Origin of the sequence: Actinoplanes sichuanensis, assembly GCF_033097365.1 — a bacterium.
GTDB classification, from domain to species: domain Bacteria; phylum Actinomycetota; class Actinomycetes; order Mycobacteriales; family Micromonosporaceae; genus Actinoplanes; species Actinoplanes sichuanensis.
Genome location: NZ_AP028461.1, coordinates 10,353,560 through 10,410,081, shown reverse-complemented (window position 1 = coordinate 10,410,081; position 56,522 = coordinate 10,353,560). Strand labels below are relative to the sequence as shown.

The 56,522-nt window shown below is 70.3% G+C and carries 56 protein-coding genes (1 of these 56 cut by a window edge); 31 read left to right on the top strand and 25 right to left on the bottom strand.

All coding sequences use genetic code 11. The features are described 5' to 3' along the window. Positions 1-97: 97 nt before the first annotated feature. A complete protein-coding gene (locus Q0Z83_RS47950) occupies positions 98-1,126 on the bottom strand; it encodes a YlbL family protein (RefSeq protein ID WP_317790259.1) in 1,029 nt (342 codons plus the stop codon). 90 nt (positions 1,127-1,216) lie between these two features. On the opposite strand from Q0Z83_RS47950, the gene Q0Z83_RS47945 reads away from it, so the two are divergent. Beyond that, complete coding sequence (locus Q0Z83_RS47945; protein WP_317790258.1) at positions 1,217-2,452, top strand: zinc-dependent metalloprotease; 1,236 nt, start codon at positions 1,217-1,219, stop codon at positions 2,450-2,452. 8 nt (positions 2,453-2,460) lie between these two features. Here the strand turns inward: Q0Z83_RS47945 and Q0Z83_RS47940 are convergent, their stop codons facing one another. Beyond that, positions 2,461-3,033 (bottom strand): hypothetical protein, encoded by a 573-nt coding sequence (locus Q0Z83_RS47940; protein ID WP_449701871.1) that lies wholly within the window; start codon positions 3,031-3,033, stop codon positions 2,461-2,463. 137 nt (positions 3,034-3,170) lie between these two features. Beyond that, positions 3,171-3,701, bottom strand: a complete 531-nt coding sequence (locus Q0Z83_RS47935) for a M48 metallopeptidase family protein (RefSeq protein ID WP_317790256.1) — start codon at positions 3,699-3,701, stop codon at positions 3,171-3,173. A gap of 447 nt (positions 3,702-4,148) precedes the next feature. On the opposite strand from Q0Z83_RS47935, the gene Q0Z83_RS47930 reads away from it, so the two are divergent. The 6 genes from Q0Z83_RS47930 (at position 4,149) to Q0Z83_RS47905 (ending at position 9,385) form a co-directional block, all read left to right on the top strand. After that, a complete protein-coding gene (locus tag Q0Z83_RS47930) occupies positions 4,149-4,310 on the top strand; it encodes a DUF5679 domain-containing protein (protein WP_170153756.1) in 162 nt (53 codons plus the stop codon). Positions 4,311-4,517: 207 nt separating this feature from the next. Beyond that, positions 4,518-5,642, top strand: coding sequence for a hypothetical protein (locus Q0Z83_RS47925; RefSeq protein ID WP_317790255.1), 1,125 nt, complete (start codon positions 4,518-4,520; stop codon positions 5,640-5,642). Between the two features lie 27 nt (positions 5,643-5,669). Then, positions 5,670-7,016, top strand: a complete 1,347-nt coding sequence (locus tag Q0Z83_RS47920) for an ABC1 kinase family protein (protein ID WP_317790254.1) — start codon at positions 5,670-5,672, stop codon at positions 7,014-7,016. A gap of 109 nt (positions 7,017-7,125) precedes the next feature. Next, on the top strand, positions 7,126-7,539 hold the full coding sequence (locus tag Q0Z83_RS47915; RefSeq protein ID WP_317790253.1) for a hypothetical protein: 414 nt from the start codon (positions 7,126-7,128) through the stop codon (positions 7,537-7,539). Beyond that, positions 7,536-8,489, top strand: a complete 954-nt coding sequence (locus tag Q0Z83_RS47910; RefSeq protein ID WP_317790252.1) for a hypothetical protein — start codon at positions 7,536-7,538, stop codon at positions 8,487-8,489. Before Q0Z83_RS47915 ends, Q0Z83_RS47910 begins: the two co-directional genes overlap by 4 nt. Before the next feature lie 257 nt (positions 8,490-8,746). After that, positions 8,747-9,385 (top strand): hypothetical protein, encoded by a 639-nt coding sequence (locus Q0Z83_RS47905; protein WP_317790251.1) that lies wholly within the window; start codon positions 8,747-8,749, stop codon positions 9,383-9,385. A gap of 283 nt (positions 9,386-9,668) precedes the next feature. Here the strand turns inward: Q0Z83_RS47905 and Q0Z83_RS47900 are convergent, their stop codons facing one another. The 3 genes from Q0Z83_RS47900 to Q0Z83_RS47890 form a co-directional block, all read right to left on the bottom strand. Next, positions 9,669-10,031 carry a WhiB family transcriptional regulator gene (locus tag Q0Z83_RS47900; protein WP_317790250.1) on the bottom strand — a complete coding sequence of 121 codons (363 nt, stop codon included), beginning with the start codon at positions 10,029-10,031 and terminating at the stop codon, positions 9,669-9,671. 144 nt (positions 10,032-10,175) lie between these two features. Beyond that, positions 10,176-10,505, bottom strand: coding sequence for a hypothetical protein (locus Q0Z83_RS47895; protein WP_317790249.1), 330 nt, complete (start codon positions 10,503-10,505; stop codon positions 10,176-10,178). A gap of 118 nt (positions 10,506-10,623) precedes the next feature. Further along, a complete protein-coding gene (locus tag Q0Z83_RS47890; protein ID WP_317790248.1) occupies positions 10,624-12,762 on the bottom strand; it encodes an ATP-dependent DNA helicase UvrD2 in 2,139 nt (712 codons plus the stop codon). A gap of 83 nt (positions 12,763-12,845) precedes the next feature. Between Q0Z83_RS47890 and Q0Z83_RS47885 the strand changes: the two genes are divergently transcribed. Beyond that, complete coding sequence (locus Q0Z83_RS47885) at positions 12,846-13,088, top strand: mycoredoxin (protein WP_106316107.1); 243 nt, start codon at positions 12,846-12,848, stop codon at positions 13,086-13,088. Between the two features lie 35 nt (positions 13,089-13,123). Here Q0Z83_RS47885 and Q0Z83_RS47880 read toward each other — a convergent pair whose 3' ends face one another. The 4 genes from Q0Z83_RS47880 to Q0Z83_RS47865 are packed head-to-tail and all read right to left on the bottom strand — an operon-like array spanning position 13,124 to position 17,626. Then, positions 13,124-14,005, bottom strand: coding sequence for a phytanoyl-CoA dioxygenase family protein (locus Q0Z83_RS47880; RefSeq protein ID WP_317790247.1), 882 nt, complete (start codon positions 14,003-14,005; stop codon positions 13,124-13,126). 56 nt (positions 14,006-14,061) lie between these two features. After that, complete coding sequence (gene nudC, locus Q0Z83_RS47875) at positions 14,062-15,009, bottom strand: NAD(+) diphosphatase (RefSeq protein WP_378079243.1); 948 nt, start codon at positions 15,007-15,009, stop codon at positions 14,062-14,064. After that, positions 15,006-16,322 carry a M16 family metallopeptidase gene (locus tag Q0Z83_RS47870; protein ID WP_317790246.1) on the bottom strand — a complete coding sequence of 439 codons (1,317 nt, stop codon included), beginning with the start codon at positions 16,320-16,322 and terminating at the stop codon, positions 15,006-15,008. The genes nudC and Q0Z83_RS47870 overlap by 4 nt, the downstream gene beginning before the upstream one ends. Continuing rightward, a complete protein-coding gene (locus tag Q0Z83_RS47865) occupies positions 16,319-17,626 on the bottom strand; it encodes a M16 family metallopeptidase (RefSeq protein ID WP_317790245.1) in 1,308 nt (435 codons plus the stop codon). Before Q0Z83_RS47865 ends, Q0Z83_RS47870 begins: the two co-directional genes overlap by 4 nt. 281 nt (positions 17,627-17,907) lie before the next feature. Here Q0Z83_RS47865 and Q0Z83_RS47860 point away from each other — a divergent pair, with 281 nt between their 5' ends. The 4 genes from Q0Z83_RS47860 to Q0Z83_RS47845 all read left to right on the top strand — a co-directional run bounded on the left by Q0Z83_RS47860 (position 17,908) and on the right by Q0Z83_RS47845 (position 21,140). Next, on the top strand, positions 17,908-18,321 hold the full coding sequence (locus Q0Z83_RS47860; RefSeq protein WP_317790244.1) for an RrF2 family transcriptional regulator: 414 nt from the start codon (positions 17,908-17,910) through the stop codon (positions 18,319-18,321). Positions 18,322-18,329: 8 nt separating this feature from the next. Further along, complete coding sequence (locus Q0Z83_RS47855; protein ID WP_317790243.1) at positions 18,330-19,409, top strand: ABC transporter substrate-binding protein; 1,080 nt, start codon at positions 18,330-18,332, stop codon at positions 19,407-19,409. Between the two features lie 86 nt (positions 19,410-19,495). Next, positions 19,496-20,242 carry an ABC transporter ATP-binding protein gene (locus tag Q0Z83_RS47850; protein WP_317790242.1) on the top strand — a complete coding sequence of 249 codons (747 nt, stop codon included), beginning with the start codon at positions 19,496-19,498 and terminating at the stop codon, positions 20,240-20,242. Further along, positions 20,232-21,140 carry an ABC transporter permease gene (locus Q0Z83_RS47845; protein ID WP_317790241.1) on the top strand — a complete coding sequence of 303 codons (909 nt, stop codon included), beginning with the start codon at positions 20,232-20,234 and terminating at the stop codon, positions 21,138-21,140. Before Q0Z83_RS47850 ends, Q0Z83_RS47845 begins: the two co-directional genes overlap by 11 nt. Here the strand turns inward: Q0Z83_RS47845 and Q0Z83_RS47840 are convergent. Continuing rightward, positions 21,137-22,027, bottom strand: a complete 891-nt coding sequence (locus tag Q0Z83_RS47840) for a hypothetical protein (protein WP_317790240.1) — start codon at positions 22,025-22,027, stop codon at positions 21,137-21,139. The two genes, Q0Z83_RS47845 and Q0Z83_RS47840, sit on opposite strands and share 4 nt — an antisense overlap. Before the next feature lie 127 nt (positions 22,028-22,154). Between Q0Z83_RS47840 and Q0Z83_RS47835 the strand changes: the two genes are divergently transcribed. Then, positions 22,155-22,871, top strand: coding sequence for a lysophospholipid acyltransferase family protein (locus Q0Z83_RS47835; protein ID WP_317790239.1), 717 nt, complete (start codon positions 22,155-22,157; stop codon positions 22,869-22,871). 195 nt (positions 22,872-23,066) lie between these two features. On the opposite strand, the gene cspE is transcribed toward Q0Z83_RS47835, so the two are convergent. Then, positions 23,067-23,270 (bottom strand): transcription antiterminator/RNA stability regulator CspE, encoded by a 204-nt coding sequence (gene cspE / locus Q0Z83_RS47830; RefSeq protein WP_093619181.1) that lies wholly within the window; start codon positions 23,268-23,270, stop codon positions 23,067-23,069. A gap of 223 nt (positions 23,271-23,493) precedes the next feature. Between cspE and Q0Z83_RS47825 the strand changes: the two genes are divergently transcribed. Beyond that, positions 23,494-23,898: a pilus assembly protein CpaE gene (locus Q0Z83_RS47825; protein ID WP_317790238.1), complete on the top strand. Its 405-nt coding sequence runs from the start codon at positions 23,494-23,496 to the stop codon at positions 23,896-23,898. 72 nt (positions 23,899-23,970) lie between these two features. Here the strand turns inward: Q0Z83_RS47825 and Q0Z83_RS47820 are convergent, their stop codons facing one another. The 4 genes from Q0Z83_RS47820 to Q0Z83_RS47805 form a co-directional block, all read right to left on the bottom strand. Further along, on the bottom strand, positions 23,971-27,714 hold the full coding sequence (locus tag Q0Z83_RS47820; RefSeq protein ID WP_317790237.1) for an ATP-dependent helicase: 3,744 nt from the start codon (positions 27,712-27,714) through the stop codon (positions 23,971-23,973). Further along, entirely contained in the window at positions 27,714-31,739 is a 4,026-nt protein-coding gene (locus Q0Z83_RS47815; RefSeq protein ID WP_317790236.1) for an ATP-dependent helicase, read from the bottom strand. The genes Q0Z83_RS47820 and Q0Z83_RS47815 overlap by 1 nt, the downstream gene beginning before the upstream one ends. Before the next feature lie 171 nt (positions 31,740-31,910). Continuing rightward, the gene (locus Q0Z83_RS47810) at positions 31,911-32,516 is read right to left on the bottom strand and encodes an LOG family protein (protein WP_317790235.1); all 606 of its coding nucleotides are present in this window, start codon (positions 32,514-32,516) and stop codon (positions 31,911-31,913) included. A 1-nt stretch (position 32,517) separates the two neighbouring features. Beyond that, a complete protein-coding gene (locus Q0Z83_RS47805) occupies positions 32,518-33,279 on the bottom strand; it encodes an LOG family protein (protein ID WP_317790234.1) in 762 nt (253 codons plus the stop codon). A 173-nt stretch (positions 33,280-33,452) separates the two neighbouring features. Between Q0Z83_RS47805 and Q0Z83_RS47800 the strand changes: the two genes are divergently transcribed. Then, positions 33,453-33,623, top strand: coding sequence for a hypothetical protein (locus Q0Z83_RS47800; protein WP_317790233.1), 171 nt, complete (start codon positions 33,453-33,455; stop codon positions 33,621-33,623). On the opposite strand, the gene dapE is transcribed toward Q0Z83_RS47800, so the two are convergent. Then, positions 33,620-34,690 (bottom strand): succinyl-diaminopimelate desuccinylase, encoded by a 1,071-nt coding sequence (gene dapE / locus Q0Z83_RS47795; protein WP_317790232.1) that lies wholly within the window; start codon positions 34,688-34,690, stop codon positions 33,620-33,622. The genes Q0Z83_RS47800 and dapE overlap by 4 nt on opposite strands. Before the next feature lie 67 nt (positions 34,691-34,757). Here dapE and dapD point away from each other — a divergent pair, with 67 nt between their 5' ends. Next, on the top strand, positions 34,758-35,705 hold the full coding sequence (dapD, locus tag Q0Z83_RS47790; protein WP_317790231.1) for a 2,3,4,5-tetrahydropyridine-2,6-dicarboxylate N-succinyltransferase: 948 nt from the start codon (positions 34,758-34,760) through the stop codon (positions 35,703-35,705). 3 nt (positions 35,706-35,708) lie between these two features. Here the strand turns inward: dapD and Q0Z83_RS47785 are convergent, their stop codons facing one another. Next, positions 35,709-36,509: a LysR family transcriptional regulator ArgP gene (locus Q0Z83_RS47785; protein ID WP_317790230.1), complete on the bottom strand. Its 801-nt coding sequence runs from the start codon at positions 36,507-36,509 to the stop codon at positions 35,709-35,711. Positions 36,510-36,579: 70 nt separating this feature from the next. Here Q0Z83_RS47785 and Q0Z83_RS47780 point away from each other — a divergent pair, with 70 nt between their 5' ends. The 8 genes from Q0Z83_RS47780 to Q0Z83_RS47745 all read left to right on the top strand — a co-directional run bounded on the left by Q0Z83_RS47780 (position 36,580) and on the right by Q0Z83_RS47745 (position 42,808). Continuing rightward, positions 36,580-37,182: a LysE/ArgO family amino acid transporter gene (locus Q0Z83_RS47780; protein WP_317790229.1), complete on the top strand. Its 603-nt coding sequence runs from the start codon at positions 36,580-36,582 to the stop codon at positions 37,180-37,182. Further along, a complete protein-coding gene (locus Q0Z83_RS47775) occupies positions 37,179-38,267 on the top strand; it encodes a DNA polymerase III subunit beta family protein (RefSeq protein WP_317790228.1) in 1,089 nt (362 codons plus the stop codon). Before Q0Z83_RS47780 ends, Q0Z83_RS47775 begins: the two co-directional genes overlap by 4 nt. A 97-nt stretch (positions 38,268-38,364) precedes the next feature. After that, a complete protein-coding gene (locus tag Q0Z83_RS47770) occupies positions 38,365-39,114 on the top strand; it encodes a methyltransferase domain-containing protein (RefSeq protein ID WP_317790227.1) in 750 nt (249 codons plus the stop codon). 501 nt (positions 39,115-39,615) lie between these two features. Further along, positions 39,616-40,227: a hypothetical protein gene (locus tag Q0Z83_RS47765; protein ID WP_317790226.1), complete on the top strand. Its 612-nt coding sequence runs from the start codon at positions 39,616-39,618 to the stop codon at positions 40,225-40,227. Between the two features lie 77 nt (positions 40,228-40,304). After that, positions 40,305-40,799, top strand: a complete 495-nt coding sequence (locus Q0Z83_RS47760; protein ID WP_317790225.1) for a hypothetical protein — start codon at positions 40,305-40,307, stop codon at positions 40,797-40,799. Next, entirely contained in the window at positions 40,792-41,256 is a 465-nt protein-coding gene (locus Q0Z83_RS47755; RefSeq protein WP_317790224.1) for a hypothetical protein, read from the top strand. The genes Q0Z83_RS47760 and Q0Z83_RS47755 overlap by 8 nt, the downstream gene beginning before the upstream one ends. Continuing rightward, positions 41,253-41,876, top strand: a complete 624-nt coding sequence (locus Q0Z83_RS47750) for a hypothetical protein (protein WP_317790223.1) — start codon at positions 41,253-41,255, stop codon at positions 41,874-41,876. The genes Q0Z83_RS47755 and Q0Z83_RS47750 overlap by 4 nt, the downstream gene beginning before the upstream one ends. A gap of 320 nt (positions 41,877-42,196) precedes the next feature. Then, positions 42,197-42,808 carry a hypothetical protein gene (locus Q0Z83_RS47745; protein WP_317790222.1) on the top strand — a complete coding sequence of 204 codons (612 nt, stop codon included), beginning with the start codon at positions 42,197-42,199 and terminating at the stop codon, positions 42,806-42,808. A gap of 6 nt (positions 42,809-42,814) precedes the next feature. Here the strand turns inward: Q0Z83_RS47745 and Q0Z83_RS47740 are convergent, their stop codons facing one another. The 4 genes from Q0Z83_RS47740 to fdxA all read right to left on the bottom strand — a co-directional run bounded on the left by Q0Z83_RS47740 (position 42,815) and on the right by fdxA (position 46,217). Further along, positions 42,815-44,062: a DUF4407 domain-containing protein gene (locus Q0Z83_RS47740; RefSeq protein WP_317790221.1), complete on the bottom strand. Its 1,248-nt coding sequence runs from the start codon at positions 44,060-44,062 to the stop codon at positions 42,815-42,817. Positions 44,063-44,125: 63 nt separating this feature from the next. Then, positions 44,126-44,773, bottom strand: a complete 648-nt coding sequence (locus tag Q0Z83_RS47735; protein ID WP_317790220.1) for an SIMPL domain-containing protein — start codon at positions 44,771-44,773, stop codon at positions 44,126-44,128. Between the two features lie 20 nt (positions 44,774-44,793). After that, a complete protein-coding gene (gene dapC / locus Q0Z83_RS47730; RefSeq protein WP_317797320.1) occupies positions 44,794-45,894 on the bottom strand; it encodes a succinyldiaminopimelate transaminase in 1,101 nt (366 codons plus the stop codon). Continuing rightward, positions 45,891-46,217 carry a ferredoxin gene (gene fdxA, locus Q0Z83_RS47725; protein WP_071804777.1) on the bottom strand — a complete coding sequence of 109 codons (327 nt, stop codon included), beginning with the start codon at positions 46,215-46,217 and terminating at the stop codon, positions 45,891-45,893. The genes dapC and fdxA overlap by 4 nt, the downstream gene beginning before the upstream one ends. 83 nt (positions 46,218-46,300) lie before the next feature. On the opposite strand from fdxA, the gene Q0Z83_RS47720 reads away from it, so the two are divergent. Continuing rightward, a complete protein-coding gene (locus Q0Z83_RS47720; RefSeq protein WP_317790219.1) occupies positions 46,301-47,263 on the top strand; it encodes a GNAT family N-acetyltransferase in 963 nt (320 codons plus the stop codon). Here Q0Z83_RS47720 and Q0Z83_RS47715 read toward each other — a convergent pair. From Q0Z83_RS47715 to mshB, 3 genes are all read right to left on the bottom strand, one after another. Beyond that, complete coding sequence (locus Q0Z83_RS47715) at positions 47,260-47,724, bottom strand: hypothetical protein (protein ID WP_317790218.1); 465 nt, start codon at positions 47,722-47,724, stop codon at positions 47,260-47,262. The genes Q0Z83_RS47720 and Q0Z83_RS47715 overlap by 4 nt on opposite strands. Before the next feature lie 81 nt (positions 47,725-47,805). Then, positions 47,806-48,372 carry a hypothetical protein gene (locus Q0Z83_RS47710; RefSeq protein WP_317790217.1) on the bottom strand — a complete coding sequence of 189 codons (567 nt, stop codon included), beginning with the start codon at positions 48,370-48,372 and terminating at the stop codon, positions 47,806-47,808. Beyond that, positions 48,369-49,235 (bottom strand): N-acetyl-1-D-myo-inositol-2-amino-2-deoxy-alpha-D-glucopyranoside deacetylase, encoded by an 867-nt coding sequence (mshB, locus tag Q0Z83_RS47705; RefSeq protein WP_317790216.1) that lies wholly within the window; start codon positions 49,233-49,235, stop codon positions 48,369-48,371. Before mshB ends, Q0Z83_RS47710 begins: the two co-directional genes overlap by 4 nt. Before the next feature lie 93 nt (positions 49,236-49,328). Between mshB and Q0Z83_RS47700 the strand changes: the two genes are divergently transcribed. The 6 genes from Q0Z83_RS47700 to Q0Z83_RS47675 all read left to right on the top strand — a co-directional run. Continuing rightward, entirely contained in the window at positions 49,329-51,089 is a 1,761-nt protein-coding gene (locus Q0Z83_RS47700) for an alpha/beta hydrolase family protein (RefSeq protein ID WP_317790215.1), read from the top strand. 17 nt (positions 51,090-51,106) lie between these two features. Beyond that, the gene (locus Q0Z83_RS47695; protein ID WP_317790214.1) at positions 51,107-51,715 is read left to right on the top strand and encodes a Uma2 family endonuclease; all 609 of its coding nucleotides are present in this window, start codon (positions 51,107-51,109) and stop codon (positions 51,713-51,715) included. A 31-nt stretch (positions 51,716-51,746) separates the two neighbouring features. Beyond that, positions 51,747-53,183, top strand: coding sequence for a TldD/PmbA family protein (locus tag Q0Z83_RS47690; RefSeq protein ID WP_317790213.1), 1,437 nt, complete (start codon positions 51,747-51,749; stop codon positions 53,181-53,183). 79 nt (positions 53,184-53,262) lie between these two features. Beyond that, positions 53,263-54,717, top strand: a complete 1,455-nt coding sequence (locus Q0Z83_RS47685) for a TldD/PmbA family protein (RefSeq protein WP_317790212.1) — start codon at positions 53,263-53,265, stop codon at positions 54,715-54,717. Between the two features lie 191 nt (positions 54,718-54,908). Further along, complete coding sequence (locus tag Q0Z83_RS47680) at positions 54,909-55,700, top strand: hypothetical protein (protein ID WP_317790211.1); 792 nt, start codon at positions 54,909-54,911, stop codon at positions 55,698-55,700. 11 nt (positions 55,701-55,711) lie between these two features. Further along, positions 55,712-56,522, top strand: the beginning of a protein-coding gene (locus Q0Z83_RS47675) for a fumarate reductase/succinate dehydrogenase flavoprotein subunit (RefSeq protein ID WP_317790210.1). Its footprint extends 1,085 nt past the window's final position; only the first 811 of its 1,896 coding nucleotides appear in the window; its start codon is at positions 55,712-55,714; its stop codon lies beyond the right edge, outside the window.

The following is a 56,522-nucleotide window of genomic DNA, read 5'->3' as shown; positions in this document are numbered from 1 at the left end:
TGGCTCCACACTTCGTCTGGCCGGTGTTTCACCTTACGATGTCGCATCCAGCTTCTATACGCGGCAGAACTGTCCCGTCACTACCGGCGTGTGCGTTTCACGAAGCCGAGCACGGCTTCGGGTCGTTTCCGGCGGTGAACGTCTTGAGCGCGGTGAGCGCGTCGTCCACCGTGGCCACCTCGGCCATGGTGAGCCCGGGTCGGGCGTTGCGCAGCGCCTCCGCACAGTTGTCCTTGGGGACCAGGAAGAGCACGGCCCCGGCTTTCTCGGCGCCGACCAGCTTCTGCGGGATGCCGCCGATCGGGCCCACATTGCCGTCGTCGTCGATGGTGCCCGTACCAGCGATGATCTTGCCGCCGGTGAGGTCCTCGGGCTTCATCTTGTCGATGATGCCCAGGGTGAACATCAGGCCCGCACTCGGGCCGCCGATCTTGTCGAGATCGATCTTGATCCCGAGTGGGTCGGACTGCTTGGTGGCGATCTCGATGCCGATCCGCGGTTTGCCGTCGGACGCGTCGGCCTTGGAGGTGATCTGCGCGGTCGCCGCCTTGCCGTCGCGCTCGTAGGCGACGGTGAGCGTGGTGCCGGCCGGCTTGGCCCGGACCAGCTCGGCGACCTGGTCGTCCCGGGTGATCTCGGTGCCGTCGATCGACTTGAGGACGTCCTCGGCCTTCAGCACGCCGTCGGCCGCTCCGCCGGTGGTGACCTTGCCCACGTAGACCTGCATCGGGTAGCCCAGCTCGCGGAGTGCGACCTTCTCGGCGCTGCTCTGCGAGTCCTTCCACTCCTGGGCGTTCTGCTCCTGGACCTGCTGCTCACTCCGGTCCGGCGGGTAGATCAGCTCACGGGGCACCACCGCGTCCGAGTCGCTCAGCCAGCCCCGGATCGCCCACACCAGCTCCACCTGCGACTGCACGTTGACCGTGGTGAGGCGCAGCTGGCCGGCGGACTTGGAGGTCTCGCCCTTGGCGACCTGGATGACCTCGACCCCGTTCTGCACACCGAGGGTGTCGACGGTGGGGCCGGGCTTGAGCACCACGTAGGGCATCGGTGCGACCATGACACCGGCAGCCAGCAGAGCGGTGATCAGGGCGCCGAGGATGACGGTGACACCGCGACGTCTCATGCGCGTGAGCGTACCCACCCTGTCTGAGTTCTCTCTGAGCTGATACCTCCCTCAGTCCGCTACGGGCTTTTCGCGCGTACCGTTGGGGTCGTGCCTGATATCCCGTTCGGCTTCTCCCTGCCGGGCGCGCAGCCGCCCGACCCCTCCGACCCGCAGCAGATGCAGCAGTTCATGGCGCAGCTGCAGCAGATGTTCGCCGCGCCCGGCAGTGGCCCGGTCAACTGGGACCTGGCCCGTCAGGTCGCCGCCAGCCAGCTCTCGGCCGCCGGTGACCCCGCGGTGAACATGCTGGAGCGCCATCAGGTCGAGGAGGCTCTGCGCCTCGCCGACCTCTGGCTCGATCCGGTGTGCGCGCTCCCGACCGGCATCCACAAGTCCGTCGCGTGGAACCGTAATGAGTGGATCTACAACACCCTGGACGTCTGGAAGAAGCTGTGTGAGCCGATCGCCGGCCGCATGGTGGGCGCGATGGGCGACCTGGTCCCCGAGGAGGCCCGCCTCCAACTCGGCCCGATGCAGTCGATGGTCGCCACGCTCGGCGGCGCGCTCTTCGGCGGTCAACTCGGGCAGGCCTTCGGCCAGCTCGCGGCCGAGGTCCTCTCGGCCGGCGACATCGGGCTTCCGCTCGGCCCGGCCGGCACCGCGGCGCTGGTTCCCTCCAACATCAAGGTGTACGGATCAGGCCTCGAGCTTCCCGAGGACCAGGTCCGGCTGTACGTGGCGCTGCGCGAGGCGGCCCACCAGCGGCTCTTCGGGCATGTCCCGTGGCTGCGAGCGCACGTGCTGAGCGCCGTCGAGACCTACGCCAACGGCATCACGGTGAATCGGGAGGCGATCGAGGAGGCGATGAGCCGCGTCGACCCGACCGACCCGGAGTCGATGCAGGCGATGGCCCTCGAGGGCATCTTCACTCCCGAGGACACCCCGCAGCAGAAGGCCGGGCTGGCCCGGTTGGAGACCGCGCTCGCGCTGGTCGAGGGCTGGGTCGGTCAGGTGGTGGACGCCGCCGCCGGTGACCGGCTGCCGTCCGTGGTGCCGCTCGGCGAGGCGTTCCGCCGCCGTCGGGCCGCCGGCGGTCCGGCCGAGCAGACGTTCGCCGCCCTGGTCGGCCTGGAGCTGCGGCCACGGCGTCTGCGTGAGGCGGGCGCGCTGTGGACCGCGGTCACCGAGCACCGGGGCATCGCCGGGCGGGACGCGCTGTGGGACCACCCGGACCTACTGCCGACCGACGAGGATTTCGCCGACCCGGAGGCCTTCGCCCGGATCCGTTCGGACTGGGACATCAGCGAGCTGGACAACCTGGGCGAGGGCCCGAAAGAGGACTGACCAGCGCTTCAGCCGCCGAGGAGGGCCCGGGTGTTCTCCCAGCCCTCCAGGGCGGGCTCCAGGCCGGCCAGATCGGTCGGGCCGCGCAGCCGACGCCACGGCGGGGTCGAGGTGACCTCGCCGGGCGACGGTGCCGTCCTGCGCAGCAGTTGGGCGGAGGCGGTGTCGAGATCGTGATCGACCAGCCAGTCCGGCGCGGGCAGGCTCGTGGCGACGCCGAAGAGGCCCCCGCCGGGGCCGGCCGGAGCCACCGCCACGGACTTGGCGTCGAGGGGCCGTAGCAGCTTTCCCAGGGTCATTCCCGGTACGTCCGGAGCGTCTCCGGCGATCACGGCGGCCTGCTCGAAACCGTCCGCGGCGGCCGCGGCCAGCACCGGCAACACCGTCGGGGTGGCGATCTCGTAGATGCGCATGCCCGGCCAGGCGATCTCACCGGCCAGTGCCAGGTCGTCCCGGGTGGCGGCGATCGCGGCCTCGGCCTGGGCCAGCCGGGCCAGCAGGTCGACCACGTCCTCGGCCATGGCCGCACGCCAGGCCGCCAGGTCCACGCCGGGTGGGCTCCACGGCACCGGGACCAGCATCGTCACCACTACACGCCGCGTCACAGCGTCACCCTACTCAGAGTGCTCGCGAGATGGTGCTCACGGCGTACCCCCGCGATCGCCGGAGGCGCCGGATCATCGGTGAGCGAACCGCGGGCCGCCCGCCGCGGATGATCCTATTCGGCCATCACCAGGGTTCCGGCGGCCGAGACGCCCTCCAGATAGCCGCGGGCCCGCTCGGCCTTGGGGAAGCGGTTGACCAGGTCCCAGAAGCGGTTGTTGTGGCTCGGCACGACGAGATGGGCCAGCTCGTGCAGGAGCACGTAGTCGATGACCCAATCGGGCATCTCCTGGATGCGGTGTGAAATCCGGATCGTCGCGTCGTCGGGGGTGCAGGAGCCCCAGCGCCCGTTCTGGTTCGTCACCCAGCGCACACTCGCCGGGACCACCTCGTCGGCGTGATCGGCCAGGTAGCGGGTGATCAGACGGCGGGCGCGGGCCAGCAGCTCGGCGTCGGTGCACCGCAGCCGTTCCTCGCGAGCTTCCAGGCGGGCGAGCATGCGCTCGACCCACTCCGTCTCCTCCGCACGGGAGAAGCGGTCCGGGATGAGCACCACGACTCGCTCGCCGTCGCGATAGGCGGACACCGTCCGTCGCCGGCGCTGGCTGCGCCGCACTTCCACGACAGGCTTGCGCACGCGGGCCATTACCGGCTCGCGCGGCCCAGATTCGGGTTCACATTGAGACGCTAATCCGCCGCACCCCGGTTACCGCAAGAGTACGGACAATGACGGTCGCGGTATATGAGCACTTCGCCCGCATATACCCGAAAAAAATTTCCCCACCGGCAACATCGGTGACACCCGTCAACCTAGACCATCGTCGACTCAGGCGCCCAACCGACATTTCTGTCCGTTTTATGCCTTTACGATGGGAATCGTCGGCGTGTCCCGGCAAAACTGGCCAAAAAGGGTACGCAGGACCGGCACACTCACGTCGTCGGCGACTCCGCCGACGCTGCGCTGACATGGAACCGGCCTGACCTGGGTAAGTGACCGCCCCGGACGGGTGGCCACATCCGCGTGGCAGGTTCGCGCCCGCCGCCGCAACAGGGCACCGGGCCGGGCGGCCGACGAAAACTACGAGGAGGAAACGTGGCCGACAACACGTACAACGGCTACTGCGTCAAGTGCAAGGAGAAGCGCGACTTCCAGGGTGAGGTGGCGGTCTCCAAGACCGGCATGAACATGGCCAAGGGCAAGTGCCCGGTCTGCGGCACCACGATGAACCGCATCCTGGGCAAGGCCAAGGCGTGAACGAGATCCGGGGAGGACAGCCGGAGACGGCCGCCCTCCCCGGCACGTCCCACCCGTAACCGTGTTCACTCAGACACGTTGTGTCAAGTGAGCCACTAGAGCACCTGTGGATAACTTCCGTATAGCTGTGGACAACCCTCACCAGGGCCGTGAGGGCCTGTGGATAACATCATCGCTCCGCAGCTTCGCAGTGACACCCTGTCACTCATGACCCGGACACCCCTGCCCCGGCCGACCCTCATCCCCGGGCTCCCCCGCTTCTGGCGCGGGCCCGGCGAGTTCCAACTCGGCCTGGATCCCGCTCACGGCGTCGTCCTGCAACTGCCCGATCCACGTGCCGCCGGAGTGCTCGACCTGCTCGACGGGCGGCACTCCGAGCGACTCGTCGTGGCCCGGGCCGCCGAGCTGGGCGTGCCGGCCACCGAGACGCTCGCCCTGCTCGACATGCTCCACTCGGTCGGCCTGGTGCTGCCCTCGCCGACGCTGCTGCCACCGGCCCTGCCCGCGGTCACCCGACACCGGCTCACCTGTGAGGCCGCCGCGCTCGCGCTCGGCTCGGCGGGACCCCGGTTCCAGTCCGGCGACGGCCCCTCCCCGGCACGGGTGCTGCGGCGCCGGCGGTCGGCCCGGATCGTGGTCAGCGGGCGCGGGCGGCTCGGCGCCACCATCGCGGTCGCCCTGGCCGAAGCCGGGGTCGGGCACGTCCACCCGGACCTGTCCGGGGCCGTCGGAGCGGCCGAGATCACCGGCTCCCCACTGCGACCGGAAGACGTCGGCACCGCTAGGCGGGGCGCTGTCGAGGCGGCGATCCTGCGGACCGCGCAGGGCACCGGAGTGCATCCGGTACGCCGTACGCCCGCGTCTCTGGTCGTGCAACTCGCCCACGACGAGCCGCCCGCCCTCCTCGCCGCCGGATTCGCCGCGCGTCGACAGCCGCACCTGGCCGTCGCGATCCGCGACGGCGTGGCGGTGATCGGCCCTCTCGTGCCCGCCACCGGCGGACCCTGCCTGCACTGTGTCGACCTGCACCGCAGAGACCGGGACGGCGGCTGGACGGGCGCGCAGGCGGCCCCGCCGGGTGGCGCCGAGGCGTGCGCGGTGGCCACCCTGATGGCCGCCACCGCCTACGCGACAGGTGAGATCCTGACGTTCCTGGACGGCGGAGCTCCGGAGACGCTGAGCGCCGCCGTGGAGATCGCCGCACCCGGCCGGTTCCGCCGCCGAACCTGGACGGCACACCCCGCCTGCGTGTGCCAGCAGCGTCGGCGGAGGCCAACCTTCACCGGACCTTCACCACATAACCACCAAACCCCCTTGCGACGGGCCGGGTGAGGCGGACCCGTCGGTCACAATGATCTGGTGACGGACATACCGCGCCGCGCCGCGTCCCGGACCGCAAAGCTCGCCGCCCTTCCCCTCGGTTTCGCCGGGAGAGCCGCACTGGGCCTCGGTAAACGGGCCGTCGGCATCGCCTCCGACGTCATCTCCGCCGACATCCAGCAGCGGACCGCCGAGCAGCTCTTCAGCGTGCTGGGGCAGCTCAAGGGCGGTGCGATGAAATTCGGTCAGGCGCTGTCGGTGTTCGAGGCGGCCCTACCCGACGAGATGGCCGGCCCCTACCGGCAGGCGCTCACCAAGCTCCAGGAGGCGGCGCCGCCGATGCCGGTGGCCAACGTGCACAAGGCGTTGACCGAGCAGCTCGGGCCGGATTGGCGCGACCTGTTCGCCGAGTTCGACGACAGCCCGGCCGCCGCCGCCAGCATCGGCCAGGTGCACCGCGCGGTGTGGAAACTGCCGCCGGCCCGCCGCAACGCGAAACCGAAACTGCTGCCCGTCGCGGTCAAGGTCCAGTATCCGGGTGCCGGCGACGCCCTGGTCGCCGACCTGAAACAGCTCTCCCGGCTGGCCGGCATGTTCAAGATCATTCAGCCCGGCATCGACATGAAACCGCTGATCGCCGAACTCCGCGACCGGATCGTCGAGGAGCTCGACTACGAGATGGAGGCGGAGACTCAGCGCGCGTTCGCGACCGCCTACCAGGACGACCCGGAGATCTTCGTGCCCCGGGTGGTGGCCTCCGCGCCGCAGGTCCTGATCACCGAGTGGGTCGACGGCACGCCGCTGTCCGCGGTCATCGCCGACGGCACCCAGGCCGAGCGTGACGAGGCCGGCCGATTGATGGCGATCTTGCACTTCTCCGCGCCCAGCCGGGCCGGGCTGCTGCACGCCGACCCACACCCCGGCAACTTCCGGGTCCTCGCCGACGGGCGGCTCGGCGTCATCGACTTCGGCGCCGTCGCCCGCCTTCCCGAGGGCCACCCCGAGCCGATCGGCCGCCTGGTCCGGCTGGCCCTGGACGGCGAGGCGCAGGCGGTCGTCGACGGCCTGCGCGAGGAGGGTTTCGTCAAGGCGACCGACGACATCGACGCCCAGGCCCTACTCGACTTCCTGCTCCCGATGATCGAGCCGGTCGCCGTCGACAGATTCCGCTTCACCCGCAGCTGGATCCGCAACGAGGCCGGGCGACTGGCCAATCCGCGGGGCCCGGCGTACGCGTTGAGCCGCAAACTCAACCTGCCACCGTCCTACCTGCTGATCCACCGGGTGACGTTGGGCTCGATCGGTGTCCTCAGTCAGTTGGAGGCCGAGGCCGCCTACCGCGAAATCCTGGAGAAGTGGTTGCCCGGCTTCGCCCCCGTCCCCTGACAGCAACCGCCCACAGCCGACAGAGCTGCCACCCGCTCAACTGAACGCGCCCCGCCCGATCGGTGTACCCCGATGTAAGGGACGGCGATTCGGCGCGGGGAGCGGGGCGATGGCGGAAGAACTGACGGAACGGCAGAGGGAGCTCGTGGCCGATTGCACCCGCCTCTGGGAGGCGGGCGAGATGAAGCTCAAGCCGTTGGCAGCCCACTACCGGTCGGTGATCGCACGGATCGCTTCGGCTGAGACCCAAGTCGATGTTCTCTGGCGCGATCAGTTGCTCGGCGGCCCCTTCGGCGAAGCCAAGTCAGCGTGGCAGTACCTCGCGGACACCACCGTCGATCTGCTCCGGGAATCCGCGGAGAGTCTGGAAGCGACAGGCGATGTCCTGGTCATGGCGGCCCGGGAGTATCAGGAGGCCGAGAGGATCAACACGGAGGCCATCGCCGAGCAGAAGGAGAACATCGTCCGAGCCGGGAGCCGGGAAACGACCACCTCGAGCGAAGCTTCGGACGGCACACCATGAGCTACGGGGATCTCTGGCAGCACGCCCTCCGTATCGAGGAATTGGCGATGGAAGCCGCTCTCGACGAGAAGGGATTCGTCCTCGCCGATGGGCAGTACATCTCCCTGCAGGACGGCAATCCGGTACCCGCCGACATCATCCGGTTCCTTCGTGCGGACTTCGAAGGATTGGCGGAGCTGTTCGAGCCTTTCCTCAACCTGCCTGACCCCCAGGTTCTGGAAGCGATGCACCAAGACCTGCGAACCGCCGCCGGCGCATTGTCGAGCGGCAGCGGCTCATTCGACCCGTCACGCGGGGTCGTCATACCGCCGAACTTCGAGATGGCGAGCATGGAGACCGTCGGCAAGACCGTCTTCGAGTGGCAGGGCTTCGCCGCCAGGCAGTTCGAGTACACGTTCGTGGAACCGTGGAAGGACCGTGTCGCCGCGCAGTTCAGCCTGGTGGCCACGCTCATGGCTGCGATCGAAGCAGAGCAGGCGTTGTGGACCGAGTGCCGGAACAACGTGGACGAGCTGGCCCATCTGGCGATCAACGCCTTCGTGTCGATGAACAGTTTCGACACTGATCAGCAGGTCTTCTGGTTGTCAGCGGCCGCCGCCGTCCTCTCGGTCGGAAGTGTGGTGACCAGTGGTGGCGCCGCGATCGCGTTCACCGTGGCGGGTGGAGTCACACAGGTCGCGGGCACCGCGCTGGACAAGTTCGCCGGCAAGGGACCGGAGGTGCGGTTCGACGCCAAGACGCCTCGGGCACTTGTGGAGCAGATCAGGCAGGCGTTGTATCAACTGACCTACATCGTTCTCGAACGAGAACACGCCATTGCGGACGCGATGCTCGTGACGTCGGAGACGCTGGCGACCCAGCGGGACCTGTTCGCCTTCCCTCGCCCGGCACTCGCAGATCAGACTTCGAGAACCATCCTGACGTCGGACGGGTTGGGCCACAACGCATGAGCAGGACGGAACAGCCGGGTGGCGGTGCCGGCGAGGGGAGGCCGACAGGGATGAGAACGAGATGGCTGCTGATCGCCGGCCTGATCGTCGCGGGCCTGGCAGCGGCCAGTTTCCTGGTCGTTCAGGCGCGTGACGAGGGCGCCCCACCGGACACGTCCACGTGCCGATTGACCGCGCCCCAGCCCGCGACCGCCGGCGACTCGTCCGGCATCCGAATCGTCGAACAGGGATATTCACAACGAGGTCCGATGGCGAGTATGGGCGTGCTGCTGCGCAACGACACGACCAAGGTCGCCTACCGCACACTCGTCACCTTCAACGCCCTTGACCCGTCGGGCCGGTCCGTGATCAACGATTCCCACCAGCGCTTCCGTACCCAGGTGGTGCCAACGATTATGCCCGGCCGAACGGTCGCCGTAGGGAATGCCAACCTGCTCGACGACGCGACGCGACGCGGGGAGAGTGAGTTCAAAACAATCTCGATCGACGTTCAGGTCGGTCAGTGGATCGAGCGTGGCAATGGCAACAACGGCCTCGGTGACGTGACCGCGACGGTTGTCGCCGGGAGCGGGCGGAAGGAAGCGAGCGGGCTGGGCTCGGTGGAGTTCGACGTCGAGTCGACGAACTGCGAGACGGTGTTCCAGGGCGTACCGGCCGGCATGGTTTCTCGTGGTGTTTCGTTGGTCTTCCGCAACGGATCCGGCGTCATCGTCGGAGGCACCCTGGACAACTCGCCGCGCAACACGTGCCGGCCGGGAAAGACGGCGGGTGAACGGGTCGAGCTGACCAATCCGGCTATCCCGCAGCCAGCCGATCTCGATGAGACCCTGGTGACCGTCTACTGCGACTTCGACCGGCAGCAAGTGCCTATGGCCTCCGGTGCGCCGTACAACTAGGTCGGGTAAAGGGAACGGCCCGTCCGCATCGGCGGACGGGCCGTTTCTCATCTGTTGTGGTTGTCAGAGTCCGGCGCCGAGTTCACGGGACGTCCGGCTGCGGGCGTCCATCGTGATACGGCGAGCGGAGCGGTAAGCCTCAGGTGCACGGTCACGCTGAGGCCGAGGCATTCGAGCCCTCGACAACGCTTCTTGGATGAGTCTCATCTTGGTGTCTCCGTTCGAAGTCATCTCGGTTCTCGGCTTTCGGATCTCGATCTCGGTCATGGGGAGGGTGGTCATCTCATGCAGCCAGTCGAACCGAGCTGCGAGTGTCGAGACCGTTGGCGGCGAGGCGCTCTTCCACCTCGACAGCCAGCTCGGCGTCGCGAGCGACGTCGGCCTTACGCGGACGGCCACGGGGCCGCTTGCGCGGGACGACAGCGCCACGCTCGAAGATCTCGCCACCCCAGACACCCCAGGGCTCCGCACGGTCGACCGCACCGGCCAGGCACTCGGCCCGCAGCGGGCAGTCCCCGCAGAGCGACTTGGCCAGCTCCAGCTGGGCCGGGGAGTCGGAGAACCACATGTCCGGGTCGAACTTCCGACAGGGCAGGTTTGCCTCGATGTCGACGGTCATGTCGATCGGGGCCAGCGCCAGACTCATAAAGCCCGGTCACCTCTCTCTTCTTCTCGATCTTCTGGATCGTTGTTCAGGTCTTACATCCGGCCGGTTCGGCCGGAAAATGATTCGAGGCCGCGGATCCCGGTTAGGGGTTCCGCGGCCTCGAGGTGAGCCGGTGGTCTGTGGTCAGACCGGCCTTCCTCGAGGCGGGGCGCCGCCATCACCATCCGTGTAGCGCTTGCTGGAGATGGTGCTGTTGCTGCCCTTGAAGCCAGTGGTGCCCTTGTTTCCTTCGATGCGCACCAGGGTCGCTTTGCCCAATTCGGCCTGGGCCAGGACCTGGTGCTCCTGCGGAGCCGGGACGGACTCTGCCGAGGTCGGCAGGATCCGGACGAGCTCAGCGGTCCGCTCAGCGGCCATCCACGCCGGGGCGGCGGTGGCGGGCAGCGAAACGGGCAGAGCGCAGGCAGGGTTCAGCAGCATCGACGGAACGCGCATGTTCATGTCGATCCTCATCGGGGCCACCTCCTCCATTGCGTTGCACTCGTAGTCGAACCCCAGCGAACCCACTGCTCGCCAAGGCGTGTCCTGAGGCTATGCCTGCCCTACACGGGAGAGCAAACGAATTAACGGACTAGTTTTCAAAGTTTTTCGTCGCAAGATCATCTGGGCTCGCTCCGGCCACCAGAGCGAAGACCGCGTCGCCGTACTGACCCAGTTTTCGGGGCCCGATCCCGGCGATCGCCAGGAGCTGTGCCGGGTCGGCCGGGCGGCGCTCCGCGACGGCCACCAGCGTGGCATCCGTGAACACCACGTAAGCAGGGACTTTGAGCTCGGCGGCGGTCCCGGCCCGCCACACCTGGAGACGTTCGTAGAGGTCTTCGTCCAGGTCGGACGGGCAGGTCGGGCAGCGGCCCAGTTTGCGGTCGGCGCCGGCCAGCAGGGTGGCCCCGCAGATCCGGCACAACGACACCTGAGGGCGACGGCGTTCGGGTTTGCGACCCGGCTCGGCGGGCCGCGGTTCGGTGCGCCCACCCCCGGTGAGCTGCGGAAGGAACCGGCACGGGCGACGGGGCCGGCCACCCGTGGAGCGCGACTGGCCGTACGACAGCCAGAGCACGTGCCGGGCGCGGGTCACCCCGACGTAGAGCAGACGGCGTTCCTCCTCCAACTGCTCGGCCGTTTTCGCGTACGTCGTCGGGAGGGTGCCGTCGGCCAGCCCGACGAGGAACACCGCGTCCCATTCGAGGCCTTTGGCCGAGTGCAGCGAAGCCAACGTGACTCCGGACACAGTCGGTGCGTGCTGCTGTTCGGCGCGGCGGGCCAGCTCGTCGTTGAAGGCGGAGAGCGAGACCTCCCGCTGGAGCCGACCGGCCTCACCGATCGGCAGGATCTCCGGCGCCGCCGCATACTCCTCGGCCAGCGCCACCAGGGCGGCCAGTGCCTCCCATTGCTCGCGTGCCGCGCCGCCGGGCGGTGGCTGGTGCCGGTTCCAGCCGGTCGCGGCCAGCGCCTCCACGACCGCCTCGACGAGTGGTGTCTCGCCCGGGGTGGATCGCACGGCGGCCCGCAGCGCGACCATCGCCTGCCGTACCTCGGCCCGCTCGAAGAACCGCTCGGCGCCCCGGACCAGGTAGGGCACCTCGGCGTCGGCGAGCGCCTCCTCGTACGTCTCGGACTGCGCGTTGGTCCGGAAGAGCACCGCGATCTCGCCGGCCGGGGTGCCCGCGGCGATCAGGTCCCGGCACCGCCGAGCCACCGCGACCGCCTCGCCGTGCTCGTCCGGGAAGATCTTGAGCTCCGGCTCGGGTCCGGGCGGCCGCTGGCCGACCAGTTCCAGCCGCAGTTTCGCCTCGGTGCCGCGGGCCTGCCGGATCACCGCGTTGGCCAGCCCGACCACCTGTGGTGTGGAGCGGTAGTCACGAACCAGCCGGACCACCACGGCGTTGCGCCGCTGCCGCGGGAAATCGATGAGGTACGCCGAGGTGGCCCCGGTGAACGAGTAGATGGTCTGGCTCGCGTCACCGACCACGGTCACGTCGTCCCGGCCGCCCAGCCACGCCTCCAGCAGCCGCTGCTGCAACGGGTTGACGTCCTGGTACTCGTCGACGACGAAATGTCGGTACTGGGCGCGGATCTGGTCGGCGACGTCCAGGTGCTCCTCGATGCCCCAGACCGCGGCGCGCAGCAGGTCCTCGAAGTCGATCACGCCCTGCCTGCGCTTGAGCTGCTCGTAGGCGGCGAACACCTCGGACACCCGGGCCGGCTCATGAGGTGTGTCACGCATCGCCTTGGCCGCCGCGACGACGTACTCGCCGGGCTCGACCAGGGACGACTTGGCCCACTCGATCTCACCGGCGAGGTCACGGGCGACGGTGCGGTCTCCCCGTACCCCCGCTTTGGCCGCCGCAAGGCCCACCAACCGTGCCTTGCTCTCGATCAGCTCCGGCATCTGCCGGCCTTCGAGAAGTCGCGGAGCGAAGTAACGGACCTGCCGCAGCGCGGCGGCGTGGAAGGTCCGGGCCTGCACCGCGCCGGCGCCGAGCGCGCCGAGCCGGGCCCGCATCTCGGCGGCGGCCCGCGCCGTGAAGGTGACCGCGAGCACATGTCGGGGGCTGATCTCGCCGGACATCGTCCGGTACGCGATCCGATGGGTGACCGCTCTGGTCTTGCCCGTACCGGCGCCGGCCAGAATGCAGACCGGACCGGCGGGCGCGGTCACCGCCGTACGCTGATCAGGGTCGAGCCCGTCCAGCACTCCTTCAGTCCGCACGGTAGGGAATCATGACACCCCGGCGGGGTGTTGTGCTTGTCAGCCGCACCGCCGTGTGACCTGTATCGAAGGAGCCTTGACCGATGCTGACCATGTACTCGACGTCCTGGTGTGGGTACTGCCACCGCCTCAAGTCGCAACTCGACCGGGAGGGCATCGCCTACGACGTCGTCGACATCGAGCAGGACGAGGCCTCGGCCGCGTTCGTGCGCAGCGTGAACGGCGGGAACCAGACGGTGCCGACCCTGAAGTTCGCCGACGGCTCGGCTCTGACGAACCCGTCGATCGTCCAGGTCAAGCAGCACCTCGCCGCGATCGCGGCATGAGTTTCATGGGAGGGCCTGAGGCCCTCCCATGAAAACTACGGGATCAGCGCCGGGATGCTGGAGTCGAGCAGGCCCCGCTCCTTGAGCGCGCCGTAGAGCGGCGTGGTCTCCGGGTAGTGACCCCATTGGTGGTCGCCGTCGCCGTTGCCGAAGCCGCCGAGCAGCTGCTTCTGCACGTCGTTGAGGTCGTTCCAGGCCGGGGTGTTCGGCAGCTCGGCGTTCTCGTCACGCATGGCGATCCAGCGCGGGGTGTAGCCGAAGAACGCGCCGACACGGGTGATGTCGGAGTAGTTGTCCGACCGGGCGTGCCAGATACGGCGGTCGAAGACGACCAGGTCACCGGCGTTCGCGGTGATCTGGGTCGCACCCTCGGGCTGCGGCCACGGAACGCCACGGCTCGGCGGGCCGGGCAGCCAGTTGGTCTTGTGGCTGCCGGGCAGGACGGTGAAGTTGCCCCGGCCGGTCTCGCTCACGTCGGAGAACCAGTAGGCCAGCTTGACCGACAGCATCGGCCGCGGGTCGGTCTCGATCTCCCGGTTCTGCCGGCCGCCGTCCTGGTGCCAGTGCCACCAGTCCTTCTGCTTCTCGTGCAGCTGCGGGTGCACGTCGATGTGCGAGTGGTAGATGTGCAGATTCCACCCGAGCAGCGACCAGATGTACTTGAAAGCCTTGGGGTGGTCGATCAGGAAGGCCAGTTCGGGCACGTGCGCGATCGGCGACAGCTGGTGCAGGGCACCTGTCGCGCTCAGCTTGCCCTCGGACTTCTGCTTCTCGTAATACCCCAGGATCGCGGCCCGACCGGCCTCGATCTCGCTCTCACTCAGCACCGACGGCACGACGATGTAGCCGTCGCGGTCGAACGCCTCCCGCTCCTGCGCGGTCATCGGCGTCCACGCCGGCGCCTCCACCTGAGTCATCGGTTCCCCTCTCGTCTTTGCAAGGAAGACGCGATGACCCCGCCGGCAGGTTGCTGCTAACCAGAAATATTTTCTAGATCTTCGAGCAGCCACTTCTCAATCAGATAGAAGGCGATCGAAGAGCTCATCGGCACCGACTGCGAACCCTCACCGGAGAACATCTTCACGACCTCCGACCTGGTGAACCAGTGCGCCTCGTCGATCTCCTCGGGGTCCAGCGTCAGCGGTTCGGCCGGATCGGCGATCCCATGAAAACCGAGCATCAACGAGCCGGGGTACGGCCACGACTGGCTCCCCTCGTACCTGATCTCGGCGAGGCCGATACCCACCTCCTCGTACACCTCGCGGGCGACCGCCGCCTCGGCCGACTCGCCCGCCTCGACGAACCCGGCCAGGCAGGAGAACCGCCGGCCGCCGTCGGGTCGGGGCGGCCAGGCCGCGTTGTGCCCGAGCAGACAGCGCCCGTCCGGGCCGGCCACTCCGTCGTGCACCAGGATGATCATCGCCGGGTCGGTCCGCGGCCACATCATGCCGCCGTCCGGGTCGACCCTCGCCCAGCCGGCCTCGACCACCTCGGTCGGCTGACCGGTCTTCGGCGAGTAGCGGTGGCTGCGGTGCCAGTTGCCGAGGGCGACGGCCGTGGTGAGCAGACCGGTGCCGAGGTCGTCGAGCAGGTGCCCGGACTCGCGGAGCCCGGTCGCCCGCACGCCGTCGGCGGCTTCCAGTGGACCGTCGACGGCCCAGTACGGGGTGCCGTCTGGGCCGACGCCGAGGAACCAGCGCTCGGCCTCCGGCGCCGCCGACGACGGCACCAGGATCAGCGCGGCGCTGCCGTCGGGGTGGTCGGTGACCAGGGCCCGGCCGCCCTTGGCCAGGTCCACGACGAGGACCTGGCCGCGTTCCCAGGCGGCGGCGAGCCATTTCTCGTCCCGGCGGTGCTCGGCCGCGCGGTCGAGGGTGGTACGGGCGAGCGGCGGACCACTCGGTTTCTCGGAACTGATCACGCTGCGCTGCGCTCCACGACGGTCAGGGCGGACAGCTGCGACTCGATCTTCTCGGCGTCACCGAGGATCACGGTCACCGCCCGGGACGGGGCGAGATACTTCGTGGCCGCGGCGGCCACCTCCTCGCGGGTGGCCGCGGCGAGTGCCGCCGAGTACTCCCGGAGATGGTCGAGGCGGAGCCCGAAACCGGCGTACATGCCGGCCAGCCCGGCCAGTCCGGCCTGAGTGGACATGCCGAGTCGGAGCGTGCCGAGGGCGTAGCGCCGGGCCTGTTCCAGCTCCTCCTCACCGGGCGGGAGGCTGGCGATCCGGCCCAGCTCGTAGACCGTCTCCAGCAGCGACGGGCCGGTCACCTCGGTGGCCACCTCGGCCGCGGCGACCAGGGCCGAGCCGGCGACGTAGTGGTCGATCGACGAGTACGCCCCGTAGGTGTAGCCCTTGTCCTCTCGGATGTTCTCGGTCCACCGGGACGAGAAGTAGCCACCGAACACCAGGTTCGCCAGGTTGAAGGCGGCGTAGTCGGGGTCGGTACGGGTCAGCGCGGGCAGCGCCAGCCGCAGCGAGGACTGCACCGAGCCGGGCCGGTCCACGAGCAGCAGCGGGCCGGTCTCCAGCACCGGGATGGGCGGCAGGCCGCCGTCCGGCGCGCGGCCCGACCAGCCGCCGAGAATCTTCTCCGCGGTGTCGATGGCCTGGTCCGGGTCGATGTCGCCGACCAGCACCAATACCGCGCCGGCCGGGCGGACCCGGGCGGCGTGCAGCTCGCGCAGCGGCTCCGGCGACAGCGCGCGGATCTCCTCGGGCTCGGGGGTCTGCACCGCGTACGGGTGGTCGCCGTACATCCGCTTGAGCAGGGCCACCCGGGCCAGGTGCGCCGGCTGGCTGAGCGCCACCTGGATGTGGTCGCCGAGCCGGTCCCGCTCGGTGGACACCTCCTCGACCGGGTAGGTGGCGTCGGTGAGCACCGAGGCGAGCAGTTCGAGCGTCCGGTCCAGGCCATCGGCGAGCGCGTTGCCGCTGATCAGCAGCCGGTCCGGGTCGATCCCGGCGCCCAGACTGCCACCGACGGCCTGCAGCGCGGCGGCGATGTCGATGCTGTTCATCCCGCTGGTGCCGGTGAAGAGCGCCTGGGAGAGCAGGGTCGCCGGGGCCAGCTCGGCACGCGCGAACGGGATCCGTAGCCGCACCTCGACCAGCGGCACCGCGGACCGGCGGATCGCGATCACGGTGAGCCCGTTGGGCAGGGTGCGCTCGCGCTCCGGCGGCAGGTTCAGCGCGGCGTCCGGCACCAGGTCGGGCAGGGTCTTGGTCACGAGGAGGCTCCCGGGATCACTTCGACGGAGGCGCGGTGCTCGGGCCGCAGGGTGGCCGCGGCGGCGACGATCTGCTCCTCACGCACCTCGCTGATCAGCTTGGGCAGGTCGTTGAGCAGGCCGGGGCGGCCGCGCTGCAACTCCAGGACGGCCATCGGCTGGGCCCGGCCGAGCACGTCGTCGGTGCCGTGCAGCGCGCGGGTCGCCATCCGCGCCTGGGTCCGGTCGAGCTCGCCCGGCTTGAGCCCGTCGGCGGCCAGCCGGTCCAGCTCCTCATCGATGGTGCGCAACACCTTGTCGGCGTCGCCACCTGGGGGCATGTGAGCCTGAAGCAGCAGCGCGGTCGGGTTGCGCACCAGGTATTCGTCGCCCATGAAGCCGATGTAGCCGCCCATCGTGGTGGCCGTGCGGTCACGCTGAATCAGGCGCTCGACCAGACGGGACGCGTCACCGTCGGTGAGCACCTCGGCGAGCACCACGTACGGCAGGTAGTCCTCGAAGGTGCCGATCGGGTCGGGCACGCGCCATCCGGCGGCCACCGCCGGCAGCGGTGCGATCCGATCGGTGTACGACTCACGCCGCTCCCCGCTCAGACCGGCCTCGTCGAAGTCGGGCAGCTCCGGGGCGGGTCGCGCCGGAACGTCGCCGAAGTGCCGCTCGATCATCGCGGTCGCCTCGGCCACGTCGAAGTCACCGGCGACCGAGAGCACCGCGTTGCCGCAGGCGTAGTAGCGGTCGAAGAAGCCCTGCGCGTCCTCGACGGTGGCGCTCTCCAGGTCCTCGAACGAGCCGTAGCCGTCGTGCGCGTTGGCGAAGGTGCTGAACATCACCGGCGGCAGCTTCAGCCAGGGGAACCCGCCGTACGGCCGGTTCAGCACGTTGACCCGGATCTCCTCCTTGACCACGTCGACCTGGTTACGCAGGTTCTCCTCGGTGAGCCGGGGGCCGCGCATCCGGTCCGCCTCGAGGAAGAGCGCCCGCTCCAGACCGCCGGTCGGCAGGACCTCGAAATAGTCGGTGTAGTCGAGGTGGGTGGAACCGTTGAAACTGCCGCCCGCGCCCTGCACGTGGCGGAAGTGCGCCAGCTTCTCCAGGTTCTCCGAGCCCTGGAACATCAGGTGCTCGAAGAGGTGGGCGAAACCGGTCCGGCCCTCCGGCTCACTGCGGATGCCGACGTCGTAGACGACTGCCACGCCGACCACCGGGGCGCTGCGATCCGGAGAGAGGACCACGCGCAGACCGTTGCCGAGCGTGAACCGCTCGACCGGGTATTTCGTCGCGGGGATCTTGATTTTGGGCGCCACGGTACGAATCTAGCGGACACACCTGCGTAGCCGAGTGGCGACGCCGCGTAAATGCATCAATATCCGTTCCCGGTCTTCCGCCGCGAATCGGACCGGGTACGGCGCGTCGTTGTCACCCCCGTCACCCCCACGAGGGAAGTCGTGCACGATACACCCCGAAAATGCACCCGATGCCGGTTTCCCGTTCCCCGGACGCGGCTTGACGCACCAAACCCATATGGTCCAGTATTCCCATCCAACAGATAGGCATACCGAAGTATCAACGGGAGGGGGAGCGCGGCGTGTACGTCTCGGCTCGCACGGACTACGCCGTACGCGCGATGCTGGCGGTCACCGCCGAGCACCCACGCCTGGTCAAGGCGGCCGGACTGGCCGCCGTCCAGGACATCCCGCTCAGCTTTCTGCAGGGGATCCTGCTCGATCTGCGTCGCGCCGGGCTGCTGCACAGCCATCGTGGCGTGGACGGCGGGTACGCCCTGGCCCGCCCGGCCGAGGAGATCACCGTCGGCGATGTGGTTCGCGCCGTCGGGGGTGCCCTCACCACGGTCCGGGGGCTGCCCACGTCAACGGCGACCTACCACGGGGCAGCGACGGCGCTGCACGACGTGTGGGTCGCCGTCGAGGCGGCCATCGAGGGTGTGGTCGACCACAAGACCCTGGCCGAACTCTCCAACACCTCAGTGAAACGAAATTAGGAGTGAGCATGAGCTCCCGCACCATACGTGCGCTCGCCCTTGCCTCGGCTGCTCTGGTGGCCACGACCGCGCTGGCCGCCTGTGGTTCCAAGGAGGAGGAGAAGACCGCCGCCGAGGCCGCCTCCGGAAACGCCGCCGAGGCCCCGGCCATCAAGCTGGGCTACTTCCCGAACATCACCCACGCTCCGGCCCTGGTCGGCGTGAACAAGAAGATCTTCGAAGAGAAGCTGGGCAGCACCAAGCTGGAGCCGAGCACCTTCAACGCCGGCCCGGCCGCGATCGAGGCGCTGCTCTCCGGCGCGATCGACGCCACCTACATCGGCCCGAACCCGGCGATCAACGGCTGGTCCAAGTCCAAGGGCACCGCCCTGAAGATCATCGCGGGCAGCACGTCGGGCGGTGCCGGCCTGGTCGTCAGGGAGGGCATCAACACCCCGGCCGACCTCAAGGGCAAGAAGATCGCCACCCCGCAGCTCGGCAACACCCAGGACGTCGCGCTGCGCGCCTGGCTGAAGTCGAACGGCCTGAACGCCGACACCAGCGGCGGCGGCGACGTCTCGGTCCTGCCGCAGGACAACGCGACCGCGGTCCAGGCGTTCGCGCAGGGCACCATCGACGGCGCCTGGGTGCCGGAGCCCAACTTCAGCAAGCTGATCCTCGAGTCCAAGGGCAAGGTCCTGGTCGACGAGAAGACGCTGTGGCCGAACCAGGAGTTCGTGACCACCCACCTGATCGTCAGCCAGAAGTTCCTGAAGGAATACCCGGGCACGGTCAAGAAACTGCTCCAGGGCCACATCGCGGCGGTCAAGTACATCAAGGACAACAACGCCGACGCGCAGAAGGCCGCGAACGCCCAGATCGAGGAGCTCACCAGCAAGCCGCTGAAGGACGAGATCCTCGCCGCCGCGTTCGCGAACCTGAAGTTCACCTACGACCCGATCGCGTCCTCGCTGTTCACCAGCGCGAAGCACGCCGAGGAGGTCGGCCTGCTCGACCCGGTGGACCTCAAGGGCATCTACGACATCACGCTGCTGAACGAGCTGCTGAAGGCGGACGGCCAGGCCGAAGTCAGCGACTCCGCGGCCTGATCCGGCCTTTCCCCTTGGAAATGATCTAAACCTCGAGGTCGCCGTCAAGAAGATCGCTTGACGGCGACCTCGATGGGAGGGCGAGTATGAGTACGGTTGTCCGGATCGACGATGTGACGAAGCAGTACGGTTCGGGGAGCAATGCTCTACTCGCCCTCGACCACATCTCACTCGATGTCGACAAGGGGGAGTTCGTCTGCCTCCTCGGCGCCTCCGGCTGCGGCAAGAGCACCCTGCTTTCGCTGGTCGCCGGCCTCGACAAGATCACCAGCGGCACTCTGGACATCGGCGGGCGGCACGTCGCGCTGATGTTCCAGGAGGCCGCCCTCTTCCCCTGGCTCTCGGTGGCCGCCAACGTCGAGCTGCCGCTCAAGCTGCAGGGGGTGGGCCGCGCCGACCGGAAGAAGCGCGCCCAGGAGCTGCTCGAAATCGTCCGGCTGGGCGGTTTCGATGGCAAACGCCCGCATGAGCTGTCCGGCGGCATGCGGCAGCGGGTCGCGCTGGCCCGGGCCCTGGCCCAGAACGCCGACGTGCTGCTGATGGACGAGCCGTTCGGCGCGCTCGACGCGATGACCCGCGACATCCTGCACGACGAGCTGGAGCGGATCTGGCGCGAGCAGGAGCTCACCGTTCTCTTCGTCACCCACAACGTGCGTGAGGCGGTCCGCCTCGGTGACCGGGTGATCCTGCTGAGCAGCCGACCCGGTCGGGTCATCGAGGACTACAAGATCGACCACCCACGCCCGCGGCGCATCGACTCCACCGAGGTCTCCGGCCAGGCTGCCGAGATCACCGACCGGCTCCGCGCGGAGGTGGCCCGTCATGCCAACTGACCTGCCGACCACTGAAGACACCCGCACCGAGTCCCGGTCCGGGGAGAACGCGACCGCGGCCGACCGGGTCAGCGGCCTCGACGCCCTGGAGCTCGCGCCCAAGAAGGACAAGGGCGCCCTCGGCAAGCGGATCTGGGCGGGCACCTGGCCGAAACTGCTGGCGATCGCGATCGTCGTCGGCCTCTGGCAGATCGTCTACCTGGCCGAGTGGCGGCCGGCCTACGTCCTGCCGCCGCCGGCCGACGTGTTCGCCGAGCTCGGCGAGCTGATCACCGAGCCGAAGTTCTGGGACGGCGTGCAGCTGACCATGACCCGGGCGCTCACCGGGTTCGCGCTGGCGGTGGCGATCGGCACGCTGCTCGGTGCGCTGGTCTCCCAGTTCAAGCCGCTGCGGGCCGCGATCGGCTCGCTGATCACCGGCCTGCAGACCATGCCGTCGATCATGTGGTTCCCGCTCGCCATCCTGCTCTTCCAGCTCGGCGAGGAGGCGATCCTCTTCGTGGTCGTCATCGGCGCCGCCCCGTCGGTGGCGAACGGCCTGATCAGCGGCATCGACTACGTGCCGCGGACCTGGCTGCGGGTCGGCCAGGTGATGGGCATGAAAGGCATCGCGAAATACCGGCACCTGATCCTGCCCGCGTCGCTGCCGTCGTTCGTCTCCGGGCTCAAGCAGGGCTGGGCGTTCTCCTGGCGCAGCCTGATGGCCGGTGAACTGCTGGTCATCGTGCCGGGCACGGTGTCCATCGGCGTCCGGATGCAGACCGCCCGGGACCTGAGCGACGCGGTGGCCGTCCTCGCGTACATCATCGTGGTCCTGGTGATCGGCATCCTGGTCGACCAGTTCTTCAACGCCGCCGACGGTGCCCTGCGCAAGCGCTGGGGCCTGGCCGGCGGCTAGATCGGCCGGACCGAGGCCAGGACCTCCGCCACCACATGATCGAACTGGCGGTGGGTGTCCGGGATCGAGATGTAGAGGATCGCCGCCGTCGGTCGACCGACGTCGATGACCGCCACCCCGGAGAGCTCCGAGGTGGCGGTCAGCCCCGGTTCCCGGAAGCTGAGCCGGAACTCGCTCACCCAGGCCGGCAGCCCGCCGAGTGTCGTCACCTCGTCGCGGATCGGTTCCATGCTGTTCGGCTGCGGGTAGTACCCGGCCCGGACGTCGGCCACGACCTGCCGGCCCACGCACTCCAGATCGAGCGACACGGCGTCGTTGTCGGCCGCCGGGACCGCCGCCGACAGGATCGACGCGTGGTACTGCCCACCCTGATAGATCTCGGTCACGAAGTGCTGCCCGACCCGGTACGGCACCTGCAGGGTGCCCGCGTTCCACACCTCGGTCCACGTGACCCAGGGTGCGCCGTACCGCTGGTAGCTGATGCCGGCATCCGGATCGACAGTGCGCTCGCCCTCGGCCGGTGGCGGCGCTGGGGCGCTCGGCGCGGCGCTCGCCGTGCCGGGTGAGACGGTCGGCGCCGGGCAGGCCTGTGCCAACGGCGGCCGCAGATCGGCAGCCGGCGCCGCCTTCTCCCCGAACGGGTCGCCGTCATTCCCGAGGATCACCGCGAGCAGGATCGCGAGACCGGCCGCCAGGATCACCCCGGCCACCCCTCCGAAGATCAGCAATTGCCGCCGACGCCGCTCGGGTCCGTCGGGGCCGGGCGACGGCGGCTCCGCAGCCGGTCGCGGATCCTCAGCCGGTACGCGATAAGCGGTCACCATCCCCGACGACCACGGCCCGCCCGGCCGCCCCCACTCGGGCGTCGGTGGCTTCGGCTCGGACATGCACACCAGTGAACACCACGAGCGCCGTGACCGCCGGGACGCCCACGCGGTCCCACGAGCCGGTAAGCCTGCCGGAATTGTGCCTCCGACCCGCGCCGTTCCCAGAAACTTCGGCTACCGTGCTGCCATGGAACTGGTGTATCCCCCGGTCGTCGCCCTGGCCAAGACGATGTTCCGCGTCCTCGACAACAAGATCGTCGTCGAGGGCGCCGAGCACATCCCCACCAGCGGCGGGGCGATCCTGGCCAGTAACCACTCCAGCTACCTGGACTTCATCTACTGCGGCTTCGGTGCCCAGCCGGCCAAGCGCCTGGTCCGGTTCATGGCCAAGAAGCAGGTCTTCGACCACAAGATCAGTGGCCCGCTGATGCGCGGCATGCGACACATCCCGGTCGACCGCAAGGCCGGCACCGCGGCGTTCAAGCACGCCATCGACTCGCTGAAGAGCGGCGAGATCGTCGGTGTCTTCCCGGAGGCGACGATCAGCGAGTCGTTCACCATCAAGGCACTCAAGTCGGGTGCGGCCCGGATGGCTCAGGAGGCCTCGGTCCCGCTGATCCCGATGGCCGTGTGGGGGCCGCACCGGCTCTGGACCAAGGGCCGCAAGAAGGAGCTGACCAAGCGCCACGTGCCGGTCATCATCAAGATCGGCGAGCCGATCCCGGTGGCCGAGGATTCGACGCCGGAGTCGCTCACCGCGACGCTCAAGGAGCGTCTGACCGTGCTCCTCGACTCGGTTCAGCGGGCCTACCCCGAGCAGCCGTCCGGGCCGGACGACCGCTGGTGGCTGCCGGCACACCTCGGCGGCACCGCGCCGCTGCCCAGCCCCGCAGCCTCCGTCTGACCGATACCGATCATCGAAGGCCTCCGGCGTGCCGGGGGCCTTCCGCGTGTGCTCCCCGAAAACGAACGGTGCCGCACCCGTCGGGTGCGGCACCGAATGCTGAGTGTGGGGAGTTCGGGCGCATTCACGCCCGAACTTCACACTCTCGGTTCACAGCTGCCCGGCCACACGAGGCGGCCGAAACTCAGAAGTGAATCAGAGGGCGCGGATGTTGGCGGCCTGCGGGCCCTTCTGGCCCTGGGTCACCTCGAACTCGACCCGCTGGTTCTCCTCCAGGGCCCGGTAACCGGACATCTGGATCGCGGAGAAGTGGGCGAAGACGTCGGCGCCGCCGTCGTCCGGGGTGATGAACCCGAAGCCCTTGTCCGCGTTGAACCACTTCACAACACCGGTAACCATGCTCGTCTCCTCGACGATCGATCGCTCCCGACCATTATGGACGGGGACGAGGTAGTAAGACCCGCATTCTGTGGGTCTCGTGCTGTCGTACTGATCGCCCGACCGGAGAAACCCGGGTTACGACAAAGAGCGCCTGGGGCAGACTTCCCCACAGGCGCTCCTGAGTACTTGGGAACCAAACTGACAACGCTGAGGAGCCTAGCACGGGGAGGGAGGCCGGGAGGTGCTCGGCGTAGAAGTCGCAACGCAGCTCAAGACCGCGGGATTGGTGTGGAAGCCGCAGCTCGGCGACCGTTTCACAGTTCCGGACCGGGACCTGGACGACGAGGTCTTCGTCCTCAGCAACATGACGATCCAGGTACACGATCGCCCGGAGGGGCGAATCATCGGCTTCAACGGAACCACCGAGTGGGCGCTCGACGACGTCGATCTCGGCGAGGCGCTGTGGCTGCCCCGCGAGGACCAGCTGCGGGAGCTGCTCGGCGGCACGTTCCGGTCTCTTCACAAAGATCAGGACACCCACACGGTACGGACCGAGCTGCTCGGCGGTCAGCAGGTGTTCTCCGCGCCCACCGCCGCCGGAGCCTATGCCGCCGCACTGCTCCACCTGCTGACCGCCGCCCAGTGAGAAATCCGGGCCGGTTCTCCGGGCTGTCCCGGTGTCCGTGCGACAGCCCGGAGAACCAGCCGGGGTTGATCTTCAGTGCCCGGCGGGTGGGATCTCCTCGAGCAGGGCGGCCAGGTCGGCGGCGTCCATCAGGTCGGCCGGACGGACCGTGACCTGCTCACGGACATAGTGGAAGCCGGCCCGGACCCTACGTACCGGCACCCCGGCCAGCGACGCCCAGGCGATCCGGTACGCCGACAGCTGAACCGCGGCGGCCTCCGCCTCCACGCCGGACGGGCGGCGGCCGGTCTTCCAGTCGATCACGTCGAACCGGCCGTCCGGGTCGGCGTAGACCGCGTCCATCCGCCCGCGCACCACCACCCCGGCGACGGTGGTCGCGAACGGCACCTCCACCTCGATCGGGGTCCGCTCGGCCCACTCGCCGGTCAGGAACGCCTCCTGCAGCGCGGCCAGTTCGTCGTCGTCGGCCGCACCGTCGTCCGCCGCGCCCGGCAGGTCGTCGATGTCGAGCAGCCGGACCGCGCCGAACCGCTGCTCCAGCCACGCGTGGAAGGCGGTGCCGCGCCGGGCCTGCGGCGCCGGTCGGTGCGGCAGCGGGCGGCGCAACGACCGAGCCAGCGACTGCGGGTCGCGGCGCAGCACCACGAGCTGGGAGACCGACAGGTGGGCCGGGACCGTCACCTCGATCGGGCCGTCCTGGTGGGCCCGTTCCTCCCGCTCGGCCAGCAGGAGCTTCGCCTCCCGGCGCCAGCGCGCGATGTCCGGGTCCTCGGTCTCGGCCGCCCGGTCCGCCGTCTCAGCCGCGGCCAGCAGAACGGCCCGGTCCGGGCCCGGCTCGCTCTCCCCCGGCCCTTCCCCACCCGGCCTGCCCGTCGCCCGCCCTTCCCCGTCCGCGCCGCTCGTCGCCGGCCCTTCCCCGTCCGCGCCGCTCGTCGCCGGGCCCTCCCCATCCGGGCGGGGCTGGAGGGACGGGTCGGGATGGGCGAGGGACTGCGGGGCCGGGGCGGCGGACGGGTCGGGCTGTCGTGGGTGCGGGACCCGGGGTGGGGCGGGCGAGGTCGCGGGAGAGCCCGGGGACGGGTCGGTCACCCGTACCCCCGGAATGGGTCTCGACCAACCGGCACCGTCGGGGACCTCGCCCGGACCGGCCAGACCGACCAGATCGGCGGCAAGACCGGCCCGGGCCGCCACCTGCGGATCCGCGGCGGCCAGGTCGGCGAACGCCTCGGCCGCGGAAGCGTCCGGGTTTTCGATCATGCGACGGATCAGGTCGGCCGCCACCGCCATCGCCGGACGGCGCAGGCCCAGCGGGTCGGCCGGCCACTCGGCCGTCGCCACCACCTGATCGCTCGGATTCGTGTCACCGGGCGCCGGCTCCGGCGTCCACACGTCGACCACCCCGGCGCCGTCCGCGCAGGTCTGACGGATCTCGTCGAGGAAGACCGACGGGCCGCGCGGGCGCTTCACGCCGTCGCCCCACCAGTAGCCGGAACACAGCAGCAGCCGACGCGGGCGGGTCACCGCGACATAGGCGAGGCGGCGCTCCTCCCGCTCGTCGTGCTCCCGCCACGAACGACCGAAAGCGGTCACCGCTCCCGCCACGTCCTTCTGCTCCATGGCGTCGGACAGATCCAGCACCGGCAGGCCCGACGAGTCACCACGTAACGGGAACGGCAGCACCCCGATCCCACCCAGATAGTGATCGGACGCGCGGGCCAGACCCGGCCAGACACCCCGGCACAGACCGGCCGCCGACACCACGTCCCACTCCAGACCCTTCGCCGCGTGCGCGGTCAGGATCTGCACCGCGCCCTCGACCACGTCGACCTGCCCCGGCTCCAGACCGCGCTCCTCCTCCTCGGCCGCGGCCAGAAACGCCAGGAACCCGGCGAGCGTGCCCGACTCGTTCTCGGCGCCGTACCTGGTCGCCGCCTCACCGAGCGCGTCCAGATGGCCGCGGGCCAGGCCGGCGTCACCGGCCGCCCAGCCGCGCACCGCCACCTCCACGTCCAGTCCGATCGTGCGCTCGATGTCGGCCAGCAGGTCGGGCAGCGGCTGATCCAGGCGGCGGCGCAGCGCGGCCAACTCCCGGCCGTACTCCTGAAGGCGGCGATGCCCCTCCGGCGAGTAATGGTGTGGCGCGCCCAGATCGGCCATCGCCTCGACCAGGGTCGCGTCGTCCAGCCGGTCGGTGTTCACCTGCTCCGGGTCGGACGCCGAACGCCCGGACGCCGCCACCCGGGCGTTGGCGATCACCCGCGACCGCCGGTGCAGGGCCACCAGGTCACGCGGGCCGATCCGCCAACGCGCGCCGGTGAGCAGCCGCAACAGCGACGCGCCGTCGGTCGGGTCGGCCAACACCCGCAGCGTGCACACCACGTCCCGAACCTCGGGGGTGTCCAGCAACCCGCCCAGCCCCACCACCTCGACCGGCAGGCCCCGCGCCCGCAGCGCCTCCTCGATCACCGGGATCTGACTGCGCACCCGGACCAGGACCGCGCTGGTCGGGCGGCGGTCCGGTGGGATCTCCCCGGGCGGCGCCGACGGCATCCCGGCCACCAGGCGCCATGCGGTCAGCATCGAATCGGCGATCCAGTTCGCCTCGTCCGCATACGTCGGGAGCAGCGCGCACGTCACGGTCCGGCCGCCGACCGCCTCCGCCGTCCGGTCCGCCGCCCGCAACTGGTGCACCTGTGCACGCAGTGGCGCCGACACGGTGTTCGCCACCCGCAGGATCTCCGGCCGGTTCCGCCAGCTCCGGGTCAGCGTGCGCACCCAGGACGGGTGGCCGGCCGAGTCACGGAACTCCTCCGGGAACCGTTCCAGCGTCCCCGCGGAGGCACCTCGCCAGCCGTAGATCGACTGGCACGGGTCACCGACCGCGGTCACCGGGTGCCCGCCGCCGAACAGGTTGTTCAGCATCGTCACCTGGGCGTGACTGGTGTCCTGGTACTCGTCGAGCAGCACGATCCGGAACCGGCCCCGCTCGATCGCGCCGACCTCCGGATGGTCCCGGGCGACGAGTGCGGCACGGGCCATCTGGTCGCCGAAGTCCATCGCCTCCAGGTCGAGTTTGCGCTGCTCGTAGAGGCGGACCAGGGGCAGCAGGGTGAGCCTGTTCTGCTGGCGGCGCAGCACCTCGGAGACGTCCTTGTAGACCCGTCCCGGGTACTCCTGGACATCGGCGAAGAACCGGCCGGTCCACGCGGCCAGATCGTCCGGGCCGACCAGATGCTCGGCCATCTCGGCGGCCAGCGCCAGCACGTCGTCGGTGACCGTGCCGGGCGCGCGGTTCAGCCCGGTCATCTCGCCGGTGTACGTCCGGACCAGCGAGTCGACGATCTGCCAGCGGGCGGCCTCGGTCAGCAGGCGCGCGGACGGCTCGTATCCGGCTCGCAGTCCGTGCTCGGTGACCACCCGGGCGGCGTACGCGTGATAGGTGGAGATGGTCGGCTCGCCGGCGAGTGCCTCGTCCCGGCCCAGGCGGCGACTCAGCTGGCCCAACCTGGTCCGGACCCGGTGCGCCAGCTCGCCCGCCGCCTTCCGGGTGAACGTCAGACCCAGGATCTCGCCCGGGTGCGCGTAGCCGTTCGCGACCAGCCACACCACCCGCGACGCCATCGTCTCGGTCTTGCCCGACCCGGCGCCCGCCACCACCAGCAGCGGTTCCACCGGTGCGGCGACGATCGCGTCCTGCTCGGCCGTCGGCTCGTGCAGGTGCAGCATCCGGGCCAGCTCACGCGGCGTGAACCTAGGGCCCGACCGAACCTGACGGCGGGGCTGCGGACCCTCGGCGAACAACGTCGGCTGCGTCATCAGTCCTGATCCGGTCCGTTCGGCTCGACGACCTGCCGGCCCTTGCCGGAGATCGGGCAACTGGTTCGTACCGGGCAGACCCGGCACCTGCTGTTGGCCACCGCGGAGAACGTGGACGCCGCCATCGCCGCCGCGGTCCGGCGAACCATGCCGTCCGCCCAACCCGGGTCGGTGGCCTCGGCCAGCGGCACCTGCATCTGCTCCCGGGCGTCCTTGCCCGGTCCCAGCTGCACCAGCGCCGCGCCGCCGCTGTCGGTGCCGAAATCCGCGAACGCGCCCGCGTCGATCGCCGCCTGGTATCCGCCGAGCTGCGCGTTCTCCGCCACGTCGGACGCCGACACGGCGGTCGTCTTGCCGGTCTTCAAGTCGATCACGACGAGCCGGCCCTCCTCGTCCACCTCCAACCGGTCCACCCGGCCGGTCAGCTGGATCGGGTTCCGCTCGTCCTCCAGCCGCACCGTGAACTCGTGCTCGATCGCCAGCAGCCGCCGCGGGTTCACCGCCAGCCAGCGCAGCAGCTTGTCCACCATCGCCTGGGCGCGATCGTGCTCCGGCCCGGCCAGCCACTGGGCGGCCAGCTCGATCGAGTCGAACCGCGCCGACACGTACTCGACCAGCTTCTCCCGGTCCGCGTTCGCGTCCTCGGCCAGCATCGCCGCGGCGTGCACCAGGTTGCCGATCCCCTGCGCCGGGCCGGTCGGCGCCGCGCCCCCGTGCCGTTCCAGCAGCCAGCGCAGACTGCACCGCAACGCGCTCTCCATCGACGACGGGGTGACCTTCACCGGCTCGCCCTCGTCGACGAGCGGCCGGTCGTCGGAGAGCGGACGCAGGCCCCACCACTCGTCCGGATGCGCCCCCGGCACACCGGCGGCCGCGAGGCGTGCGAGCTCGGCCGCGGCAGCGCGCTTGCGGCTGGGCGTCTCGGCACTTCCCACCACGACGGTACGCAACTCGGCCACCAGTGAGGCCAGGGTCAGGGCTCGGGGCGGCCGCCCGACCGGAAGCTCGATCTCCCCGTCCACCTGGTCGTCCACCGTCGGTCCACGGTCACCGGTCGGCTGATCCGGTCCCGGTACCGGGCCGCTCCGGTCATCCGGACCCACGGTCTTTGTCGACGTGGTGTCCGCAGCCGACGTGGTGTCCGCACCGTGCGCTTCGCCCTCGCCCGAGGCTCCGCCCTCGCCCAGCGTTTTGTCCTCGCCCAGCGCTTCGCCCTCGTCCGGCGTTTTGTCCTCGTCCGGCGTTTCGTCCTCGCCCGGCGTTTTGTCCTCCGCGGCTCCGCCGCCGCCCGCCGGGTCGCCGGGGCTGTCGGGTGGGCCGGTGTCCCAGGGGTCCGGGCGGGGTGGTCCTGGTGGGCGTTCGCCGCCCGGGCCACGGCTCGGGGTGGCGAGTTCGGTGAGGAAGCGGCTGGGCTGTTCCTCACCGACCGAGCCGCCGACGCTCGCCGACGCCACCGCGGTGACCACCAGACGCCGCCGGGCCCGGGTCGTGGCCACGTAGAAGAGCCGCCGCTCCTCGTCGAGCAGGGCCGACGTCTCGCCGAGGATCGCCTCCGGACCGGTCGCCGGGCGGCCGGCGAGCACGTCGACCAGGCGTTCCGAACCGAGCAGGCTGCCGCGGAGCCGCAGGTCGGGCCAGATGCCCTCCTGGACACCGGCGAGGATCACGACGTCCCACTCCAAGCCCTTCGCCGCGTGGGCGGTGAGCAGCCGGACCGCTTCGCCACGGTCGGCGCTCGGGGCGATCGAGTCGGCGGGCAGCTCCTGACCGAGCACGTGATCCAGGAAGACCGAGACACCCGCACCAGGCAGCCGGTCCACGAACCGGGCCGCGGCGTCGAAGAGGACCACCATCGCGTCCAGGTCACGGTCGGCCGCCTCGGAACGCCAGGCCCGGGCCCGGGCCGAGTCACGCTGATCCGGCATCGGGGTGTTCCCGGTGCTCATCGCATACCACCTGTCGTGCAGGCCGCTCTCCCGCCACACGGTCCAGAGCACCTGCTCGGCCGACGCGCCGGCCTCGGCGGCCGCTTCCCGGGCCACGGCCAGCAGTCGGGCGACGGTCTGCGCCGGACGGGCCCAGCGTCGCTCCACCAGGTCGAGCCCGGCCGGATCGCGCACCGCGTCGACCAGCAGCTCACCGGAGGCCCGCCGGTCGCCGGCACTGATCGCCAGCGCCCGCAGCCCCTGCCGAAGCCGCCGTTCGGTCAGCGGATCGGCCCCACCGAGCGGCGAGTGCAGCAGTGCGACGGCCGCCTCCTCGTTCAGCGCGTCCGGGTCGACCGCACAGCGCAGCAACAGCAGGAACGGCGCCACCGCCGGCTGCAGATGCAGCGGCAGATCCTCGGCGTGAATGATCGTCGGTACTCCGGCGGCGGCCAGCGCCCGCTGCACCGACGGCTGCTGAAGCGTCGTCGACCGCATCAGCACCGCCATCCGTGACCACGGCACGCCATGCAGCAGATGCGCTTCCCGGAGGGCGTGCGCGATATAGGCGGTCTCCGCGGCGGTTGAGCGGAATGTCCGCACAATTGCGGCCGGCACCGGGCCGAAATCCACCTCGCCGTCAGCAGGCGATTTCGGGCCTTCGGGAGCCGCGCCCGTCTCCGGCGACGCCTCGGAATCGGTCGAGGTCGGTGCGGCCGCTGCGGCAGCCAGAGATCCGGCCGAGCCTGATACGGAATCGGTTGAGGTCACTGACGCCGTCGCGGCAGCCACAGACTCGGCCGAGCCTGATACGGCGTCAGTTGAGGTCGGTGACGCCGTTGCGGCAGCCACAGACTCGGCCGAGCCCGATGCGGAGTCGGCTGCCGTAATAGAAGAGGCCGGGCCGACCGCAGCGATCGGCGAGGCAGGCGGGGCCGCCGGGCCGACCGACGATGCGGGAGGCACTGCCGGGGCCGGCGCCGCGGGAGACGGTGGGGGCGCGGGTGGATACATCAGGCGGTGGGCCATCGGGCCGCGCATACGGCGGGTCACCCGGGTGGTGGCGGTCAGCAAGGGTGGGGCGGCCCGGTAGTTGGTGTGCAGGACGACGGTTTCGGCCGGGGCGCCGGAGACCGAGCGGAAGCGCGGCGGGAAAGCGGTGACCACGGCCGGGTCGGCACCCCGGAACCCGAAGATCGACGAGTCCGGGTCGGCGAACGCGACCAAGGGCTTGCCGCCGCCCGCGACCTGGGCCAGGAGGTCGACCTGGGCCGGGTCGGTCTCGGCCAGCTCGTCGACGTAGACGTGATCGAGGCGGCGGCGCTCGGCCTCCAGCAGGTCGGGCTCGTCGGCCAGCAGGCCTGATGCGGCGCGGACCAGCTCGGCCGGGTCGTAGGCGGTGGAACCGCGGGTGGTGACGTCTCGGAGAGCCAGCACCGCGACATATTCCCGGAGGAAACGGGCGGCGGCCGGCCAGTCGTCGCGGCCCAGGCGCTCGCCGAGGCGGGCCAGCTCGACCGGGCCCACACCGCGCTCGGCGGCACGCTGCATCAGGTCACGCAGCTGCTGGGCGAACGCTCTCGTGGGCAGGGCCGGGCGCAGCGCCTCCGGCCAGCCGATCTGGTCGGGTGCCTCCGGGTCGGCGACCACGGCCAGCAGCTCGCGGATGATCAGGTCTTGCTCGGGGCCGGTGAGCAGGCGCGGGGACGGCTCGCCGCGCTCGGCCGCGGCCCGGCGGAGCAGCCCGAACGCATACGCGTGGAAGGTGCGCACCAACGGCTCGTGGACGATCCGGCCGGGGTCGTCGGCGATCCGGGCCTCGATGCGGTCACGCAGCGCGGCGGCGCTCCGGCGGCCGAAGGTGAGGATCAGGATGCGCTCCGGATCGGTGCCCTCGGCGATCCGGGCGGCGACCGACTCGACCAGCACCGACGTCTTGCCGGTGCCGGGGCCGCCGATGACCAGGAGCGGACCGGAGGTGTGCCCGGCCACCCGGCGCTGGACCGGATCGACCGGCAGCGCGGGCACCACCGGGCGGGGGCGACGGACCAGGCGATAGGTGGGCCGGCGCACGGGGGGAAGGGAAACCGGCGTGCTCACGGCATCTATGAGAGCACGCCGGTATGACGTTATTCCGGACCAGGAAGGGCGAGGGCGGCCGACCCCACCGGAATCACACCGAACGGCCGACCCGGCACCACCGTTGGGCCGACACCGCACCGGGGCAGCCCCGAGAACCGGATCGGCTCTGGCCGTACCGCGAAAGGATGTTCAGTGGGCGGCCGGGCTGGCTGTGCCGGACGCGGCGCCGGACGGACCGCTTCGTGGGCCGGCGGCGACCGCCGCCTCGGCGAGGTCGACGGCTTCGCTGACGGTACGGGCGGTGAGCAGCATGTCCATCGCGGCCGGGCGGACGAACTTCTGATCGACGAGGGTGCCGAGCCAGCGGGTCAGGCCGTCGTAGAAGCCGTCCGGGTCGAGCAGCACGATCGGTTTGCTGTGCACGTCGAGGGTGGACGTGGTCCAGACCTCGAAGAGCTCGTCGAGGGTGCCGAGGCCGCCGGGCAGGGTGATGAACGCGTCCGACCTGTCGATCATCACGGTCTTGCGGGCGGCCATGTCGTCGGTGACCACGAGTTCGGCCGAGGCCTCGTCGGCGACCTCGAGGTCGACCAGGCACTGCGGGATGATGCCGAGGGTGTGGCCGCCGGCTGAGCGGGCGCCGTCGGTGACGGCGCCCATCATGCCGACCCGGCCGCCGCCGGAGACCAGGGTGTGACCGCGTTGGGCCAGCACCCGGCCGGTCTCCGCGGCGAGGTCGAGCCAGCGCTGTTCGAGGGTGGTCGAGGAGGCGCAGAAGACGCAGATCGCGGCCACGTCAGTGCTGCCCGGCAGGGTCGGCTTCGGTGATGATGCGGACGGCTTCGGCGACGTCGTCGGTGACCTGGATGAGATCGAGATCCATGGCACTGATCTTGCCTTCGTCGAGCATCCGGCGCTTCATCCAGTCGAGAAGGCCGCCCCAATATTCGGTGCCCATCAGGATCACCGGGAAGCGGGTGACCTTCTTGGTCTGGACCAGGGTGATCGCCTCGAACAGCTCGTCCAGGGTGCCGAAGCCGCCCGGCAGGACCACGAACGCCTGGGCGTACTTCACGAACATGGTCTTGCGGACGAAGAAGTAGCGGAAGTCGATGCCGATGTCGACCCAGTCGTTGAGGCCCTGTTCGAAGGGCAGCTCGATGCCGAGGCCGACGGACATCCCGCCGGCGTCGGTGGCGCCCTTGTTGGCCGCCTCCATCACGCCCGGGCCGCCGCCGGTGATCACCGCGTAGCCGGCCTCGGCGAGAGCGGCACCCAGGTTCTCGGCCAGTTCGCATTCGAAACTGTCGGGGGCACTGCGGGCCGAGCCGAAGACGCTGACCGCCCGCGGCAGGTCGGCGAGTGTGTCGAAGCCCTCGACGAACTCGGACAGTATCCGCAGCGCCCGCCAGGCGTCCTTGGTCTTCCACTCGTCGCGGTGGTGGGAGTCGAGCAGTTTCTGATCGGCCGTGCTCGGTGGGATGGCGTCACGGCGCAACGTGACGGCTCCTCGATGACGCTCCGGCCCCGGCTGTCGCCCGTTGGTGCTCTCCGTCATGCCACAAAGGTAGTGCGGACGGTCAGTACCCGGTGAATAACCGGCTGCGTTTCGGTAAGAGGATTGCGACCCGCAGACCTTTTTGCCAGATTGAGACAACCGACAGTAGCCCTGGCGCGTCTGTACAGTTACCGACCTGGCATCACCGGGCTCCCCGCGAAGGAGCGACCACCGTGACGAATCGACACGAGCGTCTCAGGATGCAGCGCCGGATCCGCCTGGTGCTGGAGGAACGGCGTGCCGCTTTCGCGGCCCGCGACTCGGAACCGGCAGTGGATCCGGAGGCGACGATGGAGATCCCGCCGCCACAGCGCGCGGTCGGCCGGGTCACGGTCGAGTATTAGGGCGCCAGCCACCGGTAGAGGGTGGCCGCCCCGTCGCGGATCTTGCCGATCTCGACGTGCTCGTCGGGCGCGTGGGCGAGCGCCGGGTCACCGGGCCCGTAGTTGAGTGCCGGGATGCCGAGCGCCGCGAACCGGGCCACGTCGGTCCAGCCCAGTTTGGCGGCCGGTTCGATGCCGACGGCGCCGAGGAACTCCCGGGCCGGTGCGGCGTCGAGGCCGGGCAGCGCACCCGGTGCCGAGTCGGTGACCTCGACGTCGAAACCCTTGAAGACCTCTTGCAGGTGCTCGGCCGCCTGCTTCTCCGAACGGTCCGGCGCGAACCGCAGGTTGATGTCGACGACACACTCGTCGGGCACCACGTTGATGGCGACGCCGCCGGAGATCCCGACCGCGCTCAACCCTTCCCGGTACGTGCAGCCGTCGATCGTGACGGTACGGGGGTGGTACGTCTCGAGCCGCCGCAGCACCTCACCGGCGGCGTGGATGGCGTTGACGCCGCGCCAGGCCCGGGCCGAGTGCGCCCGCCGGCCCCGGGTCCGTACCCGCGCCTGCATGGTGCCCTGGCAGCCCGCCTCGACGGCGCCGAAGGTGGGTTCGAGCAGTACCGCGAAGTCGGCCCGCAGCCACTTGGGGTGTTCGCGGGCGACCAGGTTGAGCCCGTTGAACTCGGACTCGATCTCCTCCGACTCGTAGAACAGGTAGGTCACGTCGTACCGCGGGTCGGGCAGGGTGACCGCCAGATGCAGGGCGAGCGCGACGCCACCCTTCATGTCGGCGCTGCCGCAGCCGTAGATCAGGTCGTCGACGACGGTGGACGGCAGGTTCCCGTTGACCGGGACGGTGTCGAGGTGACCGGCGAGGATCACCCGCTGTTCGCGGCCCAGCTTGGTACGCGCCATCACGGTGTCGCCGACGCGGCGGACGCTGAGGTGGCCGGCCTTGTGGAGGACGTCCTCGACGCAGTCGGCGATCGCCTTCTCGTCGCGCGACACGGACTCGACGTCGACCAGGGCACGGGTCAGCACCACGGGATCGACCAGCACGTCCGGGGTAAGCGGGTTGGCCATGTGCGCACCATACCGGGGGCCGACGAGCCCGCTGATCACTCATTGAGGGTCCGGTAGGGTTCGGTTCGTGGAAACCGCGATCTCGACTTCGCCCGCCTGGGGCATCGGCCTCGCCACCGTGACCGCCGAGGGGCAGGTTCTCGACACCTGGTTCCCCGCGGGATACCTGGGTCTGGGTGAGGAGCCGGCCGATCCGCCGGTTCTCCCGGCCGGTCAGACCGGCCCGAAACTGCTGCCCGGCCTGAGCACCGTCGAGGTGCGGGTGCTGGTCAAGTCGCTGGCCGACCCGATCGCCGACGCGTCGGACGCGTATCTGCGCCTCCACCTGCTGTCGCACCGGCTGGTCCGGCCGAACGAGGTGAATCTGGACGGCATCTTCGGCAAGCTGGCCAACGTGGCCTGGACGTCGGCCGGGCCCTGCCCGGCGGAGCGGGTCGACGAGCTGCGGTTCCTGGAGCGCGCGGCGGGCCGGCAGTTGGCCGTCTACGGGGTGGACAAGTTCCCCCGCATGATCGACTACGTGGTGCCGTCGGGTGTCCGGATCGCCGACGCCGACCGGGTCCGGCTCGGCGCCCACCTGGCCTCCGGCACCACCGTGATGCACGAGGGGTTCGTCAACTTCAATGCCGGCACGCTCGGCACCTCGATGGTCGAGGGCCGGATCGTGCAGGGTGTGGTGGTCGGCGACGGTTCGGACATCGGCGGTGGCTCGTCGATCATGGGCACGCTGTCCGGCGGTGGTAAGGAGAAGGTGCGGATCGGTGAGCGCAGCCTCCTCGGGGCGAACGCGGGCGTCGGCATCTCGCTGGGCGACGACTGCGTGATCGAGGCCGGCACCTACATCACCGCCGCTTCGAAGATCACGCTGCCGGACGGCCGTGTGGTGAAGGCCATCGAGCTGTCGGGTGTGAACAATCTCCTGTTCTGGCGTAACTCGGTCTCCGGCGCGCTGGAGGCCCGGTCGCGTAAGGGCACCGGCATCGAGCTGAACAGCGCTCTGCACGCGAACGACTGACTTTCATCGCAGGTACTGGGCGGCCGCCGTGCGAACGGCGGCCGTCAGTGCGTCCAGGGCCGGTGAGGAGAGCCGCCAGCACTGCCAGTAGAGCGGGATGTCCAGGTGGCGGCCGGGGCGGATCTCGACGAGGCGGCCGGCGTCCAGGTGTGGACGGGCCTCGTGCTCGAAGAGCATGCCCCAGCCGAGACCCATGAGCAGGGCCCGGTTGAACACGGCGGTGGCCGGCAGATAGTGGATCGGCGCATCCTGGGCCAGGCTGAGGAAACGGTGCTGGAGCCGGTCCTTGCGGTTGTAGAGAAGCGTGGGCGCGGACTCGTCGAGGCCCGGTGCGGCCACCCCGAGGTAGCGCATGACACCCAGCCTCTCCACCCGGCAGCCCTGCACCGGCACCCGCTCCGAGGTGACCGCCGCCATCACGGTCCCGGATCGCAGCAGCTCGGTGGTGTGCTCCTGATCGTCGGTGTGGATCTCGAAGAGTACGCCGGGCACGCTCGTCAGCACCGGGGGGAACCAGCTGTCCAGCGAGTCGGCGTTGACGACCACCGAGATGCGGACGCCGTCGGCGCCCAGGAGTTCCCGTTCCAGCAGTGCCACCTGGTTGGCGAAGCGGAGCAGCCCGTGGCCCGCGGTGGTGGCCGTGCACGGTTTCGCCCGCCGGATCAGCACCTGGCCGACGGTCTGCTCGAGCGCCTTGATGCGCTGGCTGACCGCGGACGGTGTGACGTGCAACGCACGGGCCGCCGCCTCGAAACTGCCCTGCTCGACGACGACCTGGAAGGTCGCCAGCTGCACCTGATCCACGTTAGGAAAACTAATCCATCGTGAAAATGATTAGCTGGAGCACTGTCCGGACCGGCCGTAGCGTCGGGGCATGCTCTCCTCCGTCATCGCCGGGTTCGTCGCGTCCGCTGTGCTGATCATCGCCATCGGGGCACAGAACGCGTTCGTCCTGCGTCAAGGGTTGCGCCGGGAGCACGTACTCCCCGTGGTCTTGACCTGTGCTCTCTCCGATCTTGCGCTGATCTCGGCCGGCATCGCCGGCCTCGGCGCGGTCCTGACCGCGCAACCCGCGCTGATCACCGCGATCCGGTGGGCCGGTGCCGCGTTCCTGATCGGCTACGCGGTTCTGGCCGGCCGCCGCGCGCTGCACCCGCGGGCCGCCCTCGACCCGGCCGCCCAGGCCCCGGCGACGCTGCGCGCCACCCTGCTCACCTGCCTCGCCCTGACCTACCTCAACCCGCACGTCTACCTGGACACCGTGCTGCTGCTCGGCTCGGTCGCGCAGCAGCACGCGAGCCGGTGGGCGTTCGGTCTCGGCGCCGCGGCGGCCAGCCTGACCTGGTTCGTCGCGCTCGGCGTCGGCGCGCGGCGGCTCGCCCCGCTGCTCGCCCGGCCCGCCGCCTGGCGGGTCCTGGACGGATCGATAGCGCTGGTCATGGCGGTTCTCGGAGTCATGCTGATAGTGCAGGCTTGACCCTCGATGAGGTCGAGACACCAGGGTTGATCGGCGTGGGGAGCGACATGCGGGGCATCGGCGAGGCGGCCCGGGCGAGCGGTCTGAGCATCAGCGCGCTGCGGTTCTACGACAGCGCGGGCGTGCTGGTCCCGGCCGCGGTGGATCCCGCGACCGGCTATCGCCGGTACACGTCGGAGCAGATCCGGGCGGCCCGGCTGATCGCCGGGCTGCGGCGGGTGGGGATGCCGGTGGCCGAGATCGCGGTGGCGGTCCAAGACCTTCTGCACAACCCTTCGGCGGTACGGGCGAAGCTGGCCGACCACCTGGTCCGGCTGGAGTCCGGTCTCGCCGATGCCAAGCGTGAGCTCCTCCGCCTACACACCCTGCTCGACCTGGAGGAGAACCTGATGACCCGGATCACCCTGCCCGCCGCCGACCTGTCCGCGGCCCTGGGCACCGTGCTGTTCGCCGCCGCCGGTGCCGCCGACCCGATCCCGCCCGGCGTGCTGTTCGAGACCGGCGACGACGTGATCACCCTGGTCGCGACCGACCGCTACCGGCTCGCCGCGGCCACCGCCCCGGCCGTCGTGGAGGGTTCGCCGGCCCGGTTGTTCCTGCCGTACCGGCTGGCCGAGGAGTTGCACGGGATCCGGACCGGGTCGATCACGGTGGACCTCACCGACGGCCTGATCTCGGCCCGTGCCGGCGACCGGGCCGTCGAGGGGAAGCCGATCGACATGGACTTCCCGGACTACCGCCGGCTGCTCCCGGCACCCGGCTCGACCGTCACCGTCGACGTGGCCGAGCTGCGTGACCTGCTCGCCGGTGCCCCGGTGATCGACCGCGAGCACGAGGGCCGGCCGTACCCGGTGTCGGTGCTCGGTCTCGACCCGTCCGGCCGGGTGCGGTTCGCCGGCGCCGACGAGTGGGCCGCCGACACCGAATCGCACGTCGCGGTCAACCGGGAGTTCCTGCTGCAGGCCCTCGACGCGGGTGCCGCCGGCCAGCTCGAACTCGAACTCGACGGCCCGGTCCGTCCACTGATCGTCCGCCCGGTGGGATCGGCGTCTCATTTCTCACTACTCATGCCGGTCCGCCACTGAGAGGTAGGTAACCGTTCAGCCACAGTCCGGCACCGGTCCTGGAAAGGCGGTGGGATGGAGTCGCTGCCGGACCGGAAGCCCGGCTACTTTCGCAGGCGTGCGCAGCAACCGGCAGGAGGAAGAGCTCAACGCCGCGGCTACCGGCGCCTCCATGACCGGGTGGGAATTCGCCTGGCTGGACGGCCTGGCCGTGGCGTCCGAGCCGTCCTGGTCGTACCTCGATCTGGCTCGGCCTCTGGTGCGCCGCGCGTGCAGCGTGCTCGACCTCGACACCGGCGGCGGCGAGCTGCTCGCCGAGCTGGCGCCACTCCCCCCACGCACCGTCGCGGTGGAGACCTGGGCCCGTAACACTCCGGCCGCCCGGGAACGGCTCGCGCCGTTCGGGGTGGCGGTACAGACCGAGCTGCCGTCCGAGGAGGACGAGTTCGACCTCGTCCTCAGCCGGCACGGGCGGCTTCCCGCGGCCGACATCGCCCGCCTGCTCAAACCCGGCGGCGTCCTACTCACCCAGCAGGTCGGCAGCGACGACCTGGCCGAGCTCAACACCGCCCTCGGCGCCCCGCCCCCGCATCCGCGCCGGTGGGACGCCGAGGTCGCGGTCGGCGCACTGCGCGCCGCCGGGCTCCGGGTCACCGACGTTCGCGAGGAGCATCCGCTCCTCGCGTTCCACGACATCGCCGCGGTGGTCCATCAGCTGCGGTCGGTGCCCTGGCAGATCAGAGACTTCACCCCGCTGCGGTACGAACGGGAGCTCGCCCGTCTGGCGGCGACGATCCGAGCGCGAGGCGGTTTCACGGTACGCGCGCACCGGTTCCTCGTCCGGGCCGAGCGGTCGACAGAGGCATAAGCGTCAAGCCTCTTTCAGGGGAAAGATGTCGTCCGGCAACTAACCCGTTAGGGTCGCCGGGCAGGAAATTGTTCCGAGAATCGCTCCCATTTGATGCCGTGACGGCTGATTAATTCACGTTTCAACTATCATTGCGTGGCTTTTCGGGCATGCCGCGACAGGCTCGGGCTTGCCAGGTCGAACGGCCGATGCATGGTGGACATCGATGCAGGTGGCGGCCGGTCTCATCGATCTCCGCCACGGTCCACGGTGATCGGTACGGCGGCCGAGGTCACGCGAACGGGGTAGCCGGGACGGCCCGGAACCGCCGCCGTCTCGCATGCAACAGCCGAACGAAATGGACGATCGTCGGCTTGGTGCCGGTCCGCCATCTTTGTCCCAGCGCCGGGTGGCCCCGAGGGCCCCGGTGACATCCGATTAACGACGTGCACCCCGAGTAGGTCGCTCGCGACTCGCTCCGGGGTGGCCGCACGCTGAGCCGGTTCCGGGAGGAATATTTCCATGCGTAAGTTCACCAAGCGCTCCGCTGCCATCGCTACCGCCGCTGTCGTGGCCGTCGGCGGAGCCGGAGCCGCCTACGCAGCCTGGCTCCTGAGCGGTGGTGGATCGGGTGCGGCCACCGCCGGCACCGCCCAGGGCCTCACGATCAAGGATCTCAACGGCAACCACGTCGCCGACGACGTGGCCGTGTCGCCGGCCTTCTTCCCGGGCAGCACCAACGGGGTCGCCTTCACGGTGGAGAACCCGAATCCGTTCCCGGTCCGGATCACCGGCATCGTGCTCACCGTGGGCGACTCCACCAACGAGTCCGGCTGCAAGGCTAACAACATCGAGGTCAACAGCGGTGCGCAGCTGCCTGCCGCGGCGACCCTGGTGGTGCCGGCCAAGCAGGGCTCGGTCAACGGCTCCTCGGCGATCAGCTACGCGGGCGCGCTCAGCATGGTCGAGAACGCGAGCGACGACTGCCAGGCCGCGGCGTTCCCGATCACGGTGGCACTGGCCGCCAACAGCGGCACGGCTCCCGCCACCGGCAGTGGTCCGGCCAATGGCGGCGGCGTAGTGGTTCCCCCGGGCCAGCCGGGCGATCAGGTCGACCCGGTCGAGAACCAGTAGTCGTTCCGCCGGGAGAGGACGCCACAGTCGGCGTCCTCTCCCGGTCCGGGCAATCCCTCGCGGACAGGAGCCTGATCGTGCTGAAAGCATTGTCGCGACGTCGAGCGCTGGTCGCGACGGCGGTTGCCGGAACTCTCGTCGCCACCGGTGGCGCGGCCTGGGCGATGTGGCGGCTGACCGGCTTCGGAAGCTCGTCGACGACGGCCTCCTCCGCGATCGACCTGCGGCTGACCGCCAAACCGCGCCCCGACCGGCCGCTCTACCCGGGGGCACGCACCGACCTGACCGTCACGGTGGAGAATCCGAACCCGTTCCCGGTCCTGGTCACCGCGGTGCACGCGGGAAGCGGCCCGGTCACCGTGGACGCCGCCCATCGTGCCGCGGGTTGCGTCAACAGCGGAGTCTCACCGACCCGGGGTCGGAGCGCGGTGTCCCTGCCGATCGCAGCCCGGTCCAGCGCGAGTTTCCTGCTGCTGGACGCGATCCGGATGACCGACGAGTCGGATTCGGCGTGCCAGGGGGCGACGTTCGGCATTCCGCTGACCGCCAGTGGGAGGAGCGGTGTTGACTGACTTCCCGAACCTGCGGGTGGTCCGGCGGATCGCGGCGGCCGGGACGGCTCTGGCCTGTGCCTGGGTCGCGGCCGGTTGGCGTACCGAAGAATCCGAAGTCGACCTCGCCGAACGCTCCGCGTTCGCGTTCGCGGTGACCGGGAGCCCGATGGAGCAGTTCCACCCGGGCGCCGTCCGGCGCACTCGGGTGACCATCGCGAACCCGTATCCGTTCGCGATCCGGGTCCGGCAGGTGGACGCCCGGGTCACCGGCAGCTCGAAGTCACGATGCAAGCCGACGCCGGCCAACCTGACGATCGGGAAGTACCGGGGCGGGTTGCCGCTGATCGTTCCGGCCGGTGGGCGGAGGACGGCCGGAGAGTTCGAGGTGACCATGCCGGACACAGTCGCGAACGCCTGCCAGCGGGCGACCTTTCGGCTGGCCTTCTCGGCCAGCGCCGAAAGGGTGGCACGGTGAGACGGCAGACGGCGGCGTTGATCGTCGCGGCCGGAACACTCGCGGCTGTCGCTGTGGGCAGCGGAATCACCGCATGGGCGAGCTGGCGGGTGGAGCTGACGAACGGCCGGGGCTCGCTCACAGCCGCATCCATGCCCACCATGGCTGAGCCCGGCGTCACCGCCACCCGGGTCCCGCGGGTGGAGTGGGTGGCGGTGCGGTTCGCTTCCGGGCACCCCGTGGGGGGCTATGTGGTGACCCGGCGCACCGGCAAGGTCGAGGCGGAGGCCTGCCGGGCCCCCGCATCCATGTTCAGCTGCACGGATGCGGGGGCCAAGCCGGGGAGCGAGGTGACCTACACGGTCCGGGCGATCGCCGGCGCCCGATGGACCGGACCGGAAAGCCCGGCGAGTGACCCGATCCGGGTGCCGGGCAAGCCCGCCGGCACCGGGCCGGCGACGGCCACGGCGGGCGACCGGACGAGCGGAGGCGGCCCGGTGAACGACGGCGCGACCGGGCCGGTGGAGAAGGCAGAGGCGACGGCACCCGTGCCGTCGGCGTCCCCCTCTGCCTCCCCCTCCGCCTCCGTTTCGCCATCGCCTGTGGTGACCGGCAGCACGGAGGTCACGGCTGGCGGGTAGGTGCGTCATGGCCGATGGGTGTGCGGCGACAGGCATAGAGCGACAGGGCTGGTCCGGGCGGCTGCCGGGCAAATCGATCGTCCGGCGGGAGGGGGCCGGACGGTCGATTTCATCACCCCGCAGGGGTAAGCCGTAACGGCAGACCTGTCCGATTTATGCACTGGAAGGGCGGACGGAAAACCGATCACATCGGACATCCGCGTCGGGGAACGTTATATGAGCGCCGAACCCGGCATCTTTCCCACCGGCCCTCAAGGAGGAACGAGCCGCATGCCCGAACCAAGGGATCCCCGCGCGGCGGCCACCCTCGGGGTCGCTTCGTGAATCGGCGCGACACCCTGCCCGGATTCACCGAGAGCGACACCCGGATGCCCTCGCACCTGGAGCTCGACGCCGCCGACCACGAGGAGCCGACCTGGGAGGTACGGCATCCGGCGAAGCGGCGGCGGTTCGACAGGCGGGCCCGGCTCATCCTCAGCGCCGCGGCGATCGCGGCGCTGCTCGCCAACGCGGGTGCGGCCTGGGCCTACTGGCGATTCAACAATCCGGCCGCGGCGGAGGACTGGACGGCGGGGACGCTGGTGGAGGTGTCACTGACCGCCATCTCCGATCCGGGGCGGCCGCTCCGGCCGGGCATACCGGGAAACCTCACGGTGACCGTCACCAATCAGCACGAGGTGCCGGTGCACATCACCGAGATCCTGCCCGGCCGGGGGCCGGCGGTCGCCGACGACGTCCATCGGGACGCCGGTTGTGCCGAGCCGCGGGTGGAGTTCACCCAGCCGATGTTCCCGGTGTCGTGGGAGGTGCCGCGCAACACGGTGGGTGCGTTCATTCTCAACGGCGCCCTGGCGGTACGGGCCGGTGGTGACACCTCGTGCCAGGGGGCGACCTACACGGTTCCGGTGCGGGCGAAAGCCGTACGCCCATGAGGTTTTTCAGACGTTGATGCGGTGGCGCGGGATCGGCCGCTCGATTCGGGCCGGGTCGACGACCACCGCGTCGTGCAGGACGTGCCGCGCCCGGTCGGTGGCGGCACGCGCGAGGCGGCCGTCGTGGGAGGCCGCCTCGATGCCGTCGGCGATCACCTTGGCGGTGGCCTCACCGTACGTCCGGGCGTCGTGGATCTCACGTTCGTGCATGAGTGACGCCTCGTGCTCGCGGAGCCGGGCGACCCGTGCCTCGGCCCGCTCGTAGGCATTGCCGCGGGACACGAGTTTGAGCCCGATGGCCGCGCAGTCCAGGGCCACCATCAGCAGCGCGATGCCCAGGTAGAAGACGCCGACGCCCCAGAAGTCGGTGCGGATCAGATGCCACATCGCCGCGGTGCGGGCGCCGAAGCCGGAGTCGCCGCGTACCGCCTCGGCGTTGGCGGCCCGTTCGTCGTTGATCTGCTCGGCCAGCCGGGACTGTTCGCCGGCCCGAGCCGCCCGGGACGTCCGCTGATCCCGCTGCAGCGCGGCGGCCTGCCGTTCCAGCCGGACCGCCTGGTCGTCGAGGATCCGGGAGCGGCGTACCAGCTGATAGCAGTAGCCGTTGCGCGGGCAGCCGGGGCTGCGGGTGACACCACGACCGGCCGAGTCGTCGAGCGCCTGCCGGTACATCTGACGGGCGTCCTCGCGTTTCTGGGCGGCCCGGTCGACGAGACGGCGGACCGCGGTGTCGTCGGCGGCGTTCTCCCGGCGCAGCTCACCGAGACGGGCCGTGTAGCCGGCGACGGCACCACCCGAGTCCAGGTCGCTGAGCTGTTCGCTGTGCACGCGGGCCAGGTGCGCCTCGATCTCGCCGCGATACCGGGCCAGCATCAGCGGCTCGGTGATGACGATCGCAAAGAGCAGGGCCAGGCTGAGCCGGCCCAGGTAGAGGCCGAGTGTCGGTGGGCGCAGCAGATGCCGCGGGTCCGAGGACTCCAGCCGTTCGTAGCTGATCGTCACCCGGCCCACGACCGCCCGGTCGTAGGCGACCACGCCGATCGCCACCAGCGGCCCGACCACCCACTGGTACCAGGGATGGGCGTAGCCCGAACTGGCGTCGATGAACGCGGCACCGCCCACCGTCGCGTAGACGAAGTAGAGCAGGATGAAGACGCCTATCGATCGATAAAGAACGCGGTCCGAGTGTGTGTTGACACTTCGGGGATTCACGTTCGCCACCCGCAGCAGCAGGTGCCCGAGGCCCTTGCGCATGCTGCCGAGTCTTACCGACTCCCCGGCCGCCCGTAGGCGTTTTGGCCAGGATGGCGAAGGGGGTCAGCGGCGCAGCGCGGTCGGCTCGGTGATGGTGACCCGCAACAGCACCCGGGCCTCGACGGTCTGCTGCCGCGGATCCAGGTCGAAGGCCGCGCTGTCCTCGGCCTCGGCCGACGCGCCGGCCGCCCGCATCATCATCGGGCGTGCGCCGGCCGCCTCGGCGTCCGAGATCTCGACGATCCGGTCGAGTTCCGAACCGACCGCCGCGGCGTACTCGTGGGCGCGGTCGAGGGCGTCGGTGACCGCCTCGCGACGCACGTCGGCGCCGGCCCGGCTGCCCGGCCGGAGCTGCCACCAGGGGCCGGACACCGAGATGGAGTCACCTGAGGCGAGCCGGGCCAGCAGCTCGCCGAGCGGGTCGAAGTCGGTGACGGTGACGGTGGTGGTCAGCGAACCGGAGTAGGTCGCGCTCCGCTCGGCACGGCGCCGGTACTCCTCGTAGACGTGCAGACCGGCGGTCTCCCGGCGCTCGACGGCCGCACCGCACCCGTCGAGGATCCGGCCCACCTCGGCCGCCCGCTCGGTGAGGCGGGCGACCACCGCCGCTTTGTCACGGTCGCGTGCGGACACCGTCACCGAGAAGACGGCCTGCTCCGGAGGAACCTCACGGCGTGCCTCGCCGTGGACTGTCACGATCGTCGGGTCCACGGCGAGACTCTCCCTCTGCGTCAGAACGGCTCACTCAGGCGGTCGGCCGCGGCCGCCACCCGCTCGTCGGTGGCGGTCATGGCGATCCGCACATGCTGAGCCGCGGCCGGGCCGTAGAAGGCGCCCGGCGCGGCCAGGATGCCCCGCTGGGCGAGCCGGTCCACGGTCGTCCAGCAGTCCTCCCCGCGGGTCGCCCACAGGTAGAGACCGGCCTCCGAGTGGCTGATCTCGAAACCGGCCTTGACCAGCGCCGACCGCAGGATCTCGCGACGGGCGGCGTAACGCTCGCGCTGCTGCTCCACATGCGTCTCGTCAGTCAGCGCGGCCACCATGGCGGCCTGCACCGGTGCCGGGACGATCATGCCGGCGTGTTTGCGCACCGTCAGCAGCTCGTTGACCAGGGCGGGGTCACCGCCGAGGAAGCCGGCCCGGTAACCGGCCAGGTTGGAGCGCTTGGAGAGCGAGTGGACGGCCAGCACACCGGTGTAGTCGCCACCGGTCACCCGGTCGTCGAGCACCGACACCGGGGTGGTCTCCCAGCCGAGCGACAGGTAGCACTCGTCGCTGACCACGGTGACACCACGTTCGCGGGCCCAGTCGACGACCTTGCGCAGATGCTCCACGGGGAGCACCCGGCCGGTCGGATTGGACGGTGAGTTGATCCAGATCAGCTTGACCCGGGGGTCGGGGCCGATCGCGGTGAGCGAGTCGGACCGGATCACCTCGGCGCCGGTCAATCTGACGCCCACCTCGTAGGTCGGGTAGCAGACCGACGGGATGACGACCACGTCGCCGGGCCGGACGCCGAGCAGCGTCGGCAGCCAGGCCACCAGCTCCTTCGAACCGATCGTGGGCAGCACCCCGAGGTCACCGCTCGCCCGGCACTCCCGGGCGAGCCAGCCGGCGATCGCGGCACGCAGCTGCGGCGTGCCGGCGGTCAGCGGATAACCGGGCGCGTCCGACGCGTCCGCGAGGGCCTGCCGGACCGACTGCGGGACCGAGTCGACGGGGGTACCGATCGACAGGTCCACGATGCCGCCCGGGTGTGCCGCGGCGAGCTTCTTGGCCGGCTCCAGCAGGTCCCAGGGGAAGTCCGGCAGGGCCGACGACAGAGCGCTCAGTGTGCGTCCCCACGGGGGGCCTGCGCGGCCACGAACGTCGCGTCCTTCTCGATCTTGCCGACCTTGGAGGCGCCACCGGGCGAACCGAGATCCTCGAAGAACTCGTAGTTCGCGTTGGTGTAGTCCTTCCACTGCTCCGGCACGTCGTCCTCGTAGAAGATCGCCTCCACCGGGCAGACCGGCTCGCAGGCTCCGCAGTCGACGCACTCATCGGGGTGGATGTAGAGCATCCGGTTGCCCTCGTAGATGCAGTCGACCGGGCACTCCTCGATGCATGCCTTGTCGAGAACATCGACGCAGGGCTCAGCGATGATGTAGGTCACGGATCTTTCCCTTCGAAGCCACGCCGCGGGAACCGCCGACGACAAATTGCAGAGCCTAGTATTCCCGCCGAGGGAGGTGATGCGTGCTCCGACAGCAGGATGTGGGACACCGGGTGGTGGTACGGCGAATTGTAGGCGTATCCGGAGACCGCACGCTCTTCACGGATGCGCTCGGTGAGCTAGTCGACCTCACGGAGACCGATCTCACACTGGCCACCGACAAAGGCACTCTACGGGTGCCGCTGCGTGAGGTGCACCGCGCCAAGCGGGTGCCCGCCGCACGACGGCCGCACGCCGCCGCCGTGATCGCCCTGGAACTGGCCGCTGACGAGGCGTGGCCCGCCCCGGTGCGCGGCCGGCTGGGCGGCTGGCTACTGCGTGCCGCGGACAACTGGACCGGCCGGGCCAACTCGGCGCTCACCGTCGGCGACCCGGACCGCCCGCTGGAGGCGGCCATCGACGCGGTCGTCAAGTGGTACGGCGAACGCGGCCAGCAGCCTCTGATCAACGCCCCGCTACCGCTCGCCGCACCGGTCAACGCGACCCTCGACGAGCGGGGCTGGACGAGCCGCCCACTGACCCTGGTGCAGACCGCCCCGATGGCGCCGATGCTGGCCACCACGGCCCGGACCGACCTGCCGCCGGTCGACCTGGCCGACGCGGCGGGCGACGACTGGTATGCGATGGTCGCCGAGCACAAGGGCACCCTGCCGGCGGCCGCCCTGACCATCCTGAACGGCGTGCCGGACCGGGTTTTCGCGCACGTCCGCGACACCGACGGCGGTCTGCTGGCGGTGGCCCGGGGCGCGGTCACCGGCCCGGACCGCCTGCTCGGCGTGTCGCTGGTGCAGACCGCCCCGGCCGCACGCCGGCGGGGTCTGGGCGCGCACGTGGTGCGGGCGCTGGCGCACTGGGCCGCCCAGCGCGGCGCCAACCGTGCCTACCTCCAGGTGGAGGAACGGAACACGGCGGCGGTCGCGCTCTACGGGCGGCTCGGCTTCAGCACCCACCACACCTATCTGACCAGGGAAGCGCCGGCCGACTAGCGGCCGACCACCCGGCGGGGGCGAACCTTGCGGGCCTCGGTGTACGCCTTCAGCGCCCGGGACCGGTAGTCCCGACCGAGCATGACCGCCGTCCAGTAGCCGATCACCGTGCCGGCGATCGCGCAGGCCGAGTAGAGCCAGATCTGGGCGAAGAAGTCGCCCGCCCCGTTCGCGAACGGGCCGTGGCCGCTCACCAGCGGTCCGAGCAGGACGGTCAGGGCCATCCCGCCGAGCGCGCCGAACCCGACCTCGGGCAGCCAGTCGCTCGGCGCCTGCCGCTGCGACCTGACGAACGTCAGGCCGGCGAGGATCACCGCGATCGCCACGAACATGACGATCGACGCGATGCCCTGGCCGCTCTGGTCCTCCGACGAGAGCCGGATGACCAGCCGGGCGACCACGTTGATCGCGAACAGGACGACGGCCAGCACCGCGATCCGGAACCAACGTTGCTGCCTCATGTCGTCCTCCTGGAAAGAGCACCGTGAATTTCGCGTGGCGGGATCGTAGCGCTCATCCTCGCCGATGGTGCGCCGGGATTCCTAGACGCTGCCTGAGAGTTCGCTGCCCCTGCGCACCGGAGCCAGGATCATCCGGTACACGTACACCGCGAAGGTCAGACTGCCGGCCAGGATCACCACCAGGGCCACCCAATTCGTCCCGCCGACCAGGTAGTCGCCCTCGGCCGTCCGGGTACCGGAGGCGACCAGCATGAGCAGCGTCCACACCGCCCACGGCGGGCCGGCCGCCCACCGACGGCCGGTCGTCGTCACGGCGAACCAGGCGATCCCCAGGTTGACCCCGACCGTCAACGGGACGGCCACCGGCAGCGGGGCGCCGCTGCCGGTCCACGGCGAGTCACCGTCGAGCACCGCGCCGATCGCCCCGGTCCGCAGCGCGCTCAACTCCAGCTCGACGAAGACGGTGAGCACGGTGGCGACGAGCGCGACGGTCAGCCCGGCGACCCGGAGGAGGATGTCCTTCACATCGTCGGGCAGACCGGCGGCCGGCGGCTCCTCGGTCACGACGGCGGAAGTCTCGGCGCCGGAGGTCACGGCGGCGGAGGTCTCAGCGCCGGAAGCCTCGGCGGGCGCCTTCTCGTCCGTCATGCCAGCCCGCTGAACAGGTCGGACTCCCAGCCGTACGGCCCCGAGCCGGAACCACGGGCACCCTTGGCGAGCGTGTAGTACTCCACGCCCATGAACTCGCCGCCGAAATCGCCGGCGATCCCGTACAGCCAGGAGTTGTCCGGGATCTGGGTGGCGTGGGCGCGCATCGCCGCGGTCTTCTTCGCGTAGTGGTCGGTGCCGTCGATCCGGGCCGCGATCTCCTCGTCGGGGGTGCCGAACGGCAGGTCGTCGACCTTCTCCACCTCGGCGAACGGGTTGCTCTCCGACCCGCGGAACGCCTCCATGCCGTCCAGCAGCACGCTCAGCGGCATGGCCGTCCAGTAGATCTTCTCCGGGCCGTCCACCCCGGCCAGCTCGGCGGCGCGCATCGCGACCCGGTGGGCCTGGATGTGATCGGGGTGGCCGTAGAACCCGTTCTCGTCATAGGTGATCATCACCTGCGGGCGGATCTCACGCATGATCTCGACCAGGTGGGCGGCCGCCTCATCCAGGTCGGCCTGCCAGAACGCGCGCGGGTGCTCGTTGGTGGGCAGGCCCATCATGCCGGAATCCCGGTACCGACCGGTGCCGCCGAGCATGCGGCGGTCGGTGACGCCCAGGGCGGAACAGGCGCGCTCCCACTCGACCAGGCGGTAACCGCCCAGCTGGTCGGCCTCGGCGGCGGCGAGTCTCGACAGCTCCGGGACGTGGATCTCACCCTCCTCACCGAGGGTGCAGGTCACCAGGGTCACGTGGGCGCCGGTCGAGACGTAGTGGGCCATGGTCGCGCCGGTGCCGATCACCTCGTCGTCGGGGTGCGCGTGGACCAGCAGCAGGCGGCGGGCGGGCAACTCTTCAGTCACGGCCGATACTGTACGCGCGACCACCGACGGGTTCGGCTCACCAGCCCGCGGTTTGCCCGGCGCGAGTCGCCCCCGATCGGCAATGCTGGGAGTGTGGAGTACCCGTACGCCGTGACCGTCGGGGCCGATGGCGCCCGAGTCGTGTTCCTCCGCTCGTCCGAGCTCTGGCTGCTCGACCTGCCCACCGGGGCGGAACGCCGGATCGTCTCGGGACCTGTCGACTCCTACGCGACCGACCGTGACGCCCGGGTCGCCGCCGTGGTGTGCGGTGGTGAGCTGTTCCGGGCCGACCTCGTCGACGGGACGGTCACCGCGGTGCCGTCGGTCGGGCCGGTCTTCGACGCCCGGCCGGACCCGCTCGGCTCGGCCATCGGCTACCTCACCGACCCCGGCGGGGCGGCGTCGCTGCACGTCATCGGGCCGGACACCGACCGGCTGCTGGCCGGCGAGCCGGGCAACGCGTGGCGCGAACACGGCGGGACGATCTCCTGGGGGATGCCCGGCACGTGGGCGGGCGAGTTCGGGCGTACCAGAGGCTGGTGGTGGTCGCCGGACGGATCGCAGATCCTGGCCGTGCGCAGCGCCCGGACGGTCAGCCTGCATCTTCTCGACCTGGACGACGGCTGGGTCGACGTGCATTGGGACCGGGAGACCTACCCCTATCTGGCGCAGGTCCGCTGGATCGGCGGCGGTCCGCTGATCACCGTGCTGCGCCGGATGCAGCAGCACGGCCTGGTCCTCTCGATCGACCCGCGCACCGGCGAGACCCAGGTGCACGCCGAGCTCGCCGACGCCCGCTGGGTGGAACCGATCCCGGGCACACCCCGACACCTGCCGGACGGGCGGGTGCTGGTCGGCGGCGAACTCGCCCACGACGGCTTCGACGCGCGCTGCCTCTTCGCCGACGGCAGCCTGCTCACCCCGCCCGGCCTCTATGTGCGTCGGGTGGCCGGCACGCTGCCGCGACCCGGCGGACCACCCGGCGCGCCCGACCTGATCGTCGAGGGCAGCCTCGGCGAGCCGGCCGTGCGGGAGGTGTTCCGGGTGCGTACCTCGCTCGGCGGCGGCGGGCCCGAGGTCACCCGGCTGGCGCTGCTCACCGGCGCGGACCGGGTCACCGTGGGCGGCGACGTGCTGGTCGCCGGGCACCGGGTCTGGCAGGGCGACCGGATGATCTCGTTGCGGTCGCCGGCGCCGGATCCGTCCGGGTTTCCCGAGCCGGTCCTGGAGCGGGTCACCGACCGGCGGCTGCCGGCCGCGGTCCTCTACCCGACCGGGCACGTCGGCGGGACCAGGCTTCCGGTGCTGGTCACCCTGGGCGACGGGCCCGGACATCAGCAGGTCCTGGCGGACCCTTCGGCGTGGCGGGAGCGACAGCGGTTCGCCGACTCCGGGTTCGCGGTGGTCAGCGTCGATTCCCGGGGTACGCCCGGAGTGGCCCCGAGCTTCGAGAAGGCGGTCCATCGGCGGCTGGCCGACGTGGTGCTCGCCGATCAGGCCGACGCCCTGCACGCGCTGCACGGCAAACATCCGGATCTCGACCTCACCCGGGTCGCGGTGCGCGGCTGCGGACTGGGGGGATGGCTGGCCGCGCTGGCCGTGCTGCGCCGGCCGGAGGACTTCCACCGGGCGGTCGCGCACCGGCCGGTGGTCGACTGGAGTGAGCTGCCGGGGCCGGTGGCCGAGCGCTATCTGGGCGACCGGAACGACTCCTCCGACGTGTACGCCCACCACTCCCTGCACGAGGCCGGCACGTCACCGGACGTGCTGCTGATCGGCGTCGAGCTGGACGGCTTCGCGTCGCGGAGTGCCGTGACCTTCGAGGAGGAGCTAACCTTCCTGACAGGGTGGTAGTCACCAGGGAGGTTGTCATGGAGCATGTTGGCGTGGAACAATTTCCCCCTGACAAGACGGGAGACGCCATGACAACCGCTCTTCTCCACCTCGAAAACCACTATTGGACCGAGTCGGAGTATCTGGCCATCGGCGAAACGCCCGAGCGCATCGAGCTTTTCGACGGGAGCCTGGTAGTGACCCCCACCCCGACCGTGGGCCATCAGTACATCGTCAGCAGACTAGTCGTCTCCTTATACGAGGTGGCCCGCAGCGCGGGACTTCATGCGTTTGCCGGCTTGGGCATCCGCCTCGGCCCCGGCCACATCCGCATCCCCGACTTCCTCATCACAACAGAGCTCAACTTCGACGATCGGGTGAACGACTCCGATGTGGTGAAGCTGATCTGCGAGGTCATCTCGCCCTCCAACGCATCGACGGATACCGTCCAGAAGATGCGTCATTACGCGGACGCCGGAATCCCGTGGTATCTGCTGATCGATCCTCGAAGTGAGACCTTCCACCTGTTCCGCCTGGATGGTGATCGGTACACCGAGCATGCCAAGGCCGCTCCCGGCGAGTTGCTGGAGCTGACCGAGCCCGTCGTCGCGACCATCGATCCGGCGGAACTGCTGCCGCCTCGCTGAAACTGTCGTACCCGGCGCATAGGGTCGGGTCATGACCCACTTCGATGAGGCGGGGGCGGCGGTGCAGGCCGCGCTCGACGCCGGCGCCCGCTATGCCGACGCCAGGGTGATGGTGCGGCGTTCCGAGACCATGTCGGCCCGTGACGGCGACGTCGAGGATCTCGGTTTCGACGAGAGCGCGGGGCTGGGAGTGCGAGCCCTGGTCGGCTCCGGGTGGGGCTTCTACGCCGTGCCGGATCTGACCGAACCGTCCGCACGCGCGGCCGGGAGACGCGCCGCGCAGATCGCCGCCGCGAGTGCCGCGGTCCCGGGCCTTCCGGCCGATCTGGTGCCGGCCCGCCCAGTGGTGGCGAGCTGGGCCTCCGACTGCGTGATCGATCCGCTCGGGGTGCCGCTGTCCGCCAAGGGTGACCTGCTGGTCCGGGCGACCGAGGCGGCGAAGGCCGCGGGCGCCGACGTGGCCGAGGCCAACTACGCCGTCTGGGATACCCGTAAGTGGTTCGTCTCCAGCGAGGGCCACCGCATCGACCAGCACATCCGTGAGTGTGGCGCGGGCGTGACGGCGATCGCGATCGGCGACGGCGAGGTGCAACGCCGGTCCTGGCCGTCGCATCGGGGCCAGTTCGGCACCCGGGGCTGGGAGCTGGTCGACGAGATCGATCTGGTGGGCAACGCGCCACGGATGGCGGAGGAGGCGCGGGCGCTGCTGACCGCGCCGCTGTGCCCGTCCGGTGAGACCACGCTGGTGCTCGGGGGCGAGCAGCTGGCGCTGCAGATCCACGAGTCGGTGGGGCACGCCATCGAGCTGGACCGGATCCTCGGCTGGGAGGCGGCGTTCGCGGGGACGAGCTGGCTGGATCTGAGTCGGCTGGGCTCGTTGCGGTATGGGTCCGAGCTGATGAACATCACGATCGATCCGACGTTCCCGGGCGCACTGGGCAGTTTCGGTTTCGACGACGAGGGCACCCCGGCGACGAAACGGCACGCGGTCCGCGACGGCCTGTGGGTGGGAGTGCTGGCCGGGCGTGACTCGGCGGCGATCGCCGGGCTCGACTACGCGGGCAGCGTGCGGTCGGACGGCTGGTCGCGGCTGCCGATGGTGCGGATGACCAATGTCGGTCTGGAGCCCGGTCCGCACACCCTGGAGGAGATCATCGCGGCGACCGACGACGGCGTGTTCATGGATGTCAACCGGTCCTGGTCGATCGACGACCGCCGGCTGAATTTCCAGTTCGGGTGCGAGATCGGCTACGAGATCAAGAACGGGAAGCTGGGCCGGATGCTGCGTAACCCGACGTATACCGGGATCGGCCCGAGGTTCTGGCAGTCGATGGACATGCTGTCCGGCGAGACGATCGCGTGGGGCACTCCGAACTGCGGGAAGGGCCAGCCCGGCCAGATCGGGCACACCGGGCATCCGGCGGCGCCGGCCCGGTTCACCGACGTCCGGGTGGGGGTGCGGGGATGAGCGGGTTCTTCCAACGCGGGTTCTTCCAGCGTGGATCTCTCCAGCCCGGGTCGCGCCGGGGCGCTGCGGAGGGGGCGGCATGAGCGAGGGTGGTCGCGCGGGGGCCGAGCTGGAGCTCGCGGCCCGCGTCATCGAGATCGTGCGGGAGCTGGGCGGCCGGTCGGCCGAGGCCGAGGTGAATGTCCGGCACGACGCCGAGGCGCTGACCCGGTTCGCGAATTCGACGATCCATCAGAATGTGGCGTCGGCGACCACGGGCGTCCGGTTGCGGCTGCACGCGGAGGGGCGTTCGGCGGGCGGTTCGACCACCGTGACCAGCGCCGACGGCCTACGGACGCTGGTCGAGCGGACCCTCGCGGCGGTGCGGGTGTCACCTGTCGACAGGTCCTGGCCGGGTCTGGCCCCACCGGCGCCGCTGCGGCTGTCGGCCGGCCATCCGGGGTCGGGTGAGCGGTCCGGGCTGGCGTTCGGGTTCGACGAGGCGACGGCCCGGGCCGATCCGGCCGAGCGCGCCGAGCGGGTCGGCGACTTCGTGCGGGCGGCCGGGGGTTTGGAGACGGCCGGCTACTGCCGGACCGTGTACGTGTCGGCCGCGTTCGCCAACAGTGCGGGCCAGGCGGTCGAAGGGCGTACCGCGGAGGCCGCGATGGACGGCATCGCCCGCTGCGAGGGGGCGGACGGGGTGGCCCGGCTGGCCGCCGCCCGGCTGGCCGACCTGGATGGCGCGGTGCTCGGTGCCCGGGCCGCGGCGAAGGCGCGGGCCGCCCGTGGCCCGGTCGAGCTGCCACCGGGCCACTACGAGGTGGTGCTGGAACCGGACGCGGTCCGTGACCTGCTGGAGAACTTCGCGGTCTTCGGCTTCGACGGCAAGGCGCACCACCAGCAGCAGAGCTTCGCCGAGCTGGGCCGGGAGCAGTTCGACCCGTCGGTGACCATCGTGGACGAGCCGCTCGGCAGCCGCGCGGAGCCGGCCGCCGACCTGCCGTTCGACGACGAGGGCACACCGCGGCGGGCGCTGGTGCTGGTCCGTGACGGGGTGACCACCGCGGTGACGCACGACCGTACGTCGGCGGCGCTGGCCGGCACCGCGTCGACCGGGCATGCCTCGGCCGTGTCGCGGTCGTGGGGTCCGAAGGCCACGCACCTGCGCCTGGAGGCGGCCCCGCTGCCGGGTTCGGCGCCGGGGGCGGGTGGCACCGGCGTGATCGCCGACTCGGCCCGGCCGCTGGTCGCCGGGATGCGCCGGGGGCTCCTGATCACCGATTTGTGGTATACCCGGGTGCTCGACCCGAAAGCGTTGGTGATCACCGGTTTGACCCGTAACGGGGTGTGGTTGGTGGAGGATGGCGAGGTCACGTCGGCGGTGAGCAACGTGCGGTTCACCCAGTCCTACCCACGGGCGCTGGGCCCGGGCCGGGTGCTCGGGATCGGCGCGGAGACGGTGCTGCTGCCCGAGTCGTGGGGGCGTGCCCGCTATGCCGCGCCGGCCCTGCATCTGGCCGAGTGGAACGTGACAGGCAACGCCTCGGGATAGATCACCTACTTCATAGGCGATGATCTTTGCCCGCCGGGATGATGTTTTTGTGACCCAGTCCGCAAAGAGTCAGACCTTCGGCGTAACGTGTGCCCCACATCACTGTCGTGACACGACGGCGGCGTGGGGCATCACTGTGCCCTGACCTCGTCGGGTCCCGACCCTGTACACGGCACTGTCAGGGAGATGGAATGACGACGACGGCAACGACGCCGGGCGGCGGCAAGGCACGCGCGGCCATCGCGGCGCGGACCTTGCGTACCGACCGGTGGTGGCTCGCGCCGCTGGTGACCTTTATCGGCCTGGGCGCGTGGGTCACCTACGCCACCGTCCGGGTGTTCATGCACGACTGGTTCTTCGTCCCGGAGTACCACTATCTGACCCCGTTCTACTCGCCCTGCGTCACCGACATATGCGGCGAGGCGGCGATGTTCGGCACCCCGTTGCCGAGCTTCTTCCTCCTCCCGGAGGCGGCGTTCACTCTGCCGTTCCTGCTGCTGTTCCGGTTGACCTGCTACTACTACCGGAAGGCGTACTACCGGGCGTTCTGGCTGTCGCCGCCGGCGTGCGCCGTGCCGGACGGGCACAAGACCTACTCCGGCGAGACCCGGTTCCCGCTGATCTTCCAGAACGCGCACCGGTACGCGTTCTACGCGGCCGGCGTCATCTCGGTGATCAACACCTGGGACGCCGTGCATGCGCAGACGACCGGGCTCGGGCTGGGCAATGTGATCCTCTGGGTCAACGTGATCATGCTGTGGGCGTACACCCTGTCCTGCCATTCCTGCCGGCACATCGCGGGCGGCCGGCTGAAGCACTTCTCGAAGCACCCGGTCCGCTACCGCTTCTGGACCTTCGTGTCGAAGCTCAACACCCGCCACATGCAGCTGGCCTGGATCACGCTCGGCACCCTGGCTCTGACCGATTTCTACATCATGGGTCTCGCCGCCGACTGGTTCACCGACCTGCGCATCATCAACTGAGAGGGCGGGCGATGAGCACGAAGATCGAACGACACCTGTACGACGTCGTCGTGATCGGGGCCGGTGGGGCCGGCCTGCGCGCGGCGATCGAGGCCCGGCTGGCCGGGAAACGCACCGCGATCATCTCTAAATCGCTGTTCGGCAAGGCGCACACGGTGATGGCCGAGGGTGGCGCCGCAGCCGCGATGGGCAATGTGAACAGCAACGACAACTGGATGGTCCACTTCCGCGACACCATGCGGGGCGGCAAGTTCCTGAACAACTTCCGGATGGCGGAGCTGCACGCCAAGGAGGCGCCGGAGCGGATCTGGGAGCTGGAGACGTACGGCGCTCTCTTCGACCGGACCAAGGACGGCAAGATCTCGCAGCGCAACTTCGGCGGCCACGAGTACCCGCGTCTGGCGCACGTCGGCGACCGGACCGGTCTGGAACTGATCCGGACGCTGCAGCAGAAGATCGTGTCGCTGCAGCAGCAGGACTTCGCCGAGACCGGGAGCTACGACTCGCGGATCCGGGTCTTCCAGGAGACCACCATCACCGAGCTGCTGCTCGACGGGGACCGGGTGGCCGGCGCGTTCGGCTACTACCGGGAGTCGGGCGAGTTCCTGCTCTTCGAGGCACCGGCGGTGGTGCTGGCGACCGGCGGGGTGGGCCGCAGCTACAAGGTCACCTCGAACTCGTGGGAGTACACGGGTGACGGCCACGCGCTGGCGCTGCGGGCCGGGGCGACGCTGATCAACATGGAGTTCCTCCAGTTCCACCCGACCGGCATGGTCTGGCCGCCCAGCGTGAAGGGCATCCTGGTCACCGAGTCGGTCCGGG

Coding starts and splice junctions, on each gene's coding strand:
- Q0Z83_RS47710 (WP_317790217.1), bottom strand. CDS start 48,372: ATGACGGACGAGAAGGCGCCCGCCGAGGCTTCCGGCGCTGAGACCTCC.
- Q0Z83_RS47925 (WP_317790255.1), top strand. CDS start 4,518: ATGACCCGGACACCCCTGCCCCGGCCGACCCTCATCCCCGGGCTCCCC.
- Q0Z83_RS47840 (WP_317790240.1), bottom strand. CDS start 22,027: ATGTCCGAGCCGAAGCCACCGACGCCCGAGTGGGGGCGGCCGGGCGGG.
- Q0Z83_RS47765 (WP_317790226.1), top strand. CDS start 39,616: ATGCGTAAGTTCACCAAGCGCTCCGCTGCCATCGCTACCGCCGCTGTC.
- Q0Z83_RS47805 (WP_317790234.1), bottom strand. CDS start 33,279: ATGACGGAGAGCACCAACGGGCGACAGCCGGGGCCGGAGCGTCATCGA.
- Q0Z83_RS47885 (WP_106316107.1), top strand. CDS start 12,846: ATGCTGACCATGTACTCGACGTCCTGGTGTGGGTACTGCCACCGCCTC.
- Q0Z83_RS47685 (WP_317790212.1), top strand. CDS start 53,263: ATGAGCGAGGGTGGTCGCGCGGGGGCCGAGCTGGAGCTCGCGGCCCGC.
- Q0Z83_RS47690 (WP_317790213.1), top strand. CDS start 51,747: ATGACCCACTTCGATGAGGCGGGGGCGGCGGTGCAGGCCGCGCTCGAC.
- Q0Z83_RS47695 (WP_317790214.1), top strand. CDS start 51,107: ATGGAGCATGTTGGCGTGGAACAATTTCCCCCTGACAAGACGGGAGAC.
- Q0Z83_RS47820 (WP_317790237.1), bottom strand. CDS start 27,714: ATGACGCAGCCGACGTTGTTCGCCGAGGGTCCGCAGCCCCGCCGTCAG.
- Q0Z83_RS47880 (WP_317790247.1), bottom strand. CDS start 14,005: ATGACTCAGGTGGAGGCGCCGGCGTGGACGCCGATGACCGCGCAGGAG.
- Q0Z83_RS47715 (WP_317790218.1), bottom strand. CDS start 47,724: ATGAGGCAGCAACGTTGGTTCCGGATCGCGGTGCTGGCCGTCGTCCTG.
- Q0Z83_RS47740 (WP_317790221.1), bottom strand. CDS start 44,062: ATGCGCAAGGGCCTCGGGCACCTGCTGCTGCGGGTGGCGAACGTGAAT.
- Q0Z83_RS47835 (WP_317790239.1), top strand. CDS start 22,155: ATGGAACTGGTGTATCCCCCGGTCGTCGCCCTGGCCAAGACGATGTTC.
- Q0Z83_RS47950 (WP_317790259.1), bottom strand. CDS start 1,126: ATGAGACGTCGCGGTGTCACCGTCATCCTCGGCGCCCTGATCACCGCT.
- Q0Z83_RS47850 (WP_317790242.1), top strand. CDS start 19,496: ATGAGTACGGTTGTCCGGATCGACGATGTGACGAAGCAGTACGGTTCG.
- Q0Z83_RS47680 (WP_317790211.1), top strand. CDS start 54,909: ATGACGACGACGGCAACGACGCCGGGCGGCGGCAAGGCACGCGCGGCC.
- Q0Z83_RS47905 (WP_317790251.1), top strand. CDS start 8,747: ATGGGCGTGCTGCTGCGCAACGACACGACCAAGGTCGCCTACCGCACA.
- Q0Z83_RS47935 (WP_317790256.1), bottom strand. CDS start 3,701: ATGGCCCGCGTGCGCAAGCCTGTCGTGGAAGTGCGGCGCAGCCAGCGC.
- dapE (WP_317790232.1), bottom strand. CDS start 34,690: ATGGCCAACCCGCTTACCCCGGACGTGCTGGTCGATCCCGTGGTGCTG.
- Q0Z83_RS47910 (WP_317790252.1), top strand. CDS start 7,536: ATGAGCTACGGGGATCTCTGGCAGCACGCCCTCCGTATCGAGGAATTG.
- Q0Z83_RS47940 (WP_449701871.1), bottom strand. CDS start 3,033: ATGCTGGTCCCGGTGCCGTGGAGCCCACCCGGCGTGGACCTGGCGGCC.
- Q0Z83_RS47845 (WP_317790241.1), top strand. CDS start 20,232: ATGCCAACTGACCTGCCGACCACTGAAGACACCCGCACCGAGTCCCGG.
- Q0Z83_RS47915 (WP_317790253.1), top strand. CDS start 7,126: ATGGCGGAAGAACTGACGGAACGGCAGAGGGAGCTCGTGGCCGATTGC.
- Q0Z83_RS47855 (WP_317790243.1), top strand. CDS start 18,330: ATGAGCTCCCGCACCATACGTGCGCTCGCCCTTGCCTCGGCTGCTCTG.
- cspE (WP_093619181.1), bottom strand. CDS start 23,270: ATGGTTACCGGTGTTGTGAAGTGGTTCAACGCGGACAAGGGCTTCGGG.
- Q0Z83_RS47900 (WP_317790250.1), bottom strand. CDS start 10,031: ATGAGTCTGGCGCTGGCCCCGATCGACATGACCGTCGACATCGAGGCA.
- Q0Z83_RS47780 (WP_317790229.1), top strand. CDS start 36,580: ATGCTCTCCTCCGTCATCGCCGGGTTCGTCGCGTCCGCTGTGCTGATC.
- Q0Z83_RS47895 (WP_317790249.1), bottom strand. CDS start 10,505: ATGAGGATCGACATGAACATGCGCGTTCCGTCGATGCTGCTGAACCCT.